This window comes from Amorphus coralli DSM 19760 (genome assembly GCF_000374525.1).
GTDB classification, from domain to species: domain Bacteria; phylum Pseudomonadota; class Alphaproteobacteria; order Rhizobiales; family Amorphaceae; genus Amorphus; species Amorphus coralli.
In genome coordinates, this window is sequence record NZ_KB894570.1 from 284,088 (window position 1) to 340,714 (window position 56,627).

General features: G+C 64.6%; 51 protein-coding genes (2 of these 51 cut by a window edge). 18 read left to right on the top strand and 33 right to left on the bottom strand.

Translation table 11 applies throughout. The annotated features are described in order from the left end of the window. Together C507_RS0101310 and C507_RS0101315 are read left to right on the top strand one after the other, a co-directional pair. Positions 1-265 carry the 3' portion of a glutathione S-transferase gene (locus tag C507_RS0101310; RefSeq protein WP_018697842.1) on the top strand. The gene continues 392 nt to the left of window position 1, outside the view, so 265 of the gene's 657 nt are visible here — the last part of the coding sequence; its start codon lies beyond the left edge, outside the window; the stop codon is at positions 263-265. Positions 266-426: 161 nt separating this feature from the next. After that, the gene (locus tag C507_RS0101315) at positions 427-1,359 is read left to right on the top strand and encodes a cation diffusion facilitator family transporter (RefSeq protein WP_018697843.1); all 933 of its coding nucleotides are present in this window, start codon (positions 427-429) and stop codon (positions 1,357-1,359) included. A gap of 91 nt (positions 1,360-1,450) precedes the next feature. On the opposite strand, the gene C507_RS0101320 is transcribed toward C507_RS0101315, so the two are convergent. The 8 genes from C507_RS0101320 to C507_RS0101355 form a co-directional block, all read right to left on the bottom strand. After that, positions 1,451-2,662: a quaternary amine ABC transporter ATP-binding protein gene (locus C507_RS0101320; RefSeq protein WP_018697844.1), complete on the bottom strand. Its 1,212-nt coding sequence runs from the start codon at positions 2,660-2,662 to the stop codon at positions 1,451-1,453. Positions 2,663-2,668: 6 nt separating this feature from the next. Then, positions 2,669-3,544, bottom strand: coding sequence for an ABC transporter permease (locus tag C507_RS0101325; RefSeq protein WP_018697845.1), 876 nt, complete (start codon positions 3,542-3,544; stop codon positions 2,669-2,671). 123 nt (positions 3,545-3,667) lie between these two features. Beyond that, positions 3,668-4,681: an ABC transporter substrate-binding protein gene (locus C507_RS0101330; protein WP_018697846.1), complete on the bottom strand. Its 1,014-nt coding sequence runs from the start codon at positions 4,679-4,681 to the stop codon at positions 3,668-3,670. 366 nt (positions 4,682-5,047) lie between these two features. Beyond that, positions 5,048-6,052: an Ldh family oxidoreductase gene (locus C507_RS0101335; protein ID WP_018697847.1), complete on the bottom strand. Its 1,005-nt coding sequence runs from the start codon at positions 6,050-6,052 to the stop codon at positions 5,048-5,050. Positions 6,053-6,082: 30 nt separating this feature from the next. Continuing rightward, entirely contained in the window at positions 6,083-6,784 is a 702-nt protein-coding gene (locus C507_RS0101340) for a DUF3726 domain-containing protein (protein ID WP_018697848.1), read from the bottom strand. Further along, complete coding sequence (locus C507_RS0101345; protein WP_210162070.1) at positions 6,781-8,418, bottom strand: hypothetical protein; 1,638 nt, start codon at positions 8,416-8,418, stop codon at positions 6,781-6,783. Before C507_RS0101345 ends, C507_RS0101340 begins: the two co-directional genes overlap by 4 nt. A 58-nt stretch (positions 8,419-8,476) precedes the next feature. Continuing rightward, positions 8,477-9,505, bottom strand: a complete 1,029-nt coding sequence (locus C507_RS0101350; RefSeq protein ID WP_018697850.1) for a membrane dipeptidase — start codon at positions 9,503-9,505, stop codon at positions 8,477-8,479. Positions 9,506-9,515: 10 nt separating this feature from the next. After that, on the bottom strand, positions 9,516-10,970 hold the full coding sequence (locus C507_RS0101355) for an aldehyde dehydrogenase family protein (protein ID WP_018697851.1): 1,455 nt from the start codon (positions 10,968-10,970) through the stop codon (positions 9,516-9,518). Between the two features lie 124 nt (positions 10,971-11,094). Here C507_RS0101355 and C507_RS20015 point away from each other — a divergent pair, with 124 nt between their 5' ends. Beyond that, positions 11,095-11,988 (top strand): LysR family transcriptional regulator, encoded by an 894-nt coding sequence (locus C507_RS20015; RefSeq protein ID WP_018697852.1) that lies wholly within the window; start codon positions 11,095-11,097, stop codon positions 11,986-11,988. Positions 11,989-11,994: 6 nt separating this feature from the next. Here the strand turns inward: C507_RS20015 and C507_RS0101370 are convergent, their stop codons facing one another. The 4 genes from C507_RS0101370 to C507_RS20020 all read right to left on the bottom strand — a co-directional run bounded on the left by C507_RS0101370 (position 11,995) and on the right by C507_RS20020 (position 16,284). Continuing rightward, the gene (locus tag C507_RS0101370) at positions 11,995-13,116 is read right to left on the bottom strand and encodes a class I SAM-dependent methyltransferase (protein WP_018697853.1); all 1,122 of its coding nucleotides are present in this window, start codon (positions 13,114-13,116) and stop codon (positions 11,995-11,997) included. Positions 13,117-13,199: 83 nt separating this feature from the next. Continuing rightward, positions 13,200-14,282 (bottom strand): TRAP transporter substrate-binding protein, encoded by a 1,083-nt coding sequence (locus C507_RS0101375; protein WP_018697854.1) that lies wholly within the window; start codon positions 14,280-14,282, stop codon positions 13,200-13,202. A 108-nt stretch (positions 14,283-14,390) separates the two neighbouring features. Beyond that, positions 14,391-15,770 carry a TRAP transporter large permease gene (locus C507_RS0101380; protein ID WP_018697855.1) on the bottom strand — a complete coding sequence of 460 codons (1,380 nt, stop codon included), beginning with the start codon at positions 15,768-15,770 and terminating at the stop codon, positions 14,391-14,393. 1 nt (position 15,771) lies between these two features. Next, positions 15,772-16,284: a TRAP transporter small permease subunit gene (locus tag C507_RS20020; RefSeq protein ID WP_018697856.1), complete on the bottom strand. Its 513-nt coding sequence runs from the start codon at positions 16,282-16,284 to the stop codon at positions 15,772-15,774. Positions 16,285-16,612: 328 nt separating this feature from the next. Between C507_RS20020 and C507_RS0101390 the strand changes: the two genes are divergently transcribed. The 4 genes from C507_RS0101390 (at position 16,613) to der (ending at position 20,876) form a co-directional block, all read left to right on the top strand. Further along, positions 16,613-17,194 carry an NnrU family protein gene (locus C507_RS0101390; protein ID WP_018697857.1) on the top strand — a complete coding sequence of 194 codons (582 nt, stop codon included), beginning with the start codon at positions 16,613-16,615 and terminating at the stop codon, positions 17,192-17,194. Between the two features lie 139 nt (positions 17,195-17,333). After that, entirely contained in the window at positions 17,334-18,080 is a 747-nt protein-coding gene (locus tag C507_RS20025; RefSeq protein ID WP_018697858.1) for a tetratricopeptide repeat protein, read from the top strand. Continuing rightward, positions 18,077-19,429 (top strand): PQQ-like beta-propeller repeat protein, encoded by a 1,353-nt coding sequence (locus C507_RS0101400; protein WP_018697859.1) that lies wholly within the window; start codon positions 18,077-18,079, stop codon positions 19,427-19,429. Before C507_RS20025 ends, C507_RS0101400 begins: the two co-directional genes overlap by 4 nt. Then, positions 19,401-20,876, top strand: coding sequence for a ribosome biogenesis GTPase Der (der, locus tag C507_RS0101405; protein WP_018697860.1), 1,476 nt, complete (start codon positions 19,401-19,403; stop codon positions 20,874-20,876). The genes C507_RS0101400 and der overlap by 29 nt, the downstream gene beginning before the upstream one ends. A gap of 41 nt (positions 20,877-20,917) precedes the next feature. Here the strand turns inward: der and C507_RS0101410 are convergent, their stop codons facing one another. From C507_RS0101410 to rpsF, 10 genes are all read right to left on the bottom strand, one after another. Then, complete coding sequence (locus tag C507_RS0101410; protein ID WP_018697861.1) at positions 20,918-21,682, bottom strand: SDR family NAD(P)-dependent oxidoreductase; 765 nt, start codon at positions 21,680-21,682, stop codon at positions 20,918-20,920. Positions 21,683-21,684: 2 nt separating this feature from the next. Beyond that, positions 21,685-23,178 carry an amidophosphoribosyltransferase gene (gene purF, locus C507_RS0101415; RefSeq protein WP_018697862.1) on the bottom strand — a complete coding sequence of 498 codons (1,494 nt, stop codon included), beginning with the start codon at positions 23,176-23,178 and terminating at the stop codon, positions 21,685-21,687. 174 nt (positions 23,179-23,352) lie between these two features. Beyond that, positions 23,353-24,048: a CvpA family protein gene (locus C507_RS20030; protein ID WP_018697863.1), complete on the bottom strand. Its 696-nt coding sequence runs from the start codon at positions 24,046-24,048 to the stop codon at positions 23,353-23,355. Positions 24,049-24,100: 52 nt separating this feature from the next. Beyond that, positions 24,101-25,534, bottom strand: coding sequence for a DNA repair protein RadA (gene radA / locus C507_RS0101425; RefSeq protein ID WP_018697864.1), 1,434 nt, complete (start codon positions 25,532-25,534; stop codon positions 24,101-24,103). Further along, positions 25,534-26,682 (bottom strand): alanine racemase, encoded by a 1,149-nt coding sequence (alr, locus tag C507_RS0101430; RefSeq protein ID WP_018697865.1) that lies wholly within the window; start codon positions 26,680-26,682, stop codon positions 25,534-25,536. The genes radA and alr overlap by 1 nt, the downstream gene beginning before the upstream one ends. Positions 26,683-26,810: 128 nt before the next feature. Next, the gene (locus C507_RS0101435; protein ID WP_018697866.1) at positions 26,811-28,298 is read right to left on the bottom strand and encodes a replicative DNA helicase; all 1,488 of its coding nucleotides are present in this window, start codon (positions 28,296-28,298) and stop codon (positions 26,811-26,813) included. A 280-nt stretch (positions 28,299-28,578) separates the two neighbouring features. After that, positions 28,579-29,832, bottom strand: coding sequence for a cyclopropane fatty acid synthase (locus C507_RS0101440; protein ID WP_018697867.1), 1,254 nt, complete (start codon positions 29,830-29,832; stop codon positions 28,579-28,581). Positions 29,833-29,953: 121 nt separating this feature from the next. After that, complete coding sequence (gene rplI / locus C507_RS0101445; RefSeq protein ID WP_018697868.1) at positions 29,954-30,562, bottom strand: 50S ribosomal protein L9; 609 nt, start codon at positions 30,560-30,562, stop codon at positions 29,954-29,956. A gap of 263 nt (positions 30,563-30,825) precedes the next feature. After that, complete coding sequence (rpsR, locus tag C507_RS0101450) at positions 30,826-31,074, bottom strand: 30S ribosomal protein S18 (RefSeq protein ID WP_018697869.1); 249 nt, start codon at positions 31,072-31,074, stop codon at positions 30,826-30,828. Next, positions 31,071-31,514 carry a 30S ribosomal protein S6 gene (gene rpsF / locus C507_RS0101455; protein WP_018697870.1) on the bottom strand — a complete coding sequence of 148 codons (444 nt, stop codon included), beginning with the start codon at positions 31,512-31,514 and terminating at the stop codon, positions 31,071-31,073. The genes rpsR and rpsF overlap by 4 nt, the downstream gene beginning before the upstream one ends. Before the next feature lie 357 nt (positions 31,515-31,871). On the opposite strand from rpsF, the gene fabD reads away from it, so the two are divergent. From fabD to gmk, 7 genes are all read left to right on the top strand, one after another. After that, positions 31,872-32,822, top strand: coding sequence for an ACP S-malonyltransferase (gene fabD / locus C507_RS0101460; protein ID WP_018697871.1), 951 nt, complete (start codon positions 31,872-31,874; stop codon positions 32,820-32,822). Between the two features lie 10 nt (positions 32,823-32,832). Then, a complete protein-coding gene (fabG, locus tag C507_RS0101465) occupies positions 32,833-33,570 on the top strand; it encodes a 3-oxoacyl-[acyl-carrier-protein] reductase (RefSeq protein WP_018697872.1) in 738 nt (245 codons plus the stop codon). Positions 33,571-33,835: 265 nt separating this feature from the next. Further along, positions 33,836-34,072, top strand: a complete 237-nt coding sequence (locus C507_RS0101470) for an acyl carrier protein (protein ID WP_018697873.1) — start codon at positions 33,836-33,838, stop codon at positions 34,070-34,072. Positions 34,073-34,168: 96 nt separating this feature from the next. Then, on the top strand, positions 34,169-35,434 hold the full coding sequence (gene fabF, locus C507_RS0101475) for a beta-ketoacyl-ACP synthase II (protein ID WP_026318746.1): 1,266 nt from the start codon (positions 34,169-34,171) through the stop codon (positions 35,432-35,434). 225 nt (positions 35,435-35,659) lie between these two features. Further along, on the top strand, positions 35,660-36,820 hold the full coding sequence (gene mltG / locus C507_RS0101480; RefSeq protein WP_018697875.1) for an endolytic transglycosylase MltG: 1,161 nt from the start codon (positions 35,660-35,662) through the stop codon (positions 36,818-36,820). A 34-nt stretch (positions 36,821-36,854) separates the two neighbouring features. Further along, on the top strand, positions 36,855-37,742 hold the full coding sequence (locus C507_RS0101485) for a YicC/YloC family endoribonuclease (RefSeq protein ID WP_018697876.1): 888 nt from the start codon (positions 36,855-36,857) through the stop codon (positions 37,740-37,742). 46 nt (positions 37,743-37,788) lie between these two features. After that, entirely contained in the window at positions 37,789-38,394 is a 606-nt protein-coding gene (gmk, locus tag C507_RS0101490; protein WP_018697877.1) for a guanylate kinase, read from the top strand. Positions 38,395-38,423: 29 nt separating this feature from the next. Here the strand turns inward: gmk and rsmA are convergent, their stop codons facing one another. The 6 genes from rsmA to lptF form a co-directional block, all read right to left on the bottom strand. Next, positions 38,424-39,269, bottom strand: coding sequence for a 16S rRNA (adenine(1518)-N(6)/adenine(1519)-N(6))-dimethyltransferase RsmA (gene rsmA / locus C507_RS0101495; RefSeq protein WP_026318748.1), 846 nt, complete (start codon positions 39,267-39,269; stop codon positions 38,424-38,426). Continuing rightward, positions 39,262-40,305 (bottom strand): 4-hydroxythreonine-4-phosphate dehydrogenase PdxA, encoded by a 1,044-nt coding sequence (gene pdxA, locus C507_RS0101500; protein WP_018697879.1) that lies wholly within the window; start codon positions 40,303-40,305, stop codon positions 39,262-39,264. The genes rsmA and pdxA overlap by 8 nt, the downstream gene beginning before the upstream one ends. A gap of 2 nt (positions 40,306-40,307) precedes the next feature. Continuing rightward, positions 40,308-41,225, bottom strand: a complete 918-nt coding sequence (locus C507_RS0101505) for a SurA N-terminal domain-containing protein (RefSeq protein WP_018697880.1) — start codon at positions 41,223-41,225, stop codon at positions 40,308-40,310. Positions 41,226-41,439: 214 nt separating this feature from the next. Further along, entirely contained in the window at positions 41,440-43,755 is a 2,316-nt protein-coding gene (locus tag C507_RS0101510) for an LPS-assembly protein LptD (RefSeq protein WP_018697881.1), read from the bottom strand. Positions 43,756-43,850: 95 nt separating this feature from the next. Continuing rightward, a complete protein-coding gene (gene lptG / locus C507_RS0101515; protein WP_018697882.1) occupies positions 43,851-44,942 on the bottom strand; it encodes an LPS export ABC transporter permease LptG in 1,092 nt (363 codons plus the stop codon). Beyond that, positions 44,939-46,132, bottom strand: coding sequence for an LPS export ABC transporter permease LptF (gene lptF, locus C507_RS0101520; RefSeq protein ID WP_018697883.1), 1,194 nt, complete (start codon positions 46,130-46,132; stop codon positions 44,939-44,941). Before lptF ends, lptG begins: the two co-directional genes overlap by 4 nt. A 266-nt stretch (positions 46,133-46,398) precedes the next feature. On the opposite strand from lptF, the gene C507_RS0101525 reads away from it, so the two are divergent. Together C507_RS0101525 and C507_RS0101530 are read left to right on the top strand one after the other, a co-directional pair. Beyond that, positions 46,399-47,901 (top strand): leucyl aminopeptidase, encoded by a 1,503-nt coding sequence (locus C507_RS0101525; protein WP_026318750.1) that lies wholly within the window; start codon positions 46,399-46,401, stop codon positions 47,899-47,901. 151 nt (positions 47,902-48,052) lie between these two features. Further along, entirely contained in the window at positions 48,053-48,502 is a 450-nt protein-coding gene (locus C507_RS0101530; RefSeq protein ID WP_018697885.1) for a DNA polymerase III subunit chi, read from the top strand. A gap of 12 nt (positions 48,503-48,514) precedes the next feature. On the opposite strand, the gene C507_RS0101535 is transcribed toward C507_RS0101530, so the two are convergent. After that, positions 48,515-50,407, bottom strand: coding sequence for an ABC-F family ATP-binding cassette domain-containing protein (locus C507_RS0101535; RefSeq protein WP_018697886.1), 1,893 nt, complete (start codon positions 50,405-50,407; stop codon positions 48,515-48,517). 61 nt (positions 50,408-50,468) lie between these two features. After that, a complete protein-coding gene (locus C507_RS20035) occupies positions 50,469-50,984 on the bottom strand; it encodes a DinB family protein (RefSeq protein ID WP_040400526.1) in 516 nt (171 codons plus the stop codon). 83 nt (positions 50,985-51,067) lie between these two features. Between C507_RS20035 and C507_RS0101545 the strand changes: the two genes are divergently transcribed. Continuing rightward, complete coding sequence (locus C507_RS0101545; protein WP_018697888.1) at positions 51,068-51,760, top strand: glutathione S-transferase family protein; 693 nt, start codon at positions 51,068-51,070, stop codon at positions 51,758-51,760. A 170-nt stretch (positions 51,761-51,930) separates the two neighbouring features. Beyond that, on the top strand, positions 51,931-52,353 hold the full coding sequence (ndk, locus tag C507_RS0101550) for a nucleoside-diphosphate kinase (protein ID WP_018697889.1): 423 nt from the start codon (positions 51,931-51,933) through the stop codon (positions 52,351-52,353). Between the two features lie 152 nt (positions 52,354-52,505). On the opposite strand, the gene C507_RS0101555 is transcribed toward ndk, so the two are convergent. From C507_RS0101555 to C507_RS0101565, 3 genes are all read right to left on the bottom strand, one after another. Beyond that, on the bottom strand, positions 52,506-53,417 hold the full coding sequence (locus C507_RS0101555; RefSeq protein WP_018697890.1) for a ThiF family adenylyltransferase: 912 nt from the start codon (positions 53,415-53,417) through the stop codon (positions 52,506-52,508). A 36-nt stretch (positions 53,418-53,453) separates the two neighbouring features. Further along, positions 53,454-54,215, bottom strand: a complete 762-nt coding sequence (locus C507_RS0101560) for a PEP-CTERM/exosortase system-associated acyltransferase (protein WP_169508936.1) — start codon at positions 54,213-54,215, stop codon at positions 53,454-53,456. A gap of 331 nt (positions 54,216-54,546) precedes the next feature. Next, on the bottom strand, positions 54,547-56,627 hold the final stretch of the coding sequence (locus tag C507_RS0101565) for an apolipoprotein A-IV repeat region-like domain-containing protein (RefSeq protein ID WP_018697892.1). It continues 4,846 nt past the right edge of the window; only the last 2,081 of its 6,927 coding nucleotides appear in the window; its start codon lies off the right edge, out of view; the stop codon is at positions 54,547-54,549.

Below are 56,627 nucleotides of genomic sequence, written 5' to 3' on the forward strand. Positions count from 1 at the left end.
GCGGCCCGACGTCGAGCGCATCAAGGCGATCTGGAGCGAGTGCCTTGCCGCTTATGAGGGGCCGTACCTGTTCGGGTCGGCGCCGACGGTCGCTGATGCCATGTACGCGCCGGTATGCACGCGCTTCCGCACCTATGCCGTGGATCTCGAGCCCGAGCTTCAGGCCTATTGCGAAACGGTCTTCGCATGGCCGCTGATGCAGGAGTGGACCGACGGCGCGCTTGCCGAGCCCGACGAGATCGTCGAGCTGGAAGTGGAGTTCTAGAGGGCGCAACCTTCGTACCAGCGACGTAAGGGAACGATCTGTGTAATTGCGCCGTTGCCCCGTCGTATCATCCGCAAAGGGGCTGGCGGCGGATGTCGGGATCTCCACGGAGCGATCCGGGCGGAAGGCCGCGTTCCTGTCGTCGAGACACAGGAGAGATCATGGCGTCCGGATCCAAGAAAGTCGTCTACGCCGCGCTGCTCGGCAACCTGGCCATCGCCATCACCAAATTTGCCGCGGCGGCCTGGACAGGCTCCAGCGCGATGCTGTCGGAGGGCATCCACTCCGCCGTCGATACTTCCAATCAGGTCATCCTGCTGTTCGGCATGAAGCGCGCGTCGCGGCCGCCGGACGACGCGCACCCGTTCGGCTACGGCATGGAGATCTATTTCTGGGCGTTCGTGGTGGCACTGCTGATCTTCGCGCTCGGCGGATCGGTGTCGATCTACGAAGGCATCCACCGGGTCATGCACCCCGAACCGATCCACCAGCCTTGGGCGAATTTCGTGGTGCTGGGGATCGCCATCGTCATCGAGGGTTACATTTTCCGCATCGCGTGGAAGGAGCTGCGCCACCAGCAGCCGAACCGCTCCATCTGGCGGGCGCTGCAGGTGAGCAAGGACCCGAGCGTCTTCGCGATCTTCTGCGAGGACTTGGCCGCGCTTGCGGGCCTTTCAGTGGCCCTGATCGGCGTGGCTCTTGCCTACTATCTCGAGATGCCCGTCTTCGACGGCATTGCTTCCATTCTGATCGGCGTGATCCTCGTTGCCACCGCCGTTTTCCTGGCAAGGGAAACGCTCAGCCTGATGACTGGCGAAAGCGCGTCCAAGGGCGTGCTCGCCGACGTGCGCGAGGTGCTCAATGGCGACAACCGCGTCAATCATGTCGGCGAGGTGCTCAGCATGCATCTCGGTCCCCGGGAAATCCTGATCGCCGTGTCGGTCGACTTTGACGAGGAGCTGTCGGGCGAGGATGTCGAGACGACGATGCGTGAGCTGACGCTGGCGCTGGAAGACAAGCGCGATGAAATCAGCCGGGTCTTCTTGCGGCCCGTGCGCTCGCGCACCCCGACACCGACGCCCGTTCTGCCGTGAGGTAGAGCCAGGCCCTGCCGGCGGGGCGCTTGGCCAGCCGCATGCGCTGGGAAAGGACCTGACGTTCGCACGTCAGCCTGACCGCACCGGATCAGCCGTCATCGTTGGCGAGTGATGCCAGCGCGTCCGTCGCTGACATCCGGCCAACCACGCGCCCTTCAGCATCGACGACCACCAGCGGCGTCGAGTGACCGGCGAAGCGGGGCAGAACCTCGGCAAGAACGGTGTCGTCGCTGGCCTTTTCCGGCATCGGGAGGTTGCCGGTGTCCGTCCACCAGGCGTCCGGCTCGTTGCGTCCGGCGTAAAGGGTTGCCTCGGAGACGGCGCCAACCGGCCGGTTCTCTCCGTCCACGACCACGACGGCATCGACGCCATCGCGTTCGATCAGTTCGATGAGGCGCGCACGGGAAAGTTCAGAGGCCGCAAGCGTGGTGGCGTCGCGCTTGGTGCTGGCTAGCGTCACCACGCGTCCACGGTTCACGTCGCGAACGAACCGCTCCACGTAGTCGTCGGCGGGATGAAGCAGGATGTCTTCGCCGGTGCCTACCTGACGCAACTCGCCATCGTTAAGGATGGCGATGTGGTCGCCAAGGCGCAGCGCCTCGTCGAGATCATGGGTGATAAACACGATGGTCTTGTGCAGCTTGGACTGCAGTTCTTTGAGCTGCGCCTGCATGTCGCCCCGGATGAGCGGATCGAGGGCGGAAAAGGCCTCATCCATCAGGAGCACGTCGGCGCTGGTCGCGAGTGCTCGGGCAAGGCCGACACGCTGCTGCATGCCACCCGACAGATGACGCGGATAGCGGTCCTCGTAGCCGGCGAGCCCCACCGTCTCGATCTGCTCCATCGCCGCCTCGCGCGCCTTGTCCCTGGCGACCCCATCGACCCGCAACGGGTACATGACATTGGCCAGCACGGTCTTGTGCGGCAGCAGGGCGAAGCGCTGGAAGACCATGGAGATCTTCTGGCGGCGCATGGCACGGAGTTGCTTTTCGTCGAGGGTGAGGACGTCTTCCCCGTCGATCAGGATGCGCCCGGCGGTGGGCTCGATCAGCCGGTTGATGTGCCGGATGAGGGTCGATTTGCCGGACCCGGACAGCCCCATCACCACGAATGTCTCGCCGGACGCGATGTCGAGGCTGATGTCGCGGATGCCGACCACGTGACCGGTTTCCTCAAGGATCTCGCGCTTCGAGGCACCGGTCTCGACGCGAGGGAGCACGGACTGCGGATCCTCGCCAAAGATCTTGTAGACGTGCTCGATGGAGATTTTTGGATCCCGGGGCGGGGTGGAGCTGCTCATCGGGGCCTAGCTGTTGTGAAGATGCTGCTGCACGCGGCGGCCGTAGGCCTGCGCGATGCGGTCGAAGATGATCGCCAGGAAGACGATGGCGAGACCGGCGAGCAGGCCGCGGCTGACCTCCAGCCGCTGGATACCCTGCAGAACCTGGTAGCCGAGACCGCCGGCGCCGATCATGGAGGCGATGACCACCATGGAAAGCGCCATCATGGTGGTCTGGTTGATGCCGGCCATGATGGTCGGAAGGGCAAGCGGGATCTGGACGGAGAACAGGCGTTGGGTCGAGGTCGCACCGAACGCGGTGACCGCCTCGATCACCTCCGCGTCGACCTGGCGAATGCCGAGATTGGTGAGCCGGATGACGGGCGGCACGGCGAACACAATGGTGGCGAGCAGCGCGGGGATCTTGCCTGGCCCGAACAGCATTACGAACGGGATCAGGTAGACGAAGATCGGCATGGTCTGCATCACGTCGAGCACCGGCAGCATGATCGACTGCATGCGGTCAGACCGAGACATCAAGATACCGAGGGGAATGCCGACGAGAATTGCGAGAAAGGTGGCCGTCAGCATTAGCGCGATGGTCGCCATGGCCGGTTCCCAGAGGCCGATCAGCCCGGTCAGGAAGAGCATCACGACGATGCCGATAGCCGTGGCGATGGATCGGGTTGCCAGGTAGCCGATCCCGGCGATCGCCAGGATGACGATGTACCAGGGGGTCCAGAGGAGGCCGTCCTCGATATTGTTGAGCAGGCGCAGGACCGGCAGGAAGGCGAGCTCGAGCTGGCGCCCCCATTCGATGACGACCCAGTTGAAGGCATCGTCGATGGCAAGGCGAAGCCCGCGCGTGTCGATCAGCTCCGGAAAGCCGGCTTCCATCTGCATGTCCCTCTGGTTCTACGGCAGGTTTCGTCCGGGCCAGTACGGCGGGCTCGAAAAACGGTCGGGCGCGAACGCCCGACCGCAACTTCAGGAGGGACGACCGTCATGACGGCGGCCGCTCCGAACTCAGTTCAGGGAAGCCTTGACCTTGTCGGCCACATCGGCCGGAACCCAGGCCGTCCAGACGTCCTCGTGGTTCTCCAGGAAGTAGGCCGAAACGTCTTCCGGGCTCGCGGACTGTTCGTCGCCCCAGGCCAGAATCTCGTTCACGACGTCGTTCGGGATCTGCATCTTGGACAGGAAATCAGCGACCGGCTGTGCCTTGTCGCGCAGCTCGGTCGTGGCGGCCACGGCGACTTCGCCCTTCTGCCAGCCGGAGACCTGCGGGTCGGCACAGTCCTTGTCGGTCAGGCACTTGAACCTTTCGGCGTCGTAGGCCGGCATGTCGAGACGCACCAGGCCATAGCGGCCGATCACCGCCGTCGGACCCCAGTAGTAGCCGACGAAAGGCTCCTTGCGGGTTACCTTTCGGGCGATGGACGCCTTCAGGTTGGCACCGGAGCCGGGGGAGAAGAGCTCGAAGGTCTCACCCAGGCCGAGTGCCTTGAAGAGGTTATTCGTGATGATCTCGCAGCCCCAGCCGGGAGGGCAGCCATACAGGCGACCCTGATCGGGCGAGGAGGGCTCGGTGAAGACCTCCCAGTTGTCCTTCAAGTCGGTGACCGACTTGATCTCAGGGTGCTCCTCGGCGAGGTAGTCCGGGATCCACCAGCCCTCGACGCCGCCGGAGCCGAAGATGTCACCGGCCTTGTAGACGTTGCCTTTGTCCATCGCCTTTTCCCAGATGGCCTGGGCAGTGGAGACCCACATCTCGGGAGCGATGTCGGGCTGCGACTTGGTCAGCATGGAGGTGGCGGTGGGAACCGTGTCTCCCGGCACGAGTTCGGCATTGCAGCCGTAGCCTTCGGCGAGGATGTCGCGGGTGATATTGGCCAGGGCGCTGGCGGACAGCCACGTCATGTTGGCGACCGTGATGGTATCCTCGGTGCCGCAATCGGCAGCCTTGGCCGTGGACGGCGCAAGGCCGGCGGCAAGCAATGCAATGCCACCAGCCGCAACGAGCGGTTTCACGCAGTTCATGGTGCTGCTCCTCTTGATCCAGTTGGGACGGCGCCGCGGATTCGCCGCGCCACTTCGGGCATCGCGACTTGCGAGACACATCTGCCCAGCCGAGCCGGGACCCCGCCTCGGCAAGAGGCTCGCGCAGCATGGAATTCAGGGCAATTGTAAAGTTTTGTCCCCGACTTCAATTCAATTGATGTCGTTTGCCTCCCGCAGAAATGGCAGTGTGCAGGTGCCCCGACGGGAGAGTCAAACCGGGTAGGCATCCGGCCGTGGTCGGGATGGCTCCTCGTTGGAGGGGTGACCATCAACGCCGCGCCGCCCGACAGGAAGCGATGACCGCTCCGGCCTGGAGCGGTTCGCTGGAGCGAATTCTGATCGCTGTCAGCGGATGTATGCGTCGATGCGGGCAATGAGGGCGTCTGGGACCTCGGTGCCTTCTGCCTCGATCCGAGCGCGGTTGCCAAAGCGCCGGCTACCGGGGATCCGGGCACCCTCCTGTGCTTCGATGGCGGCAACGAGTTCGGCGACCGAGCCGCTGAAAGCACCACCGGAGAACGCTCCCGGATCGACTGCGAAGAAAAACTGTCCTGTCTTTGGCGGTCCCCCTGCCGTCCCGGAAAACGGGCTGGCGTCCTTTCCGAGTGTGGCGCCGGAGAGGGCGGCGGCAAATATTTCAACCATCAGGCCTGCACCGAAACCCTTCGCGCCGCCGGACGGAGTCATGGAACCTTTCAACGCAGCTTCAGGATCGGTGGTTGATTTGCCCGCGGCGTCGAGCGCCCATCCCTCCGGGATTACCTCGCCCTCACGGGCACGCATCATGATTTCGCTCTTGGCAACGGTGCTGGCGCTCTGATCGATGAGCAGGCTCGGTCCGTCTTCCCCTGGAACGGCGAGCGAGAATGGGTTCGTGCCGATCACCGGCTTGCTGCCCCCAACCGGCGCAATGGAGGCCGGCGCGTTGGTGAAGCCGAGGCCGACAAGCCCCTCCGCTGCAAGCCGCTCGGTGTGGTAACCGAGTACGCCGCAGTTGTACGAATTGAAGACGGCCAGTCCGGCAACGCCATTCTCGCGTGCTGCCGGAATGAGTTCAGCGAAACCTGCCTCGATGGCGGGATGAGCGAAACCGGTTGCCGCATCGATCCGGATCGAACCGGGACGCGGCCTGTCCAAGACCGGGTGGGCGCGCCCGTCGACCTTTCCGCATTCAACGTGCTCGCAGTAGATTGGGATGTAGTGCAGGCCGTGGCTGCGGATGCCGTCGCGCTCTGCGGCCACGCAGGCGCGGGCCATGGCGTCGGCCGCGCTTTCCCGGGCCCCGGCGCCGAGCAAGGCGCGGGAGGCGAGGCTTTCGATGTCGGCGAGCGTCAGTCGAGTAGTGGTCACGGGGGCATCCGTCGGTTCGGGAAAGGGACGTCAGTCACTGTCGATGCGGCCGGCGCCTGCACCGCGCTGCCGCGACTCCTCCGAGGCTGGCACTAGAGTGCGTGCCATCAGGCGGGCGATGACCTCGGCAGCCTCCGGCTCGACCGGAGCCCCGTCTGCGAAGGCTGTGTCGCGGGCTGTCCTGTCGGCATAGACGCGAAGTGGAGCGGGGCGGGGCGCAACAGAGCCGAGCTCGATCAGCAGGTCTGCCGGGCCGGTCCAGTCAAGAAGCTCGATACCGGACAACAGAGACACAGTTGGCGCGGTCACGAGGACGCTGGGTGCCCCCTCATGTGTGTCTCCTAGAAGAACGGACACAGCAGGAGCCTCTGAGATGGTCGCAAGCAGGGCCACAACGAGAACAGGGGACGCGACTGAAGTGAGTCGGACCGTGGTGGACCCGGCATTGAGAAGATCGGCGGCCACCACGCCCGCATGACAGGCGCAGAGTGGTATTCCCGCAGGGGGCGCCAGCGTCCAGCCGGCGCCCGTGTCGGTTCCGCGACCGAGCGCCGTCCGGCCCTCCAGGCTGGCTTCGAGGGCAGATCCACACGTGGCGAGTGCCGGCAGCCCGGCGATGGCGAGCCACTCGGCCGCGCGACCGACCTCATTGGCAATACCGTAGGGCAGGCCCGCGCCGATACCGGCTTTCCGGACAGAGACCTCGATCTCGTTGAAGGACAGGGTGGTCATTGCGGGTTTCCAGGTGCGAGCACGAACCACTCGGGTCCATCGCGCGTGAGTTCGTCGGGCAGCGGAGCCCCGGCAAACATCGTGATCCGTGTCCAGAGGTCCGACTTCGGGTCGAATTTCGATGCACCGAAAAAGGACAGCTTGCAGCGCAGCAAATCGATCGGCAGGCATTCCTCGCCGATCAGGTTGTCCCGGATTTCGCCATAGGGATAGCGTGCCACCGTCTGGATGCGCGCCATGGTTTGCCGGACCTCCGGATGGACCAGCGCCACCTCCACGGCCAGTGCGTCGTCGGCAAACGTCTCGAGTATTGCGGAAAAAGCTTGCACGTCGCGTGCAATTGCGAGCGGCATCTCGCGGTCGGCGCCGTCTTCAAGGGCGCGCTCACCAAGGCGCGGCTCGAGCTTCTCTTCCGATACGTACCAAAACCGCTTCTGGGAGGGCGGTGCGCCGAAATCGATGGCCAGCGCCCACGCGTAATGGGATCGCATCAGCGCCTTCAGGCGGCCAACCGGCATGCGAGCGTCGAAACGGATCGCCTCGCCGGCGCTCATCCCTTCTGTGAGCGGGTCCACGATCTCCGCGTGCGGCTCGAGAAGAAGCGAGACCGCCAGTTCCTGCGCTTCCAGACCGTAAAACTCCTCGACATGTCGGTAGATCTGATCGAAGGGATGGGCATGCCGGAACGGGTCGCTCGCCGCGATCCACTCGGACAACGCCGCGAGATCCTGCCGCAGATCGGAAATCCGTGCGCTCTGGCGGACGTCCTCCACACACCACTCGGCGACATGGGCGCGGGCTTCCGCAAGCCGCTGGCGAATGGCGTTCACCGTTTCGGGTGCTGCATGGTCGAGGCTCCGCACCCGGGCGAGGGCGGTTTCACGCGCCTCGATCCAGTTGTTGATGAGCACCGGCTGGTTGGCCAGGAACGGCGCCATGCCGAGGCCGGTCGCATTGCCGATGCCGAGGCGGCGCCGCAGGGAACGGTCTAACGGTACGGCGGTGCCCGGCGCCCGGTTGCGGGCAATGTGCTCCACAAGATCCAGTGTGAAGCATCGGATGAGGTAGACGTTCAACATCTCCGCCTGGAACGGCCCGGCGGTCTCCGGTCGATCGGCAATGCGCTTGCGATCGGCGATGCCAAATTTGCCGTTCCCGTAGACCGCCGTCGTACGCATCAGATAACCGACGCTTTCGACCAACTCCTCGTCTGGCTGCCGGCCGGAGGCAAGCCGTTCCACGACATGCTCGAAGAAGCGAACGCTGCGGTTGGCACGCGACAGGACCAGCTCGGTGGGCTGGTAGCGTCCGGCCTCCTGGTATGGCGCATTGTGTGACAGCCGCTCGATGTCGGAGGCGGTCGGCATTCCGTCGAACAGACAGAAGGTGCCGTCCCAGGCCTCTGCGATCACCCGGTCGCTGCGATGCTCGGCATCCAGCGGGCGGGAAAAGGCGATGAGCGTGTATATCCGCTCGGGGCCGCGCGCATGATAGAGGACATGGCCATAACCCTCTGCGTCGAGGGCGTTTTCGCCTTGTTCGATTGTCCAGCCCTCGCGTTGCAGGCGGCGGATGAGGGTTGGCATGAAGGAAAGGCGTGAGGGAAAGAAGCTGCCGATGCGCTCGAGGCGCATGACAGTGGAGGGCGGCCGCAGCGCGACGCCGGGCCGGTCGTCGACGACTGTCTGCCTGTCACCCTGCATGGCTCTTTCTCGCAGGCTCCGCATGAAGCGCGGCTGCCGGCTCGAAGGCGTGCGCGTAGAAGGCAAGCCAATTGCCTCCCATGATGCCTGCCATCTCTGTTTCAGAAAAGCCGGCTTTGACCAGCCCGCGCGCGATTGTCATGAAGTCGCGGTTATCGCGGAACCAATCCGGTTGCGGCGGGAACCCGGCCGCCGCAGCGCTGCCCTCGCCATAGTCGACGTCCTTGGTCCAACGGCCGTTTCGCATCCATTCAACCACGGTGTCGGGATGATCGAGGCACAGATCGCTTCCGATCCCGATCTGCTCCGCGCCGATCAATTCGGCGGTGCGCGCCACCATCTCGCAGAAGCTCGCCAGCGTGCAGTCGGACTTGTTCTTGAGGTGGTGGGGATACAGGGAAAATCCGAGCATGCCGCCACTTTCGGCAAGAGCCTTCAGCACGGTGTCGGACTTGTTGCGCAAACCGTCGTGCCAGAAGCTTGGGTTGGCGTGGGTAATGGCGATCGGGCGTTCCGAGAACTCGATTGCCTCGAGTGTCGACCGTTCTGCGGAATGGCTCATGTCGACCGTCAGGCCGACCCGGTTCATTTCCCGGATGACCTGGCGGCCCATGCGGGTGATGCCGGTGTCCTCGGCCTCGTAGCATCCCGTCGCCAGCAGGCTCTGGTTGTTGTAGGTGAGCTGCATGAAACGGACGCCGAGCTGGTGGAGGATCTCCACCAGGCCGATATCGTCCTCGATCGGCGAGCAGTTCTGCAAGCCGAAGACGATGGCCGTGCGGCCCTCGCGTTTCGCAGCGCGGATGTCGGAGGCCGATCGGGCCGGCCGGATCAGCTCCGGAAAGCGTTCGAACCAGCGGTTGAACGCCTCGATGTTGGCGACCGTTTCCCGGAAATTCTCGTGATAGCAGATCGTGACGTGGACCGCGTCGACGCCGCCTTCGCGAAGCTGGCGAAATACACGCTCCGACCAGTTGGAATATTGCAGGCCGTCGATGATGTAGGCGGGGCGGTCCATCCGGTCGCTCTCAGATCTCGGGATTGCCGGCGCGGATGTAGGCCGTCTTCACCTGGGTGTAGAATTCCGCGGCGTAGCGGCCCTGTTCGCGCGGGCCGTAGCTGGAGTTCTTCCGGCCGCCGAACGGCACGTGGTAATCCGTGCCGGCGGTGGGCAAATTGACCATCACGCAGCCGGTCCTGGCGTTGCGGCGGAAATGAGTTGCCCGCGCGAGTGACGAGGTGATGATGCCCGCGGTGAGACCGAACTCGGTGTCGTTCGTGACGGAGAGCGCTTCCTCGTAGTCGCCGACCTCTATGACCGCCGCGATAGGGCCGAAGACCTCCTCCCGGTTCACACGCATGGTGTTACTGGAGCCAGTGAGGAGGGCAGGGCTCATGAAGTAGCCTTCCGTGACCCGCTCCAGGCGCTCGCCGCCGCAGGCGATCTCGCAGCCTTCCTGCTTGGCGAGATCCAGGTAGCGCATGTTGGAGGCAAGCTGGGCTTCGCTGGCGACCGGTCCCATCGTGACGCCGTCTTCAAGAGCGTGTCCGACCTTCATGGCGCCAAGCGCGGCAACGAGCTTCTCTACGAAGGCGTCGTGGACCGTCCGGTGGACGACGAGGCGCGACGAGGCTGTGCACTTCTGGCCGGTTCCGGAGTAGCCGCCGGCGACCGCGCAGGTGACGGCGACGTCCAGATCGGCGTCTTCCATCACGACGAGCGCGTTCTTGGAGCCCATCTCGAGCTGGACCTTGGTGAGGTTCGAGGCCGCCGCCGCAGCGACGCCACGCCCCACGTCGAGGGACCCGGTGAAGGAGACAGCGTTGACGCTCCTGGCCTCGATCAGCGGCTGGCCGACCGCGGAACCGGAGCCCATGAGGAGGTTGAATGCGCCCGCCGGAAGGTTCTGGCGAGAGATGATTTCCGTCAGCGCCCAGGCTGACGCCGGGGTGAGGTTCGCCGGCTTCCAGATGACCGCGTTGCCGAAGGCGAGTGCGGGAGCGATCTTCCAGGCGGCCGTGGCCGTCGGAAAATTCCACGGCGAGATGACCGCCACCACGCCTATCGGCTCCCTGGAGACATCGACCTCGATCTCAGGACGCACCGATTCCGCCTTGTCGCCCTGCAGGCGGATGACCTCGGCAGCGTAGTACGTGAAGAACTGGCCGGCCCGATAGACTTCCCCAACGCCTTCTGCGCGGGGCTTGCCTTCCTCGCGTGACAGAAGCTCGCCGAGCTCCGCCGAACGGCCCATGAGTTCGCGGCCGATGGCGTCAAGCGCGGTGGCACGCTGCTCGAGACCTGTCCTGCCCCAAACCTCCGCGCCGGCTTCCGCCGCGGCGACTGCATCAGCCACATCGCTGCCCGAAGCTTGAGCGTAGTGCCCGACCACGTCCGACAGGTCGGACGGATTAATGTCCTCGATCGTGGCAGCGCCGGTGCGCCAGGAGCCTCCGATGTAGTTTGGGAATACGTCAGTCACGCTGGAACAACCGATGCTTGAAGGTTGGATGGACGGATGATGCAGCAAGACTGCGGGCGGACGTGACTTCAATCAAATCGAAACTTCTGTTACGGATTTCAGACTGGCTTAACTGGTGAGCGCCATGGCCCTGACACTTGGACAGCTTCGCGTCTTCCTTGAGGTCGCCGACCTCGGCAACATCAAGGATGCGGCTGAAAAGATCGGTCGAACCCCTTCGGCTGTTTCCATGTCGTTGAAACAGCTGGAAGAGCAGCTCGGAGGGTCGCTGTTCGAGAGCGATCGCAAAACGACGCTGACCTCGCTTGGCGAGTATGTCCTGACGGTTGCCCGGGCCGAGGTGAGGGGCTTCGATCGCTCCGTCGCCGCCGTCCAGGCCTACGCACGCAACGAGATCGGTCGGTTGGAGATCGCCTGTGTTCCGTCGGTGGCGACGCAACTCATTCCCATGGTGCTTAACGACTTCCTGACGCCGCGACCGGATATCGAGCTGGATGTCCGCGACGCGGATTCGGAATCGGTGGAGCTGTCCGTAGAACGCCAGCGGGTGGAGCTTGGCATCGCCGGGCGACCGGCGAACGCCGGCATCGTCGCGTTCACTCCGGTGTTCAGGGATCGTTTCGTTCTGGTCTGCTCCGCGGAAAGCCCGCTGGCGCAAACGGACGCTCCCATTAAGGCAGGCGAGATCGGGAACATCCGCTTCATTGCCAACGGTGCCTCTGCGCGCATGCACGCCCCGGAATTCCAGGCGATTTCCCAGGCCTCGCGCCTGATGGTCCGCAACGTCACGTCGCTGCTGGCATTGGTGCGCGCCGATTTCGGTGTCACGGTGCTGCCGGCGCTGTCCGTCGCTGCTGATCCCGCGGTGTGCTGTCGTCCCCTCGCGGGCGAGGATCTCTACCGTGAGGTCGGCCTGTTGACGCGAGCGGGCCGCGCGCTCTCGCCGGTCGCGGAGGCATTCAGCGACGCCTTCCGCGAGACGATCGCGCGATCGGGGATCGATGCGCTGCCCGCCTGACACCGTTCAGGCCTTCTCCATCACGACCACGATGTGGATGTAGTCCATGGCATGTCCCTCGGGGGCAGCTGCCACGAAATCTTCGTAGCGCTGGTAGAACTCGTCGACGATCGCTTGTGCTTCGCCCGCCGGGCGTTCATCCAGCGCCGTGAGGTAGACGGTTTCGGACCAGGACCGCATGGTCGGGATCAGGGATTTGGCGAACTCTGCCGGAGCCATGGCGCCGCCCGACTCCGCGAAGGTCGTCTCGTAGGGGCAGCGAGTGTAGGTGGAGAAGGCGTCGACAAGCTTCAGCCCGGCCTTGGAAACGGGCGAGGAGGAGTCCGTCAACGGAGCCGTGAATTCCTCCAGCGTCCGATAATATTGAACGAAGGTGGCGCGTTCGTACTCCTTGGCCGTGATCCGGCCTTCGTCGCGCAGTTCCGTCCAGAACCGGTCGAACAGGTTGAACATGTGCTGGCCACCGGTTGCTCCCAGGTGGCGACCCTGATCGTCGATGCCGAAGTTCAGGCAGATCATGCGACCGCCCGACTTCAGTTCCTTCGCCCGGGCCAGCAGAATGCGCTCCCAGTCGGCACGGGCCTGCTCGGCGAAGGCAGCGGCCTCTTCGCCCTCGGCGCCAACGGCATGACAGTGGGTCGAGATCTCGCACGGCTTCACCGAAAGATAGTGCATGGCGGTCGCCGAGAAGCCCAGGTCGAGGGTTTCTGCAGGGAACAGTTGCACGTGAAAGCCGGTGCCGCAGCCGTAGACGAAAACGTTGCCGAGTTCCGCCTGGTAGGCGAGCGCCGCATCACCCTGGAGCCCCTGCATGGTGCGGAACAAGGTCGAGAAGTCGTTGGACGGAAGGTCGGTGTAGGTCATCGCAATCTCGCGGGCATCGCCGCCATCGCGCAGGGCCTGGAAGGCCTTGAACCACATCTCCCTACTGGTTCCGCCGTCGGCTGCACCGTAGTCGGCGACACGAACCACGCCTGTCTGCGCCGGCTGCGGCTTGAGAGCGTCCTTCACCAGAGGCAGCATCTTGTCGATGGCCTGCTTGGCGCCGTAGGTCCGCTCGGAGTAGTAGCCGCCGCTGCGCATGGAAAGAACGGCCTGGGTGCTGATCCCGGTCTGGGAGGCGGTCATCTTGGTGTGTCCTTGATCAATCGTCTGGCAATCGGAGATCGGCCGGCCGGATCTGCCCCGGCCGGCCGCGTCGCTGTCGCGGATCAGGCCGGACGGGCGTTGATGTAGGCGCCCTCGGAGATCACCGTGTACGGCCTGATGGTGGCCGAGAAACTCTTGATCGAATCGTAGACCTTGGTGGCGAGCGGATCGGAGTTCGCTACGGACTGAACGACGCCGGTGGACGCTTCGGCGAGGGCCTTCAGGACTTCATCGTTGAGTGTGCGGACGTCGACACCCTCCGACTTCATCTGCGCCAGCGCCTGTCCATTCTTGGCCACGAACTCGTTCAGCACGACCTGGTTGGCCATCATGTTGGCGCCCTTGACGATCTCCTTGAGGTCGTCGGGAAGCTTCTCCCATGCTGCCATGTTGATCATGCAGTCGAGCACGCCGCAGGGCTCCATCCAGCCCGGCCAGTAGTAGTACTTGGCAACCTTGTGCAGGCCGAAGGCCATGTCGTTCATGGGGCCGACGAAGTCGGCGCCGTCGATGGCACCGGACTGGAGCCCCTGGGGCACCTCGCCGAGCGGCATCTGCACAGGGGTGGCGCCGACCTCCGTCAGCACCTTGGCGCCGAGCCCGCCGGAACGGACCTTCAGCCCCTTGTAGTCTTCGATGGAGTTCAGCTCCTTGTTGAACCACCCGGCGGCCTGGACCGACGTGTTGCCGGACGGGAAGAACTTCACGCCCAGCTTGCTGTAGACCTCGTCGGCCAGTTCCTGGCCACCGCCGTAGGAGAACCAGGCGTTCTGCTCCTGGGTCGTGAAGCCGAACGGAACCGGCGTGAAGAACTGCATGGCCGGCAGTTTGCCGGCCCAGTACGCCGGATAGCCGTGACCCATCTCCAGGGTGCCGTCGGCGACCGCGTCGATGACCTGGAATGGCGGTACGATCTCACCGGCGGCATAGAGCTTTACCGTCATGCGACCGCCTGAGGCCTTTGAAATGTAGTCGGCGACGATTTCCGGCCCGGTGGCGAGCAGCGGCGAGTTCTTCGCCCACGTCATCTGCATGCGCCACTCGATGGCGCCCTGGGCGATGGCCGGTGCCGCGAGGCCGGTGGCGGCCGCGGTGCCGGAGGCAAGGCCGAGGCCTGCCCGTTTGACGAACTGTCTGCGATCCATGTCGAAGGTCCCCTCTTCTTGACGACAGTGATTCCGGTCCGCCGTCAGTTCGACGGGCCGCACGCGCCGGCTCCGGTCCCCTCGACCGGTTGTCCGGCAGGCGAGGTTTCAGCCCGACATGAGGCCGGGCAGCCAGTGGACGAGCTCCGGCCAGATCGACAGCACGACGACCGCCAGGAGCTGAATGACGACGAACGGGACGACCCCCCGGTAGATGACGGGCAGGGTGAGCGTGCTGGCCGCACCCTGCAGGTAGAAGATGCCGAAGCCGAAGGGCGGCGTGAGGTAGCTGGTCTGCAAGATCATGGCGGCGGCAACGCCCAGCCACAGCGGATCGACGCCCTGCATGATCAGGCCGGGCGCAAAGATCGGCACCACGATGAAGATGATCTCGAACGTGTCGATCAGGAAGCCGAGCAGGAACATCAGCCCAAGCACGAAGATCGTCGCGCCGAGCGCGCCGGCCGGCAGCGAGTGCAGCAGTTCGATGACCACGTCCTCGCCACCGAACCCGCGGAACACCAGCGAGAAGATCGTCGCGCCGATGAGGATGGCGTAGATCATCAGGGAGATGGACATGGCCGAGCGCGCCGCGTCTGCCATCATCGAGAGGCTCAGCTGCCGGTTCAGAAGGGCGAGAAGCACGGCTCCGACGCCGCCCAGTGCGGCCGATTCCGTAGCGGTGGCCAGACCGCTCAGGATTGAGCCCAGCACGAGGACGATAAGGCCTAGCGGCGGTAGCATCGCGACCAGGATCCGGACCGGGAGATTGCCGCGTTCACTTTCCGACATGCGCAGCGGCGGACAGCTTTGCGGGTCAAACACTGCTCGAACGATGATCCAGGCGACGTAAAGACCGACCAGCACCAGGCCCGGAACGAGAGCGCCGGCGAACAGGTCGGTGACCGTCAGCGGGTCGGAGGAAAAGACGCCCATCCTCAAATTGGCCTGCGTATTGGCGTTCTGAAGGGCCGTGCCGAGCAGGATCAGGACGGTGGAGGGCGGGATGAGCTGCGCCAGCGTACCGGAGGCGCAGATGATGCCGCTGGACAGGGATCGGTCGTAGCGCGCGCGTTGCATGGCCGGCAGGCTGATCAGCGCCATGGTCACGATGGTCGCTCCCACGATGCCGGTGGAGGCTGCCAGGAGCGCGCCGACCAGTACGACCGAGATGCCGAGACCGCCGCGCAGCCCGCCAAAGAGCTGGCCCATGGTGATGAGCAGGTTTTCAGCCACCTTCGATCGCTCCAGCACCGTGCCCATGAACACGAAGAGCGGGATGGCAACCAGCGTGGGATTGAGGCCGAGATCGAGAACGCGGGCGGGCAGTGAGCCCAGCAGGATGGCGTCGAAGGTGCCGAAATAGCTGCCGATTCCGGCTATCACGATGGCGGAGCCACCGAGGGCGAGCGCAACGGGGAAGCCGGTAACAAGGGCCGCGACTACGCCGACGAAGAGGAGGAGACAGGAGAGCGCCTCTGCCCCCATGTCAGTCGCTCGCTCCGAAGTCGTGAATGAGGGTGTGGAGGCTGCGGAGCACGGTCGACAGTCCCTGTATGGCAAGCAGGATGCAGAAGGCCATCACGGCCGATTTCATGAGGTAGAGAAAGGGCAGTCCGTCGATCGACGGGGAGGCCTCACGCAGGGCCCAGGACCGCTGCAGGGCCGGCCAGGCCTTTACCGCCAGTACGGCGACCATCGGCCAGAGGAAGAACACGGTGCCGAGAAGGTTGATCCAGGCCTTGGGCCGCGCCCCGAGGCGTCTGTAGAACAGATCAACCCGGACATGGCCGTCGGTGGACAGCACAGCGCCGCAGCCAAGGAAGACAAGGGCGCCATTCAGCCAGACGAAGCTTTCAGACAGCCACGGATAACCGAGGGAAAGGCCGTACCGCAGCAGGGCGACAAGGGCGGCGAGAGCGACGACGACGGGGAGGGCCCATTTCAGAAGCTCCCCAAAAGCTTCCATGACCCTGTCGATGGAGATCGCCGCCTTCAGCATCCGCTACCACCGATCCCGATCCAGGCGGCAACCGGTGCCCTTCGAAGGTTCTCTTTCCGGAGCGAGCCGTCCGGGTCGCCGGATCCGATGTTCCGACCGCACGCTCACCTGGAAAGGAGGGGTAATGAAGGTCCTCATTTCAAGAAGCGTGCCAAGCGGGGCTGGTTGAGGCAAACCGGAATTATTTGTTCACGCTTCAAAAAAGCTGAACTGGTTTCCGGGGCGGTCGCGTTGGATGGTCGCGCTGGCCAACGAACGGGATGCGGGAACGCTGGAATCGTCCTAGACAGGGGGTCCCGGGCGCGCCCATCGGACGGAGGCTTCGACCATGTGGATCTTCATCCTCGGACTGGTGATCTTCTTTGGCACGCACCTGCTGCCTGCTGACACGGGCCTGCGTGCAGCGATCCGGACGAAGCTGGGCGAGAGCGGCTACCGGGTGATCTATTCCGTCATCGCCTTCGTCGGCCTCGTGATGATCATCTGGGGCTACGGCGAGTGGCGCGCTGTCGGACCGCCGGTTCTCTACGTGCCGCCCCTGTGGACGCGGCACCTCGTGATGCTGCTGATGCTGCCTGTATTCGTCCTGCTGGTCGCTGCCTACGCGCCCGGTCGCATCAAGTCGGCGGTCAAGCACCCGATGGTGCTGGCGGTGAAGATCTGGGCATTCGCCCATCTTCTGGCCAATGGCGAGCTTCCCTCCGTCCTGCTGTTCGGGTCGTTCCTGGCATGGGGCGTCATTGCCCGCATTTCCCTGAAGAAGCGCCAGGCGGCCAATCCCCATGGTGCGGACCCGGTCGTGGGGCCGGTGCGCAACGACGTCATCGCCGTCGTGGTCGGCCTCCTTGTTTACGCCCTGTTTGTCTGGAAGGTGCACGTCTGGCTGATCGGGGTTCCCATTCTCGCCTGATCTTCACATCGCTCGATGAGCTGCCTGTACGGGCCAAATGGCTTGGCCCTGAGCCCGGAACGCGTTACACGGCGCGACCGGGACGGGATTGGCAGCGACCTGCGAGCGCGGCGACAGAACCGATGAGGATCGACGGACGATGACGGATATTTTCCAGGAGGTTGAAGAGGACCTGCGTCGCGAGCGCATGAAGTCGCTCTGGGACCGCTTCGGCATCTACTTGATCATCGTCGCCGTGCTGATCGTCGCCGGAACCGCAGGCTATCGCGGCTACGTCTATTTCAAGACCAAGGCAGAGCAGGAAGCGGGTGATGCGTTCCTCGCAGCGCTCGATCAGTCCGCCTCGGGCAACCACGCGGCGGCGGCCGACTCCCTGATGGCTTTTGCCGCGGACGCGCCGGGCAACTACGCGGTCCTGGCGAAGTTCCGGGCAGCCAGCGAACAGGCGCTGGCCGGAGAGACCCAGTCTGCGGTCGACGCGTTCGACGGTCTGGCCGGCGACAGCGCTCTTTCCCGCACCCAGCGCGACCTGGCCAGGGTCCGCGCGGGCTACGTGCTGCTCGGCACTGGAGAGCGCCAGGAAATCGAGGATCGGCTGTCCGGTGTCGCAACGGAAACCGGGCCTTGGCGCAACTCCGCTCGCGAGATCCTCGGCGTCGCCGCCTATCAGGCCGGCGACCTCGAGGGCGCGGAAAAATGGATGCGCGAAATCGAAATGGACCCCGCCGCACCCCAGGATCTGAAGGCGCGGGTCGAACTGTTCATGAGTTTGATCAACGGCTCCCGCGCCCGCCCAGCTGACGACGAGGCGAGCGACGCCGGCCCCGCGGCCGCACCGCAGGGTGATGACGAGGCCGGGGCGGGGGCTTCGGAGGTGAGTGAATGATGGGTTCTCTGCGTCCGATCGTGGCACTTGTCGCCACGGCGGTACTGGTCAGCGGTTGTGGTTCGGTCGGTGACTCGCTGTCCTCGATCAATCCGTTCCACAAGAAGGATACGATCCTTCCGGGCGAGCGCAGCCCGATTTTTCCGAACCAGGATTCGCCGCAGGAAGTGAACGAGGACGTTGCGGCGATTTCCATCGGCGCGGCCACTTCCATGACGAACTGGCCGCAGTCCGGCGGCAACGCGGCAGCCAACACCGGCCACCTTTCCTTTGCCGGTAGCGGTGCGCGCGCCTGGCGTGCGTCCATCGGCGGCGGCGGCGGCAGCATCATGCAGTTCGCCAACGAATCGCAGCGCATCGCTGCGCGGCCCGTGGCGTCGGGTGGCAACGTCATCATCTATTCTCCGGATGCCACGGTGACGGCGCTTTCGGTTTCCAACGGTGGTCGGCAGTGGACTGCCAACCTGCGGCCCGAGAAGGAACGCGATGTCGCCAGTGGCGGTGGCGCCGCCATCGACAACGGCCGGGTCTTCGTTGCCACGGGCTACGGTTCGGTGGCTGCCCTCGACCTCGGCTCCGGCAGGGTCCTCTGGACGCAGGAGCTGGAGACGCCGGCGCGCAGCACGCCGACAGCGACGGCCGGCAAGGTCTTCGTGGTCAACCAGGCCAACGAGATCATCGCTCTCAGCCAGGCGGACGGCACCGAGGAGTGGACCTATCGGGGCATTCCGGAAACGGCCGGGCTCCTGTCCACGGCCAATCCGAGCGTCTCGGGCGACACCGTCGTCGTTCCGATGAACTCCGGCGAGGTGATGGCCCTTTCGGTGTCCTCCGGCGAACCGAAGTGGATCGATTCCGTCACTCGTTCGACCCGGACCCTGGCCGTGGCCGGTCTCACCGACGTCTCCGGCAGCCCGGTCATCGACGGCGGGCTGGTTTTCGCCACCGGCGTCGGCGGACGGACGATCGCGGTCAGCCTCTCCACCGGCGAACGCGTCTGGGAACAGAATATCGGCAGCGCTTCCACGCCGATCGTGTCGGGTAACGGCCTCTTCCTGATCGATCTGGAGGGTCGCATCGTCGCGCTCGAGAAGAAGAGCGGCAAGATCGCCTGGCGGACCGCGCTGCCGACCAAGAAAAAGGGTCGCTTCGCTTGGAACGGGCCGCTGCTTGCCGGCAATTCGCTCTGGATGGTGTCCAATGCGGGCCTGCTAATCTCGGTCGATCCTTCCAACGGCCAGATCCGTTCGCAGACGGATGTGGCCAGTCATGGCTATACCGCTCCGATCCTGGCGTCGGGCTACATGGTGTTTGTGTCCGATGCGGGCGAGATCTCGGGACTCCGATGACGGCGAGGCCGGTCGCGCAGGCGACCGGCTTGCGCGCGTCGCGATCGTAGGCAGGCCGAACGTCGGCAAGTCGACGCTGTTCAACCGGCTTGTCGGAAAGCGCCTCGCGCTCGTCGACGATACGCCGGGGGTCACACGCGACCGGCGCGAAGGCCAGGGCCGGATCGCCGACCTGCGCTTCGTGGTGGTCGACACGGCCGGGCTTGAGGACGCGGGCCCCGACAGCCTCGAAGGCCGGATGCGGCAGCAGACCGATCTGGCGATTGGCGCAGCGGATGTCATCGTTTTTGTGGTGGATGCGCGGGCCGGTATCACCCCGGCCGACGAGGCCTATGGGGCACTGCTCAGGCGCACGTCAGCACCCGTCATCGTGTTGTCCAACAAGGCGGAAGGGCGCAGCGGCGATGTCGCGGCGCTGGAAGCCTACAGTCTCGGTCTTGGCGAGCCGCTCGCCTTCTCGGCCGAGCATGGCGAGGGGCTGGGCGAGCTCTACGACGCGCTGAAGGAGCGGTTCGAAACGCTCGACCTGCGTGATGACCGGTCAGCTGGCGAGACAAGCACAGAGACGACCTCGAAGAGCGACGATCCGCTGGCGCCGGACGACGACGCCCCGGCCGAAGATGCGGCCGGTCCCGGTCGCTCGCGGCCCGTCCAGGTGGCGATCGTCGGGCGCCCGAACGCCGGAAAGTCTACGCTGATCAATCGCCTCCTTGGCGAGGAGCGCATGCTTACCGGTCCGGAGGCTGGAATCACGCGCGATTCTATCAGCGTCGACTGGGAGTGGCGCGGGCGTGAATTCCGGCTGGTGGACACGGCCGGAATGCGGAAGAAATCCAAGGTCCAGGAGAAGCTGGAACGCCTCTCCGTCGCCGATACGATCCGTGCGCTTCGGTTCGCCGAGGTGGTCATCATGACCATCGATGCCACCATGCCGTTCGAAAAGCAGGATCTGCACATCATCGATCTGATCGTCCGCGAGGGCAGGGCGCTGATCGTCGCTCTCGACAAGTGGGACCTGGTCGAGGATCGCAATGAGACGATGAATGCCCTGCGCGAAGCCGCTGACAGGCTGTTGCCGCAGGTGAAGGGTCTGAGGCTGGTTCCGGTGTCGGGGCTCACCGGGCAGGGTCTCGATCGGCTGATGGAGGCCGTGCTCTCCACCGTTGAGCTCTGGTCGACCCGCACCACGACCGGGCAGCTGAACCGGTGGCTGCACAATGCGATCACGCGTCATCCGCCGCCGGCCATCGGCGGCCGACGCATCAAGCTGCGCTACATTACTCAGGTGAAGACCCGGCCGCCCCACTTCGTGGCGTTCTGTTCGATGCCGGAAGACCTTCCGGAAGCCTACAAACGCTACCTGGCCAACGGGCTGCGGGAGACGTTCGGGCTTGAGGGCGTGCCGATCAGGCTGACGCTGCGCAAGGGCGACAACCCCTACGCCTGATCCCGATCGATCTGCTGCCGAGCTGAATGTGGCCGGCCGATCTACGCGAGGCTGGTCGACCGCGCGTCCGGCGGGAGCCCGTCGTCTGCCATTTTGCGGCTGAGCTCGATCAGGCTGCCGTTCTCAAGACACTGCGGCGTGAGCAGTGCCATGATCGGCGCCGCATGAGCGCTTGGATGCGCCAGCGTGTCCTTGTCTTCGCCCGGATAGGCCTTGCCGCGGAAATGGCTGCGCGTGGGGCCAGGGTCGACGAGGTTCACGCGCACGCTGGTGTGGGCAATCTCGTTGGCATAGGTCCGGACGAGGGCCTCGAGGCCGGCCTTCGACGCTGCCAGAAGTCCCCAGAACGGCTCGCTCGTGCGGGCCTGCTCGGCGGTCATGAAGACCGCGCGTCCGGCAACCGACTGGCGAAGCAGCGGGTCGAGGGAGCGGATCAGGCGATAGTTGGCCGTCAGGTTGAGACCGATCGTGTCGGTCCAGACTTTCGGCGGCAGGTGACCGATGGGCGAGAGCTGACCAAGTATGCCGGCGTTCGCCACCAGTGCGTCGAGGCGTCCCCAGCGCTCAAAGAGCCCGGCACCGAGCCGGTCGATGGCGTCGAAGTCTGTGAGATCGAGAGGCACCAGCGTCGCGGCTTCGCCGCCCGCACCTCGGATGGCGTCATCGAGCTCTTCAAGCGCCCCCACGGTGCGCCCGATGGCGACGACGTGAGCGCCAGCCTCACCGAGCTTGAGCGCAACAGCCCTGCCGATACCCCGCGTTGCGCCCGTGACGACGACAACGCGATCTTCGAATTCTCGAGACATGCTTAGCCGACCTCGGCGAGAAGCGAGAGCTGCGGATCGCCGTTGTTCTCGGCGCGGTCGGTGAGGCGGGTCGGATAGTCGCCGGTGAAGCAGGCGTCGCAGAATTGCGGGTTCTCGTTTGTCCGCGCAGGCTCGCCGGCGGCCCGGTAGAGTCCGTCGATCGTCAGGAAGGCGAGGCTGTCGACCTTGATGTAGCGGGCCAGCTCCTCGAGATTCATGCGGGCGGCGATCAGCTTCGATTTCTCCGGCGTGTCGACACCGTAGAAGCACGAGTCGGTTGTGGGCGGGCTGGCGATGCGCATGTGCACTTCCGCCGCGCCGGCCTCGCGCACCATCTCCACGATCTTCAGCGACGTGGTCCCACGGACGATGGAATCGTCGACCAGCACGATCCTCTTGCCCTCCAGGATCTGGCGGTTGGCGTTGTGCTTCAGTTTCACGCCCATGTGCCGGATGGAATCGGTCGGCTGGATAAAGGTCCGGCCGACATAGTGATTGCGGATGATGCCCAGGTCGAAAGGGATACCGGCAGCTTCCGCGAACCCGATGGCGGCTGGCGTCCCGGAGTCGGGAACCGGCACCACCACGTCCGCCGGCACCGGCGCTTCGCGCGCCAGCTCCGCTCCGATGCGCTTGCGCACGTCGTAGACGTTCTTGTTGGCGACGATGGAGTCGGGACGGGCGAAATAGACATACTCGAACACGCAGAACCGCGATGAGGGCGTGTTCGCGAACGGGTGAAGGGATTCGATCCCGTCGTTGGTGATGACCACGACTTCGCCGGGCTCGATGTCGCGCACGAAGCGGGCACCGATGATATCGAGGGCGCAGGTCTCGGACGTCAGCACGTAGGCGCCGTCGAGGTCACCGAGAACCAGCGGCCGGACACCCAGCGGATCGCGGGCACCAACCAGTTTCTTGTCGGTCATGCCGACGAGAGCGTAGGCGCCTTCAAGCTGGCGGATCGCATCGATGAAGCGCTCGATGAACGAGCTCCGGTCGCTGGTTGCCACCAGGTGGATCAGCGTTTCCGTGTCCGAGGTCGACTGGAAGATCGACCCGCGCTTGCGCAGCGCCCGCTGCATGGTGCGCGCGTTGGTGATGTTGCCGTTATGGGCAACCGCAAAGCCACCGCCGGCAAACTCCGCGAACAACGGCTGCACGTTGCGCAGGACGGCACCGCCCGTGGTCGAATAGCGCGTGTGGCCGATGGCGCGGTTGCCATGCAGGCGGGCAATCACCGAGGGCTTCGTGAAGTTGTCACCCACGAGGCCTATGTGGCGTTCCGTGAAGAACTGGGCGCCGTCGTAGGAGACGATGCCTGCCGCTTCCTGGCCGCGATGCTGCAGCGCGTGCAGCCCCAGCGCGGTCAGTGCGCCCGCATCATCGTGGCCGAAGATACCGAACACGCCACATTCATCATGAAAGTGGTCGTCCGCCTCGTCGGCATAGGCACCAGCGTCGGCGCTGCTTACTGAATCGTAGAGTCGGGGCATTCGGGACCGAACCTCATCAACCCCCCATGATCGACCGTCTTGCCGCGGATCTCTCTGTCCGTTCGCAAATAAGTCGACCGCCTCACAAAATCCAGAGGGTCCGGCCTTCTTCCTCGGAAGGTCCGGACGCCTCAGGCCTTCAATGGAACACCGCCCCTCGGACCAGGCACAAGCCTAGTTCGCCGGTGTTCCCGTGTCGGTACCAGCGGGAGCGGCGGGATCGGGCGTAGTCTCCGACCCGTTGCCGTCGCCGGTGGATTGGATCAGCTGATCCATCTGGTTGCGCTCCTGCGACCCGTACTCCGGAGTGGTCCGGGTCGGGGCGGTCGCATTGTCGTCGGTCGGGGCGCCGCTCTCGCGCGGCTTCACCGCGTCCCGGAAAGTCGCCTCGGGATCCTCCGGCAGGGCTGCGAGAAGGCGGTTGCCGAGGTCGTTGAGGGTGGGGCGCGACGCCGACTGCACGACCCAGCTCGGCTGGTTGCGCTCGGGCACAAGCCAGTTGAAGAAGATGAGGGCCACAACGATCAGGAGCACGCCGCGCGCGGTGCCGAAGAGAAAGCCGAGGAAGCGATCGACGAAGCCCGCCCGGCTGTCGACCACGAAATCGGAGATCTTCATGGTGATGAAGCTGACGACGATCAGCGTCACCAGGAAAATGATGGCCGCGGAAACCGCCAGCGCGATGGTCGGCTGAGAGATGTAGTTCTGGACGGTGGGGACCAGATCGTCGTGGAAGAGATAGGCCACCACGGCGGCGATCACCCAGGCCGCGATGGACAGCACTTCCCGCACGAAGCCGCGGATCATCGCGAGCACCGCCGAGATCAGCACGACCGCGAGAACGATGGCATCAAATGCGGTGAAGGACATCGATCGGGCTCCTCACGCCACCGCGCCGCACAGGGCGCGTTTCAAGCTCATATCAGGGCCGTGCGGCCGAACGGGCATCGGACGCATCGCTCCCGCCGCGGAGCCCGTCGGGTTCCCCGTCTTCAAACAGACGTCCGATGAGATCGTTGAGGCCACCGATCGCAACTGTCCGCAAACCCTTGGGTGAGTCCGTCGCCACCGATTCAGGAACCACTGCCTGCCCAAACCCGAGCTTTTCCGCTTCCTTGAGCCGGCCCGCCGCGTGTGCAACCGAACGGACACGACCGGACAGACTGACTTCGCCGAAATAGACGCAATCACTTGGCAGGGCAAGTCCGCCCAGCGAGGAGATCAGCGCGGCGGCCACGGCAAGGTCGGCCGCAGGCTCAGTGATGCGCAGTCCACCGGCCACCGCAAGATAGACGTCGTTGCCGCCGAGCCGCACGCCGCAGCGGGCTTCCAGAACCGCAATCACCATCGCCAGCCGGTTGGAATCCCAGCCGACCACGGCCCGTCGCGGCGTTCCAAGCGAACTCGGGGCGACCAGCGCCTGGATTTCCACCAAGAGCGGCCGCGTGCCCTCCATGCCGGCAAAGACCGCGGCGCCCGGGCTGGCGGTGTCGCGCTCGCCCAGGAAAAGCTGTGACGGGTTATCCACCTCGCGGAGCCCGGAGCCGGTCATCTCGAACACGCCGATCTCGTCGGTGGGGCCGAATCGGTTCTTGGTGGCGCGCAGCAGCCGGAAGGAGTGGCTCCCGTCGCCCTCGAAGGTCACGACGGCGTCGACCATGTGCTCGACCACCCGCGGACCGGCCAACTGACCATCCTTGGTGACGTGACCCACCAGCACGACGGTGGCGCCTGAGGTCTTTGCGTACCGGATGAGTGCCTGGGCGCTAGCACGGACCTGGGAGACGGTGCCGGGCGCCGACTCCGCGATCGAGGTGTACAGGGTCTGGATGGAATCGATGATGACCAGCGACGGGCGGGGACCCGACGACAGGGTCGCCAGAATGTCCTCTACGCTGGTCTCAGAGGCGAGCGCCACGGGCGCACCGCTCACCCCCAGCCGCTCGGCGCGGAGCCGGACCTGGGCGACGGCCTCCTCGCCGGAGATGTAGACGACATGGCCCCCGTCCGAGGAGAGGCGGGCCGCCGCCTGCAGGAGGAGCGTCGACTTGCCGATGCCGGGATCACCACCGACCAGAAGGACGGAGCCGGGCACGAAGCCGCCTCCGGTCACGCGGTCGAGCTCTCCGATGCCTGTTTCCAGCCGCGGTGGCTCGTCGTTGGTGCCGGCGAGGCTCTCAAGGCGCACCGGCCGGCCACGGACGGATGACGTCTTGCCGGTCCCCGCCAGGATCGGGTCGGGGACGGTTTCCTCGGAAATGGAGTTCCACGCGCCGCAGGCTTCGCACTTGCCGGCCCAACGGTTCGTGACCGATCCGCATTCCTGGCAGACATAGCGAGGCTGTCGTTTGGCCATCAGCGCAGGTCCAGCCCGACGTAGCGCCTTGCGTAACGGCGCGACAGGTCCGTCAGCAGCTCGTAGCCGATCGTGCCAGCAGCGCCCGCGACTTCATCGATGGCGATGTGCGACCCGAACAGCTCGATCCAGCTGCCGCGTTCGACAACCTGCTCCGGGACGGAGGTGACGTCGAGGGCGATCAGGTCCATCGAGACACGGCCGACATAAGGCAGCCGGTGCCCGGCGATCCAGCCTGCCGCGCCAGCGGAGAGCTCGCTTTCTCCGGCGCCGCGCAACAGCCCGTCCGCGTAGCCGACGGACACGATGGCGACTCGACCCGGCTTGTCCAGGCAGCCGACGGCGCCGTAGCCGACGCTCTCCTCCGGCGTCACGTCTCGCACCTGCAGCACCCGCGCTTCCAGCGTAACCACCGGTGCCATCGGGTTGTTGCCGTCGTTCTGCGCCCGCCCGCCATAGAGCGCGATGCCGGGGCGCAGGAGATCGAAGTGATAATCGGGTCCGGACAGGACCCCGGCGGAGTTCGCGAGCGAGGCCGGCAGGTCGGGGAAGAGTGCGCGGGCCTCTGCGAACGCCTCAAGCTGACGACGGTTGAGCGGATGGCCCGGCGCGTCGGCGCAGGCAAGATGGCTGATGAGCAGCTGCGGAGCCACGCCGGGCTCCATCTCGACACCGGCGAAGGATTCAGCTTCCGCCAGCGTCAGCCCGAGCCGGTTCATCCCGGTATCCACGTGAAGCGCGGCGGGGAGTTCCCGCTCGACCGAGCGGGCAAACCGGCCCCAGTCCTCGATTTCGCCGGGCGAGCCAAGCACGGGGATCAGCTTGGCTTCGCGGTAATCCGCCTCGGCGCCCCGGAAAAGACCGTTGAGCACGTAGATCGTGGCTCCCGGCAGCACCTCGCGCAGCCGCATGCCTTCCTCCGGCAGGGCGACGAAGAAGGTGCCGCAGCCGGCGTTCCACAACGTGTTGGCAGCGTGATCCAGGCCGATGCCGTAGCCGTCGCCTTTCACCACGGCGGCGCATTGAGCCGGCTGGCCGAGGTCGCGCAGCTTGCGCCAGTTGCCGGCAAGCGCGGCCAGGTCGACGGTGAGGCGGCCCCCGGCATGCTGTTCGCGCGGGTAGGCGGGAGAGAAGGGGCTTCGGAACAAGGGACGTCCTGTTCTGGTCTGGTTTGGAGCCGGTGCGATGTGCACGATTTCGCAGAGTACTCCAAGTCTAGTGGCCTGACGGGGCCAGCGCACCGGTTGCCGACGGCGTACGTCGCTGCCTGGCGATCCTAGTCGAGCCGGCTGGGAAGGTGATCGTCGGGTGCCAGGCTGGAGAAGCGGGTGACCTCGGCGTCGAACTGCAGGTTGACGGTGCCGGTCGGGCCATGTCGCTGCTTACCGACGATGACCTCGGCGCGCGCGGTGACCTGCTCCATCTGGGCCTGCCACTCGAAGAACTCCTCGGTGCCTTCCTTCGGCATCCGGCTCTTCAGATAATACTCTTCGCGGTAGACGAACATTACCACGTCGGCGTCCTGTTCGATCGAGCCTGATTCGCGCAGGTCCGCAAGTTGCGGCCGTTTGTCGTCGCGGTTCTCCACCTGGCGTGAGAGCTGGGAGAGGGCGAGGACCGGGACATTCAGCTCCTTGGCCAGCGCCTTGAGGCCGGTGGTGATTTCGGTGATCTCCTGAACGCGGCTATCGGAGGCGCGCTTGCCCGAGCCCTGCAGCAACTGCAGATAGTCGATGACCAGCACATCGAGGCCGCGCTGGCGCTTCAGCCGGCGAGCCCGGGCGGACAGCTGGCCGATCGTCAGGCCGCCGGACTGGTCGATGTAAAGCGGCAACGCCCGCATTTCCTGCGCCGTGGCGGCAAGCTGGTTGAACTGGTCGACATCGATGTCGCCCCGACGGATCTTCGATGAGGACACGCCCGATTGCTCCGCCAGAATGCGGGTGGCGAGCTGTTCCGAGGACATTTCCAGCGAGAAGAAGCCGACAATGCCGCCGTCGACCGTTTTCGGCGAACCGTCGGGCAGGGTCTCGGCCTTGTAGGCCTTGGCGATGTTGAACGCGATGTTCGTGGCGAGCGACGTCTTGCCCATGGCCGGGCGGCCGGCAAGGATGATCAGGTCGGACGACTGGAGGCCACCGACCTGGCGGTCGAGATCGACAAGGCCGGTGGAAATTCCAGACAGTTGCCCCGATCGTTCGAACGCTGCCGCGGCCATGTCGACGGCAAGCGTGACGGCGTCCCCGAACGAGCCGAAGCCACCCTCGAAACGCCCGCTTTCTGCCAGCGAGAAGAGCTTGCGCTCCACATCCTCAATCTGGTGGCGCGGCGTGGCGTCGATCGGCGAATCGTAAGCGACATTGACCATGTCTTCGCCGACGGTGATCAGGGCGCGCCTCAGCGCAAGATCCGTCAGGGTGCGGCCGTAGTCCTCGGCGTTGATGATCGTTGTCGCGTCAGCAGCCAGCCGCAACAGATATTGCGTCACCGGCGTGTCGCCAAACTTGGCATTGGCCGGGAAGAAGGTCTTCACGGTGATCGGCGAGGCAACCTTGCCGGCGCGGATCAGGTGCGCGGTCTTCTCGTAAATCTGGCGGTGCTGCTCGACGAAGAAGTGCGTCGGCTCGAGAAAGTCGGTGACGCGGTAGAATGTTTCGTTGTTGACCAGGATCGCACCGAGGAGCTGGCGCTCGATCTCGATGTTGTGCGGTGCGGTGCGGGTTTCCGCGGGAGTGTCGGTCAGGGACAGGGCCGAGGTGGCCATCATTTGCCTCCGTCGCCGTTGCGCCCGGCTGTGGTGCCGAGGGTGCCCGGCGTGCTGAAGGAGCTTCGCCGGGCCGCGCGGCCAATCTTCGGATCAAGGTCAACGAATGCGCCGCCTGCACAAGATCGGCAGCATGGAGGGTTGCCGGGGCAGCGCATGAAGACCAATAGCGGCCAGGGCCGCCAAAGGGGAGACCAAGCCTACCCGATTCGGAACTTGTGCCCGTTATCCCCGGCCGTCGACCGGTGCCGGATGCCAGGGCTTGACGGGACGCGGGGTATTACTCCCCCGCTTCCCTGTACGCGGCCTGCGGGCTGTCGAGGTCGCGCAACCGCTGCTCTTCCGCGATCATGTAGTCGCGGGTGAGCGGAAGTGCGCGCTGGTCGCGGGTCATCTGGATCTGGAAGTTCATCATGTCCTGGTAGCGGAATGCCGTTTCCGAGCCTGCGAGATAGAACTCCCACATCCGGCAGAAGCGCTCGTCGTAAAGCGTCTTGGCTTCGTCACGCCGCGCCATGAATTGCTCGCGCCAGGCCCGCAGCGTCTCGGCGTAGTGAAGCCGCAGGATCTCGATGTCGGTGACCTTCAGGCCGGTGCGTTCGATCACCGGCAGTACCTCCGACAAGGCGGGGATGTAGCCGCCCGGGAAGATGTACTTGGATATCCACGAATTGGTGTCGCCCGCTCCGTCGAAACGGCCAATGGAATGCAGGAGCATTACACCGTTATCAGACAGCAACGACAGGCACTTGCGGAAGAAGTCTGGGAAATAGCCCACGCCGACGTGCTCGAACATGCCCACCGAGACGATCCGATCGAAGGGGCCATCCAGTTTCCGGTAGTCGATCAGGTGGAATTTGGCCCGGTCGGAGAGACCGGCTTCCGCGGCTCGGGCGTTGGACCGTTCGTACTGTTCGGTGGAGAGGGTGACGCCGGTGACCTCGGCACCGAGGTGCCGCGCGATGTAAAGCCCCATCCCGCCCCATCCCGATCCGATGTCGAGCACCTTCATGCCGGGCTCGATCTGGAGCTTGGCAGCAATATGCCGCTTCTTGGCCAGCTGCGCCTCTTCCAGGCTGGAGTCCGGCCTCTCGTAATAGGCGCAGGAATACTGCCAGTCGGAATCGAGGAAGAGGCGGTAGAGCTCGCCACTCAGATCGTAGTGATGGGCAACGTTGTTGCGCGAGCGGGTCGGCGTGTTGTTCTGGCGCAGCCGCCGCGTGAGGTAGCGATAGCTTTCCTCGGCCTTGATCCACCAGGCAGGACGATCGAGGCCCGTATTAGCCAGCACCACCTCGAGGAAATCGTAGATCGTGCCTTCCTCGACGGTCAGCGTGCCGTCCATGAAGGCTTCACCGACTTTCAGCCCTGGATTGAGGATGCAGGCGCGTTCGGTCTTCGCGTCTGCGAAACGAACGCGAACGGGTATCCCGGAGCCGTCACCGTACACATGGGAGGCTCCATCGGAATCGACCACGGTCAGGGACCCGATCATGACGATACGCGACAGGAAGGTATTGAGCAGCCGGTCCATTACACCTCGGGTCGCCAGACGGGAGGGTAAGGCCGGGCGACTCTCCGTTTTCGTGTCGCCTGTATCGTAAGCAAAGGAGCGCTTGGATCACAAGCGCTCCCTTGTCAGTTCGTAAGCGAGATCAACGCTCTTCTTCGGCGTCCGGGGCTTCGGCTTCGGCTTCGCCCTCGGAAGCTTCCTCCAACTCGGACTCGGTCTCGGCGTCCTCTTCGTCCTCGTCTTCCTCGAAGGCGAAGTCGTCGCGAGCCAGAACATCTTCGCCGCGCGCCTGGCGCTCGGCCTCGTCCTGAGAGCGTGCAATGTTCAGCGATACCGTGACCGCGACTTCCGGGTGCAGGCGAATGATGACGTCATGCACGCCGAGAGTCTTGATCGGCTGGTTGAGCTCGACCTGGTTCCTGCCGGCGGAGAAACCGCCTTCGGAAAGGATCTCGGCAATGTCGCGGGTGGAGACGGAGCCGTAGAGCTGACCGGTCTCGCCAGCCTGGCGAATGACGATGAACTTCTCGCCGTCGAGCTTGTTGCCGACCTGCTCGGCTTCCTGGCGGCGCTCCAGGTTGCGCGCCTCAAGCTGAGCCCGGTCGCGCTCGAAGCGCTGACGATTGGCCTCGTTGGCGCGCAGCGCCTTGCCCTGCGGCAGGAGGAAGTTTCGGGCGAAACCATCGCGCACGCGAACGGTGTCGCCCATCTGGCCGAGCTTGGGGATGCGCTCGAGAAGAATGACCTGCATGGATGTATTCCTTGTTTCCGGCTGTCCCGCACGGAAATCACGTCGGCAAAGGGAACCGTCCCGTTGCTGATTCGTGATCGAAGTGAATGCCCGGTGCCGAGCCTCCGACCGACCGATCGGTGTCGGGCCGGATCGCGTTCCGGGCGCGGTTAGAGACCGGTCCAGCCGGTCCCAGCGGTGCCCGCGGCAGCCGGACCAGTGGATCCGGATTCCGCCGCAGGCGAGCTCGTCGACCTGTATGCGCCGCGCAGGGCGCGCCAGCCTTACTTGATGACGTAGGGCAGCAGGCCGAGGAAGCGGGAGCGCTTGATGGCACGCGCAAGTTCACGCTGCTTCTTGGCAGAAACGGCGGTGATACGGGACGGAACGATCTTGCCGCGCTCGGAAACATAGCGCTGAAGAAGCTTCACGTCCTTGTAGTCGATCCGCGGTGCATTATCGCCCGAGAACGGGCAGGTCTTGCGGCGGCGGAAGAAAGGCCGACGGGTCGGCAGCTGGGCGATATCGATCATTGTGCACCTCCACGACGGTCGTCACGGCGGTCGCCGCGGTCTCCACGATCACCCCGGTCGCCGCGATCCCCGCGGTCGCCACGATCACCACGCTCACCGCGACGGCGGTCGTCGCGCTCGCGCTTCTGCTTCATCACGGACGGGCCATCCTCGTGTGCCTCCACGCGAACGGTCAGGTAGCGCAGCACGTCTTCCGAAAGACGCATCTGGCGTTCCATTTCCGCGATGGCGGCAGGCGGGGCGTCGATGTCCATCAGCGCATAGTGCGCCTTGCGGTTCTTCTTGACGCGATAGGCGAGGTTCTTAAGACCCCAGTTTTCGATGCGCCCGACGGAACCGTCGAGGCCTTCGATCACGGCCTTGTACTGCTCGATCAGCTGATCGACCTGTTGGCCGGAAATGTCCTGGCGAGCCAGGAACACATGCTCATAAAGCGGCATGGATGTGCCTTCCTCTGTTGACCTTCACATCCGGCGCGGAGCCTCGTCGAAGCCTTCGGGAAAGGCGTTCGAATACGCCTTCGCGAGCGGAGACACGGGAAAACGGTTTCCACTATAGAAACCTGCCGCTTACGGTGAACAACCGGGAGCGGCTTTCCGTTCAGCCTCCAGCCGAATGTGATGTAAGCCGGTCTATCTAGCTGTTTCGCGCGAAAATGCAACTGCTTTGAGGGGCGGCGAAGCATCGGCACTTGACACAGCGTTGCTGGCTCGTCTTTGTCCGGCCGCACACGAGACCAGAGATCTCGGATGACACGGCTGGGCTCGAAGCGGCCGATGAGGATTGCAGTTTATCAGATGACGATCGCTTTCACCTTTCCCGGACAGGGCAGCCAGGCCGTCGGCATGGGCCGCGATCTCGCGGACGCCTATCCGTCGGCACGCGCCGTTTTCGACGAGGTCGACGATGCCCTTGGCGAGAAGCTGTCGGCGACCATCTGGGACGGACCGATCGAGACCCTGACGCTGACGGCGAACGCCCAGCCCGCATTGATGGCGGTCAGTATCGCCGCGATTCGCGCCCTTGAGGCTGAAGGCGTTCAGGTCGCCGACGCGGCGTCTTTCGTGGCGGGCCATTCGCTGGGAGAGTATTCCGCGCTGGCCGCAGCCGGCAGCCTGTCGGTCGCCGACGCGGCTCGCCTCCTGCGCCGCCGCGGATTGGCCATGCAGGAGGCCGTGCCGGTGGGTGAGGGTGCCATGGCCGCATTGCTCGGCCTGGATCGCGAAGCCGCCGAGGGCGTTGCACGGGATGCGGCGGAAGGCGACGTGATTGCGGTAGCCAATGACAATGCGCCGGGCCAGGTGGTCGTCTCCGGCCGGAAGGCGGCAGTCGAGCGCGCCATCGAGCTTGCCAAGGAGCGCGGCGCCCGGCGGCCGATGCTGTTGCCGGTCTCCGCGCCTTTCCATTGCCCGTTGATGGCTCCGGCCGCTGCTGTAATGGCGGAGGCGCTCTCCGCGGTTGCGCTGAATGCTCCTGCCGCACCCCTGGTGGCCAACGTCAAGGCTGCCCCGTTGAGCGATCCCGAAGCGATCCGAGCCGCGCTGGTCGAGCAGGTGACCGGTTCCGTCCGGTGGCGGGAATCGGTCGAGTGGCTGGCTGCCAACGGTGTTGGCTGCGTTGCCGAGACCGGTGCCGGCAAGGTGCTGACCGGCCTCGCGAAACGGATCGACAAGTCGCTCGAGGGCGTTACGGTGAACGGCCCGGATGATGTCCGCGCTTTCGCCGAGCGTCTCGGCACGGCCAAATAGGACAACGCGAATGTTCGATCTTACCGGCAAGACCGCGCTCGTCACGGGCGCCAGCGGCGGCATCGGCGGCGCCATCGCCCGGGCGCTGCACGCCCAGGGCGCGACCGTCGCCCTGTCGGGCACGCGGCGCGAAGCACTCGATGCGCTGGCGTCGGATCTCGGCGAGCGCACCCATGTGCTGACGGCCGATCTGTCCGACCGCGACAGTGTCGAGCATCTGGTACCGGCACTCGAGGAAGCCGCCGGTCAGGTGGACATCCTCGTCAACAATGCCGGTATTACCCGCGACATGCTCGCGCTGCGGATGAAGGACGAGGACTGGGACGCCGTCATCGAGGTGAACCTTTCCACCGCTTTTCGTCTGTCGCGCGCCTGCCTGCGCACGATGATGCGCAAGCGCAGCGGTCGCATCATCAACATCACGTCGATCGTTGGGGTGACCGGGAACGCGGGGCAGGCGAACTACGCGGCTGCCAAGGCGGGCATGATCGGAATGACCAAGGCGCTGGCCAAGGAAGTGGCGAGCCGTGGCGTGACGGTGAATGCCGTCGCCCCGGGTTTTATCGAGAGCCCAATGACCGACGCCCTGAACGACAGCCAGAAGGCATCGATTCTCTCTGCTGTGCCGGCGGGCGCTCTCGGAACGGGCGCGGACATCGCAGCCGGCGTCGTGTATCTGGCCAGTGACGAAGCCTCTTACGTTACCGGCCAGACGCTCCATATCAACGGCGGCATGGTCATGGTCTGACGCTTCCGTCAAGGGGCCGCGAGGCCCGGAAATCCTGGACCGGACGGGCGGCGGCGCTTCTGGTCAAGCCTTTGAAAGTGTGTTACCTACCGCCGCGCCCTGAGGACTGGCCACGGCATGAGCGTGCCTCCGAGACGAGGACGCAGACGTCGAGGCCGATCGGTCCTGGATCATCCGCTGGGTCTTTCCTAAGAGAAGAAACGCGGTCATTGAGGCCGGGGCAGCCCGGCAGGATAGTTTCGCAAACACAATCGAGGAACCGAGAATGAGCGACATCGCGGAACGGGTGAAGAAGATCGTCGTAGAGCACCTCGGGGTGGAACCGGAGAAGGTCACCGAGAATGCCAGCTTCATCGACGACCTCGGGGCGGACAGCCTCGACACCGTCGAGCTTGTCATGGCCTTCGAGGAGGAGTTCGCCGTCGAGATCCCGGACGACGCAGCCGAGACGATTCTGACCGTGGGTGACGCGGTCAAGTTTCTCGAGAAGAACACCCAGTAACAGGGCGTCCGGAACGGTCGGTCCCGCCAAAAGCGGGGCCGGTAGCCGTTTCCCCTTATTTCAGGACGAACAGGAACAAAGGCGAGCAGCTGGTTGATGAGACGCGTTGTCGTAACAGGGCTGGGGACGGTTAACCCTCTGGGGTGTGGGATCGAAACAGCCTGGGCTAACGCGCTTGCAGGCAACAGCGGCGCCTCCAGGGTCGACCACTTCGAAGTGTCCGACCTGGCCTGTCAGATTGCCTGCCAGATTCCGCGTGGCGACGGGTCGAACGGGACGTTCAATCCCGACGACTGGATGGAGGTGAAGGAGCGTCGCAAGGTCGATGACTTCATCGTCTTCGCCATGGCCGCTGCCGAGCAGGCCCTCACCGATGCCGACTGGAAGCCGACCTCTTATGAGGATCAGACCCGCTCCGGCGTCCTCATCGGTTCGGGTATTGGCGGCCTGATGGGTATCGAGGACGGAGCGATGACGCTCCGTGATCGCGGCCCGCGCCGTCTTTCGCCGTTCTTCATTCCCGGACGGCTGATCAATCTTGCCTCAGGCTATGTCTCTATCCGCTACGGTCTCAAGGGACCGAACCACGCGGTCGTGACGGCCTGTTCGACCGGGGCGCACGCCATCGGCGACGCGGCGCGTCTGATCGCGCTCGACGATGCCGACGTCATGGTCGCCGGCGGGTCCGAATCGCCGATCGGGCGTCTCGCCCTTGCCGGTTTCGCCGCCTGCCGGGCGTTGTCCACGCATTTCAACGACGAGCCGGAGAAGGCCTCTCGACCGTACGACCGGGACCGTGACGGCTTCGTCATGGGTGAGGGCGCTGGTGTCGTCGTGCTGGAAGAGTACGAGCACGCGAAAGCCCGCGGCGCTCGGATCTATGGCGAAGTGATCGGTTATGGCCTTTCTGGCGACGCCTATCACATCACAGCGCCGTCGGAAGACGGCGACGGGGCCTATCGCTGCATGTCCGCGGCCATGAAGCGCGCGGGCATCACCGCCGCCGAGATCGACTATATCAACGCCCACGGCACCTCGACGCCCATGGGCGACGAGATCGAACTGGGAGCGGTCGAGCGTCTGATGGGCAATGCCGCCGGCAATCTCACCATGTCGTCGACCAAGTCGGCGACCGGCCATCTGCTCGGAGCGGCCGGCGCGGTCGAAGCGATCTTCTCTCTGCTTGCGATCCGCGACAACAAGATCCCGCCGACGATCAACCTCGACAATCCCTCCATCGAGACAGCGATCGATCTGGCGCCGAACGCCTCACGGGATCGCGAGGTCAATGTTGCGCTCTCGAATTCCTTCGGATTCGGCGGTACCAACGCCTCACTGGTATTCCGACGCGTCGACGCCTAGAGCCTTTCCCGTTCGGATCGAATCGATCCCTATGGGACCGGCTGGTTCGGATGCGCTGTGCTGGTCCCTTTTTTCCGGCCGGGCGGATTCGTGCGGTCTATTCGGGGTTAGGACGGCTTCGGTGAGGTCGCCGGGATATGGCCGCAATCGGCCGCCAAGGCTCAGACTGGAGCAGTGCTTAACGCTCTGTTCCAGACCGCGTGTTTCGCCGATCAGGGAACGAGAATGAGCAAGGACGCGTCAGACAAGCCCGGACCGGGCAAGCGCAACCGGCCGAGGCCAGTCGCCGCACGTCCCGCTCCGCGCAGTCCGCGCGAAGCGCTGCAGCCGGAGTTGGCTCCCGGGCCGCCGCCGAAGGTCCGCTCGCGTCAGGCCCGCCATCCGATCGTCATCGTCCTGAACTTCTTCCTTACGCTCGGCTTGCTCGCCTGTTTCATCGCTGGCGTCGGTCTTTATTGGAGCCGTCAGGAATATCTCTCGCCGGGGCCGAGCGGCTCGGATGCCAACTTTGTCGTCGACCAGGGCACCAACGTCGAGAATGTCGCGTCCCAGCTTGAGGATCGTGGACTGATCTCCAACCGCTGGATCTTTGTCGGCGCCGCGCAGATGCTGGACACGGCGACCAAGATCAAGGCTGGCGAGTACATGATCCCGGCCCATGCCAGCATGGATTCGATCATGGAGCGGTTGGTCGATGGCCGATCGATTCAGCACTCGATCACGATCCCGGAAGGGCTGACCAGCGCGCAGATCGTGGCCCGGATCAACGAGAATCCGATCCTCGTCGGCGACATCGATTATATTCCGGCGGAAGGGAGTCTGCTGCCGGAAACGTACAAGTTCACTCGTGGTGCCTCGCGCCAGGATGTCTTGGAACGCATGCAGCGCGCTCACCAGAAGGTGGTCGACGAAGCATGGGAGCGGCGCTCCGATGATCTGCCGATCGAGACCAAGGACGATCTCATCACGCTTGCCTCCATCGTCGAGAAGGAGACGGCGCGGGCGGACGAGCGCAACCGGGTCGCCGCCGTCTTCATCAACCGCCTCAATCGCGGTATGAAGCTCCAGTCGGATCCGACCATCCTCTACGGTCTTTATGGTGGGGAGGCCTGGGAAAAGTCGCGGACCATCTACCGGTCCGACATGCAGCGGCCGAACGCCTACAACACCTACCAGATCGAAGGGCTGCCGCCGGGTCCGATCGCCAACCCTGGCCGCGACTCCATCGAGGCCGTGGTGAATCCGTCGCGAACCGAGGACATCTACTTCGTTGCGGACGGTACGGGTGGTCACGCATTCGCCAAGACGCTTCAGGAGCACAATCGCAACGTAGCGAAGTGGCGCGAGATCGAGGCGAGCCGATCCAATTCCGGATCGTCGGAATGACAAGTTGGCTGGTGCGAGCGCGGGACGCGAACCGATGACGCTGTCTTCCATGACTGGCTTCGCGTCGACGCGGGGTGCAGGCGGGGGGATCACCTGGGTATGGGAGGCTCGCTCGGTCAATGCACGCGGCCTCGATCTCAGGGTTCGCCTGCCGCAAGGCTGGGAACGGCTCGACCCGACGGTGCGCGAACTGGCCGGCAAGCGGTTCAAACGCGGGACGATCTCCATATCGTTGGCCACATCGCAAACGGACACTCTTGCCCGCTACGCGCTCAACGAGCCACATCTGAATCAGCTCCTGGACCTGATTCGACCGCTTCAGGAGCGCGGCGACGTCGCGCCGCCAAGCGCCGACGGGCTGCTCGCCATCCGGGGCGTCCTGGAGCCAGTCGAGGATGATGTAAGCGCGGCCAGCGACGAGACGCTGGAAGCGTCGATCCGGAAGGGTCTGGAGACCATGCTGGGCGCCCTGGCCGAGAACCGGCAGGCCGAGGGTGCACGGTTGGGCGAGATCGTCGGTGAGCAGGTCGCCCGGATCGGTGCGCTTGCGCATTCCGCGCGTGCACATCCTTCGCGGACCTCTGATGCGATCCGAGAGCGGCTGAGCGCGCAGGTTTCCGCACTTCTCGACGCCTCAGCATCCTTCGATACGGTTCGCCTCCACCAGGAAGCCGCTCTTCTCGCCGCGAAGGCTGATATTGCCGAGGAACTTGACCGGCTCGACGGGCATGTCGAAGCAGCGACCGCGTTACTGACCGGCGGCGGCGCCGTCGGCCGGCGCCTGGATTTCCTCGCACAGGAATGTCACCGCGAGGCCAACACCCTGACCGCCAAGTCGGTGCATCGCGACGTCACGGCCATCGGCCTGGATCTGAAAGTGGTGGTCGACCAATTGCGCGAGCAGGTCGCAAACCTGGAGTAGCCTGACCGTGAGCGAACAATCCGCAGTTCCAACCCGCCGCGGTCTGATGCTTGTGCTGTCCTCGCCGTCCGGCGCGGGCAAGTCCACCATTTCCCGCCTCGTGCTTGAGACCGACGAGAATATCGGCTTGTCGATTTCGGCGACCACGCGGTCGAAACGGCCGAGCGAGGCGGACGGTGTCCACTATCATTTCGTCTCGCAGAAGCGTTTCGAGACCATGCGCGAGCATGACGAGTTGCTCGAATGGGCCGAAGTGCACGGCAACTTCTACGGCACGCCGCGCGAACCAGTCGACGTTGCCCTAGCGAAGGGACAGGATATCCTCTTCGACATCGACTGGCAGGGAACGCTCCAGCTGTACCAGACCTGCCGCGACGATGTTGTGTCGGTCTTCATTCTGCCCCCATCGGGACGCGAGCTGAAGGCACGGCTGGAGCGGAGGGCCGAAGACGACGCGGAAACGATCGCCCGGCGCCTCGTGAATGCCAAGACCGAGCTCGCCCACTGGAACGAGTACGACTACGTCATCGTCAACGATGATTTGGACCGGGCACTCGCAGGGGTTCGTTCCATTCTGGCGGCCGAGCGGCTCAAGCGCAGTCGGGCACCGGAGATGGGCGCCTTCGTGGAGGGCCTGATCGCGGATCTCTGACGAAATCGCTGATGGCCGCGCGCTGTCCGCTACGATCCGTCAGCCTCGACCGCCCGCGCCAACGTAACGAATTCTTCCACGGTGACCGTTTCCGCCCGCTGCGTCGGATCGAGGCCCGCGGCCTCGATCAGCGCGGACGTGTCGCCGCCCAACGTTCTGAGGCTCTGGCGCAGCATCTTCCTGCGCTGTCCGAATGCGGCCGCCGTGACGCGGCTCAGGATCCGGCCGTTGCAGGGCAGGGGCTCGGCACGTGGTGCCAGGTTAACCACCGACGACCATACCTTCGGTGGGGGCGTGAAGGCCTTCGGCGTCACGTCGAACATGATCCGTGCGTCGGCCCGCCAGCCCGTCAGAACCGCAAGGCGGCCATAGGCAGATGTGCCGGGTGCCGCGACAAGGCGCTCGGCGACCTCCCGCTGAAACATAAGGGTCAGCGACTGCCACCAAGGTGGCCACGGTTCGGTCTCTAGCCAACCGACGAGCAGGGCTGTGCCGACATTGTAAGGAAGGTTGGCGACGACCGCACCGGGCCGTCCCTCGAGATAGGATGCCAGGTCGACCTCGAGTGCATCGCCCTCGATGATGTCCAGCTGCCCGGGCCATGCCGCGGCGACCTCCTCGAGTGCAGCGATGCAGCGGCGGTCGCGCTCGACCGCAACGACCTTCGCCGCGCCTTCCATCAGCAGCGCCCGGGTCAGCCCCCCCGGCCCGGGACCGACCTCTATGACGGTCATCTGCGAGAGGTCGCCCGCCGTTCGTGCGATGCGGCGCGTCAGATTCAGATCGAGCAGGAAATTCTGTCCAAGCGATTTGCGAGCCGAGAGGCCGTGATCCCGGATGACGTCGCGCAATGGCGGAAGTGGATCGTCAGGCATGGCCGGTCTTGAAGCCGCTCCGCATCGCCATGCGCTCGGCCATTGCCAGTGCGGCCAGAAAACTCTCGGGCCGTGCGCGGCCCGTGCCGGCCAGGTCGAACGCCGTCCCATGGTCCGGTGAAGTCCGAATAAAGGGTAGACCGAGGGTGACATTGACGGTTTCGTCGAAGGCGATCGTCTTGACCGGGATCAGAGCCTGGTCGTGATACATGGCCAGCACTGCGTCATAGGTCTTGCGAGCGGCTTCCGAAAAAAGCGCGTCGGCCGGGTAGGGGCCGCTGGCATCGATCTTGCGTTCCTGCAATTCCCCCACGGCCGGGGCGACAATCAGTTCGTCCTCATGGCCGAGCGATCCGCCTTCGCCGGCATGCGGGTTCAGCCCTGTTACGGCGATCCGCGGCTTCTCGATGCCGAAGCGATCCGTCAGGTCGTGGGCCACGATCTGGCCAGCCGTCACGATCATGGTTGGGGTCAATTGTTCGGGGACGAGGCGCAACGGGATGTGGACCGTCACAGGGACGGTTCGCAGGTCGGGGCCGGCGAGCATCATGATGGGTGCCGCGCGAACTCCGAACAGGCTCTCGGCAAGCAAACCAAGATACTCGGTATGGCCGGGATGGTCGAAGCCGGCGGAGTAGAGCGTCCGCTTGTGGATCGGCGCGGTAACGACAGCCGCGGCATCACCTGAGCGGATCGCTTGCACGCAGGTGTCGATGGAGGCGATCACGGCAGGAGCGTCCTCGGCCGTAGCAGAGCCGGGTTCCCCCTTTACGGCATGGCCCGTCTCCACGACCGGGAGAGCATCGGGAAAGACCGTTGCGACATCTCCGACATTGCAGGTCTTCACCGCGACCGAAAGGCCCAGGCAATCGGCCCGGCGTATCAGGAAAGCCGCATCGCCTGCGACGAAGAAGGGCGGCAGGCCGCGCGCTGCACGCTCCGTCCATGCGCGCAGAATGAGGTCGGGACCGATTCCGGCCGGTTCCCCCAACGTCACGGCCAGGGGGCGCGCGGACCGGGCTAGGGAGTTGGCCATCGTCAGCGCCGTTCGATCACGGCATCCTTTCGGAGATTTCGCAGGTACTGCCGCGAGAAGATCTGGCCCTCCTCGCTGACGATTTCCGACTGGACCTCTTGGATGGCCGCCTCGGTGCTGCGCACCGTGTCCTTTTCGCAGACCGCGTACATCTCGATGCCCTCATCCGTCCGTGCGGGAGCGGAAAGATGGCCGACCTGGGTCTCTTCGATGCGCTTGCGCGCATCCTCCGGGATCTCACTTGCCAGCCGGCGGCCGGCAGACTTGACCACGACCCCATTCGCCTGCGCGGCAAGCTGAAGGCCGCTTTCGCAGGACGTGAACCGATTGCGGAGCTGGCGTGCGGTGCCTTCGGCCGTGGAGACCTGGGAGCGGGATCCGGACTTCGGGATGACGACCACGATCCTCTGGAGCAGATATTCGTCGGTGTCCTTGCTGACGTCGCTGCCCTTGCCACGCAACTGCGCGATCATGTCCTGCTCGGTGATGCTGCGTGACGAACGGAAGCGGGTGCTGACAACCTGGCCCCACGCAATCTGCACGCGAAGCCGGTCTTTCAGCGTCTGAGGATTGACGCCGTTCTGGCTCAGCGCCTTGGAAAAATTGCCGGGCGAGAGCTTCAACCGCTTGGCAATCTCGGCAAAGGCATTGTCGACCTGGGAGTCGGAAATCTTGACGTTGGCGCGCTTGGCTTCCTGGCTCTGGAGCGCTTCGTCGATGAGCTGCTCTACCGCCTGAGACCTGACGTTGCCCGGTGTTCCGGTCAGCTTGAGAAGCCGGGCGCGCTGGTCGATCGCATAGTTGGTGATTGCCTGATCGTTGACCACCACCTCGATGCGGGTCGCCGCAGCTGCCGGTTCGGTGAGAAGAAGGGCGATGCCGATAAGGGCCACCGCGCCTGCCAGGATGGTCCGAACCATACCGGTCGCTCTCGCCACGAAGATCCTCCAGGGGTGCCGTGTTCAAAATTGTTGCGTCACGTCCCGCAGGACACGAACGCAGCTCTGGCCCATCACCTAAGATCAAACTGGTGGAGGGTCCACCGCCATACTACGGGATGGAGTGCCTGTTGCGTACGGCAAAAGCGTGGCGCTCGGGGATGTCGCCCTCTGTGAAGCGGCTGAGGGCGCGAAATCAGTCGGTCAGATAGTCGCCGAGGCCGGTCGAAATGTCGCTGTCGCCGAGCGTACGCAGTCCGAGGCGAAGATAGACGGTGCGGTCAATGTCCGTCGTGTCGCTTCGGTCTTCGGCGAAGGTCACAGACACGGACATCGAATCGTCGTCATAGCCGAGGCCGAAGCCGTCTCGGACGATGCCGGAATCTTCGAGATCGTAGCGCACGCGGCCGAACAGGCGCCAGTTGCGCAAGAGCTGCAAGCTGGCTGCGCCCTGAACCTCGCGCCGGTCTTCGGTGATGCCGAGGTCTGGCTGCTCGCGCAGGAAAGCGTAAATCACCTGGGATGTAACCGGCCCGGTGACGCCGGTGGCCTGGGCCTCGAAGCGATTGGCCTGCAGGTCGTCGTTGTCGAACCGGCCCTGAGCGCTCATGCGCAGGCCCATGTTGGTGTCGAGATAGAGGCTCGCGATGTAATCCGACTCGCTCGTCTCGAGGCCGGAATATTCGGTTGCATCGAGAATGCCGGGGACCTCGTAGGAGTTCTCACCTGCAAGCTGGAAAGACTGACCGACAAGGCCGGAGACAAAGCCGCCAGCATAAGTAGAGATCGTGTACTTCATGCCGAGGTTGGCGCGCGTGCCGCCTTCAACGCGGTCGAAGCCGGAGAACTTGTCCGCATCGAAAAGTGTCGTGTCATCGAAGACGATGCTCTGCGCGTCTTCGTTGGGAAGCTCGCCGATGCTCGTCTCGTCCGGGCGGACAATCAGCTGTCCCATCGGCTCGAAGACCTGGGTGCCCCATTTGTGTGCGCTGAGCCAGGGATAGCGGTAGGTGATGCCGGCCGTTGGCATGGCCCGGCCGACAACGGTCTCGTCGGCGAGCGCGGTCACGTTGGGATCGGTGGAATCGAGGATGAAGAGGTCACCCTGTGCCGCGACGAAAGGCGTGTAGATCTGCCCCAGCGGATCGATAAGCTGGCGGCGCCATTCGGCCTTTGCCGATGTGCGTGTGAAGGTGCCGGCCACGCCGCGAAAACGCGCATCGCCAGCTGACGTGAAGATCGCATCCGTTTCCTCGCGCGTCAGCGAGGTCAGGTTCATGTCGTAGCTCAGCTCACCGCCCAGGATCGGCTGGTCCATCAGGCCCTTGTAATCGAGAACCGGGTGGACGTAGGGCTGCTTTTCCTGCTGGTCGATTCCGGATCCGGTGAACGGCGAGCCCGCCGGTGGCTGGGTCGTGCCCGAATAGACGAAATCTTCGCTGAGGATCTGGAAGGCGTAGCCGCGCACTTCGAAGAACTTGTTCGCCCCGATGCCTGTCAGGAACAGGGTCGATGTGCTGGTGGATTGCCACAGGTCAGCATAGTCGCTGGCAAACTTCACGTCGCTGAACAGCGCTGCATCCCAGCCCCAGTTCCAGCGGGGATTGATGCGGAAGGCGCCGTGGGTCGTGATCACGCCGCGCCAGTCCGTGTCGCCAGCCTCTCCGGAGAAGGCGCTCGGATCGAGCTGGCGGATGCCCGCGCCGCGGATGGTCATTTCGCCTGACCGGAACGTCTTGCGCAACTCGACGTCCATCAGCAGGCCCTGCTGGGACAGCGGCGTTGCGACGAAGGTCACGTCATAGGATTCCCCGGCCGCCCAATAGTAGGGAATAGACGCGCCAAAGCCGAGATTGTCGGAATAGAAGGCGCTCGGCCGCAGGAAGCCCGACTTGCGCTTAACCGTCGGATCCGGGTGGCTGAAATAGGGGAAGTAGGCCACCGGAACGCCCCAGAACTCCAGGCGTGGATCGTTGTAGCTGATCGTCTGCTCGGTCTTGTTGTGGACGATCTTCCGCGCCTTGATCTGCCAGGTCGGCGGCCTCTCCGGCCGTGCCAGGCACGAATAGCAGGCGGTGTAGACGCCCTTGTGCATGGTGGTGACGTCGCCGTTCTCGCGCTCGGCACGTTCGGCTGCGATCCGGGTGCGGTTCACCGCGTCGATGCGCAGGGCATCGATGAAGCCGTCGCGAAAGTCATCGGTCAGCGAAATGGTCTCGGCGACGATGATGTTCTCGTCGGGCTCAGTGAGCTTGGCTCCGCCTTCTGCCGTGAAGCGGCCAGTCTTGCGGTCCAGGCGCACCGTGTTCGCGAAGAGGGTATAGCCGTCATAATAGATCTCGACATTGCCCACCGCCGAAATGACGTCGGTGTCCTGATCGTAGATCAACTCGTCCGCCTGCAGCACCAGCTGCGCGTCGTCGGCCGGACGCACGCCGAAGAGATCGCCATCGGTGTCGGCGACCTGCGCGGAAGAGGGGACTGGAAGCAGGAAAACGGCAACGCTCAACATCACGCACGCGAGTGCGCGCGCATTCCGCCGCCGGGAGCGGCGACGAGGAATCGAGCGGGAAATGCCCGTCTGCAACACGCAACGGGTGCTCAACCTCATCCGTCCTCCTGATGCAGCAGGATAGAAACGCCCAACAAAATCGCAGCCAGACCGGGAGCCCACGCGGCGGTTGCCGGCGCGATCACCCCAGCGCCCCCAAGGTCACTCGTGATCTCTGCCGTAACATAAAGCACGAACCCGGCAGCGACGCCACCTGCAATGGCGCGTGCGATGCCGCCAAGTCTGGCGAGCCTTAACGAAACGGTAGCAGCGATCAGGACCATGGCAGCAAGCAATATCGGGCGGGCAAGAAGGGTCTGGTAACGCAGTCTGTAGCGGTAGGCAGGAAGGCCAGCACGCTGGGTGAGCGTGATGACCGACGGGAGGCGCCAGAACGGAACCGCGTCCGGCTGCCCGATGGTCTCGCGGACCTCGGTCGGCGTGAGGAATGTGGAAACCGAAACGGTATCCCGCTTGGTCGCCTCACCGTCCGTCGAATAGACCGTTGCGTCCGAGAGGACCCACTCACCGTCACTCAGAACCGCCTCTCTCGCATTGATCCGTTGCCGGAACGTGTTGTTGTCATCGAACTGGTAGACGACAACTCCGAACAAATGCTTGCCATCCTCTACGACTTGTCCGGTGTGGACGATGGATTCCCCGTCTTCTCCGTCCTGTCTGAACCAGACGTCGCCGCTGGTCTGGATCAGCACCTTCTGTTCCCCGTCGAAGAGCGTGGCACCGAGCAGGTTGGCCCGCTCCTTCAGGGCTGCCGAAATCGGATTGTAGATCGCGGTTGCCGCCATTCCGATCCCCAGCGCAACGACCAGGGCCGGCAGGATGAACTGCCAGACCGAGACACCGGACGCCCGCACCACGACGAGCTCGAGGCGCCGGCTCAGACCGATGAAGGCCGCGATCGAGCCGAACAGGACCGCGAAGGGCAGGAATTCTTCGGTCAGGGAGGGAGTGCGGAGAGCGGAGATCAGAAGGGCACGAAGAACCGTGACACTGTCTGAGTCACTTGTGCGGCGCAACAGTTCGAGAAAGTCGGCCATCAGGATGATGGCGCTGCCAAGCAGAAAGACGGCCGCGATCCAGTTCACGAACCGCATGGCGAGATAGCGGGGCAGGATCGTTCCGCTCATTGCGCCGCCCGCTTCCTGCGCACCGCCAGCGCTTTGCTTCCCTGCGATTCCGTCAGCCGCTTGATCCAGTCGGCAATGGCGGCCGATGCCCGGTCATGGGCGGTGATCGTGCGGTCGGTGAGAATGATCCACAGCGAGAGCAGCGCGAAGACGATGGGTATGCCGTACATGGCAACGGTGGCTACGGGGAACCGCACCGCCAGCGTTGTCGCCACGAACCCGAGGAAGCGAACTGAGCCGAGCGCCACGATGGCTCCCATCACGGCAGATGTTCGTCCCTGGCGCAGGGTCTGCGGGTCGCCGACGAACAGAAACCCGAGAAGCACCAGCGTGATCGCGTAAAGCGGCTGCGAGAGCCGGTCGTGAAACTCCACCCGGAAACGGTCGGCGTTGTTTCTCGCGTACTCATCGTCCGGCGACGGGTTCATCAATTCCAGCAGCGTCCGCTCGCTCGGACGGAAGGTTGTCGAGACCTGGTCCGGCAGCATGCTGGTCAGGTCGAATGCATAGGCGTCGAACTGGATGATCGACATGTCGTCGTCACGCGGATCGAAGCGCTGCATGGAGCCGTTCCGCATGACCAGCAGCGTAGTTTCCGCGGTTTCGACGATGCGGCCAGACGCTGCGAGGTAGGTCTGGCTGCGTTGCGGGTCGCGCTCGTCCGACAGCACGAGGCCCTGCAGCGAGCCGTCGCGCAGCCTGTCGCGGATGTGCACCGTCAGACCGGATTCAATCGACATGAAACGCCCGGGCTGCAGCACCGTGGCGATGACGTCGGCGCGAACCTGGGTGATCAGCACCCGTACCTGCTTCAATCCCATTGGCGCGATATAGGTCGAGACGGCCAGCATGATGATGGTGACGATCACACCGAGAATCAGACTGGGCTTGAGCAGCTGCCACCGCGAATTGCCGGCGGCACTCATCACGACAAGTTCGCTGTCGCTGTTGAAGCCGTTGTAGACGGTCACCATTGCCATCACGAGGGCGATGGGGGCGGTCAGCAGCATCAGGAAGGGAATAGCGAGCAGGGTCAGTTCGAGAAATAGCCCGATCGTCTGACCTTTGGAGGTCACGACGTCGAGCTGCCGCAACGCCTGCGTTGTCCACACGACGGCGGTCAGCACGACCATCACGGCCACGAAGCCTGTCGTTACCCGCCGGAAAATGTAGAGTTGGATGAGACGCATTCACTCGAAACCAGATCGTCCGTCCTTGCAGCGCCTTTGTTAGCCTGCCTTGGCTCCCTGTGCACCCGCGGAATTGGAAGCGTTCCGGAATCCGCGTCGAAAGCCACGCAAATCGGCGGGCGCGATCAAACGGGTAGGGACCGTTTGCGGCGCCGAGAGGACGGATGTCTTGCGGCCATCAGCCGCGAGGTCCATTTTCCGGTTCGACGGCGGTCTCCCCAGATCGCCCTTTCCCAGATCATCCCGCCAGCGAGGTCTTTCCGGACATGTCCGCTTCTCCCACCATCCGCTTCGCCGAGATTGCTCGCCCGACCGCAGGATCTCTCGTGCTTCTTTGCGACGACACGCGCGCGCTCGGAGCGACCGGCAATGACCTTGATGAAGAAGCGGGCGGCCTTCTTAAGCGGGCCATGGAGCTTGCAAAATTCAAAGGCAAGCGCGCTGGGACGGTCGAGGTACTGGCACCGGCGAACCTCCCCTTCGACCGAATCGTAATTGCCGGGCTCGGCGGTGGAGAACTGGAGGAGGCCGAGTGGACATCGCTTGGGGGATCGATCTACGGAGCTCTGCCAAAGGGGTGCGGCACCGTGACTGTTCTAGCCGAGCGTCCCGGACAAGCGGCATTCGATGATCGTTCGGCCGCGCGCCTTGCCATGGGCATGATGCTGCGGGCCTACGCCTTCGATCGCTACAAGTCGAAAAAGAAGGATGACAATGGCGACAGCGACGCCGCCGGACCGGACATCACCATCGGTGTGAGCGATCCGGCTTCCGCATCCGCTGCCTGGGAGGCGGCACGAGCTGTTGGCGAGGGCGTCATCCTCGCGCGCGAACTCGTCAATGAGCCCGCCAACGTTCTCGGTCCGGTAGAGTTTGCCGAAAAGGCGGCGGCACTTTCCGAACTCGGCATTGAGGTCGAGGTTCTGGAAGAAGCCGAGATGGCTGCGCTCGGCATGAACGCGCTCCTTGGTGTGGCCCAGGGGTCCGAGCGCCCGGCTCGAATGGCCATCATGCGCTGGCAGGGGGGCGCCGCCGATGCCCAGCCGGTCGCCATCGTGGGCAAGGGGGTGGTGTTCGATACCGGCGGCATCTCGATCAAGCCGGCCGCCAGCATGGAAGACATGAAGGGCGATATGGGCGGCGCGGCTTGCGTTGTCGGCCTGATGCACGCGCTCGCTGCCCGCAAGGCGAAAGCCAATGTTGTGGGCGTGATCGGGCTGGTGGAAAACATGCCCGACGGAAATGCCCAGCGCCCGGGCGACATCGTCACGTCCATGGCTGGCCAGACCATCGAGATCATCAATACCGACGCCGAGGGCCGCCTCGTTCTGGCCGACGCGCTCCACTACACGATTGACCGCTTCAAGCCGCGTTTCGTGGTGGACCTGGCGACCCTGACCGGCGCTGTCATCATTGCGCTGGGCCACACCAATGCAGGCTTGTTCACCAACGATGACCGGCTGGCCGACGAGTTTTCCAAGGCGGGCATTGCCACAGGCGACACCGTCTGGCGTTTGCCGGTCGGTCCCGACTACGACAAGCTGATCGATTCCAAGTTTGCCGACATGAAGAACACCGGTGGGCGGGCTGCCGGTTCGATCACGGCCGCGCAGTTCCTGAAGCGGTTTGTTGGCGAGACGCCCTGGGTGCACCTCGATATCGCTGGCACCGGCTTCGGTGCACCCGCCAACGAGATCAGTCGTACGTTCGGATCCGGCTTCGGCGTGCAGCTCATCGACCGCGTGATCGCGGATCACTACGAGGGCTAGAGCAAGGCCAGGAAAAGTGGGAACCGGTTTTCCGTCCGGCCTTGCGGAGTGACCGGCCAAGGCCAGGAAAAGTGGAAACCGGATTTCCGTCCGGCCTTGCGGAGTTGATCGCGAGGTCGTGTGGGTCGGAACCGTGATAGGGGCAGGATAGATGGCGGAAGTGCTGTTCTACCATCTGGAGCGCCAGCCGCTTGAGCAGGTGCTCCCCACGCTTCTTGAACGGTCTCTGCAGCGGGGCTGGAAGGTCGTCGTCCAGACGGGGGACGAGGAGCGGCGCGAAGCGCTGTCCTCTCACCTCTGGGCCTACCGCGATGATGCCTTCCTTCCGCACGGCACGGCCCGCGACGGCGAGGCCGAGTTGCAGCCGATCTGGCTCACCTGCCTCGACGAGAATCCCAACGCTGCGACAGTCCGCTTCCTGGTCGACCGGTCCACCTGCGCGGATCTCTCACCCTACGAGCGCGTGGTCTATCTTTTCGACGGCCACGACGAGACGTCCGTCCAGGACGCGCGGACCCGTTGGAAAGAGGCGAAGGACGGTGGTCACGGCGTGACCTATTGGCGCCAGACCGACTCTGGCGCCTGGAAGAAGATGGCCTGAACGCTTTCAGGATCAGGCGCTTGCGAGCGCTTCTTCGTACTCGGAGGAGAGTGCGAGCCAGTTCTCCTCCAGGATCTCGATCTCTTCAGCCGTGCGCGCGCGGTCCTTGGCCAGCTTGGCCCCCTTGCCCGGGTCGCCGGAGAAGAGCTTCGGATCAGCCAGCGCGGCATCGAGAGTGGCGAGCCGTGTCTGGGCGGCCTCGATCTGCCGTTCCGCGGCGGTGATCTTCTTCTTCAGCGGCGCCAGTTCCGCGCGGGCCTGGGCGGCGGCGCGCCGGCGCTCCTGGGCGTTGCCGCGCGCGCCGTCGTCGGTGCCCTCGCCATTCTGCCTTCGCCCGGCGTCGCGCTTGAGAACGAGATCGCGATAGTCGCCGAGATCGCCGTCGAAGGACGAAACGGTGCCATCTGACACGAGCCAGAGCCGATCGGCGCATGCCTCGACGAGATAGGGATCGTGCGAGATCAGGATGACCGCGCCGCTATAGGCATTGATCGCCCCCATCAGCGCCTGGCGGCTGTCGATGTCGAGGTGGTTGGTTGGCTCGTCCAGGATGATCATGTGCGGCCCGTCGAAGGTCGCAAGTCCCAGGAGGAGACGCGCGCGCTCGCCGCCGGACAGGTCGCGCGCCTTGGTGTCCATACGTTCGCCGGGCAGTCCGAACTGAACGGTGCGTGCGCGCACCTTCGATTCAGGAGCGTCCGGCATCCGCCGTCGCACGTGCTCGACCGGTGTCTCACCGCCCACGAGCTCGTCCAGCTGGTGCTGGGCGAAATAGGCGACCTTCAGCTTGTCCGCACGCACGATCCGGCCTGCTTCCGCATCCAGGCGGCCCGCAAGCAGCTTGGCGAAGGTGGACTTGCCGTTGCCGTTAGAGCCGAGCAGGGCAATGCGGTCATCGTCGTCAATGCGCAGATCGAGCCGTGACAGGACCGGTTTGCCCGGCTCGTACCCCACCGTGATGTTTTCCATCGCCATGATGGGGGGCGAGAGACGGCCGGGGGGATCTTCCAGCCGGATCGGCAGCACCGCGTCGTCGACCACCGGCGCGATCGCTTCCATCTTCTCCAGACGTTTCAGGCGCGACTGCGCCTGTCTCGCCTTCGAGGCCTTCGCGCGGAACCGGTCGACGAAGGCCTGCAGGTTTTTGCGTTCCGTTTCCTGCTTCGCGATGCGCTTTTCTTGAAGCATGGCCTGTTCGGCACGCTGGCGCGCAAAGGAATCGTAACCGCCCGAGTAGGTGGTGAGCCTGCCCTGGTCGAGATGCAGGATCTGGTTGACGGCACCGTTCAGGAGGTCGCGGTCATGCGAGATCAGCACCAGCGTGTGCGGGTAGCGCGCGAGGTAAGTCTCAAGCCAGAGCGTCCCCTCCAGATCGAGATAGTTGGTCGGCTCGTCGAGGAGCAGCAGGTCGGGCGCGGAGAACAGGATCCCGGCGAGGGCGACCCGCATGCGCCAGCCACCGGAGAATTCATGGCAGGGCCGGGCCTGTGCCTGGCTGGAAAAGCCCAGGCCGGACAGGATGGTGGCGGCACGCGCCTCGGCCGAATGGGCATCGATGTCGGAGAGGCGCACATGGATCTCGGCGATCCGCTCCGGATCGGTTGCGGACTCCGCTTCGGCCATCAGCCGCGCTCGCTCGGTATCGGCCGAAAGCACCCAGTCCACGAGGCTGGAGTCCGTGGCCGGTGCTTCCTGGGCGACTGCCCCGATCCGGGCTGCCTTGGGCAGCCGGATGTCGCCGCTTTCCGGTGCCAGGTCGCCCTGAATCAGGTGGAACAAGGTCGTCTTGCCGGTGCCGTTGCGGCCGACAAAGCCGACTTTGGCGCGTGCAGGAACGCTGACGCTCGCCTTGTCGAACAGGGTGCGGCCGGCAATTCGGTAGGTAAGGTCGGTGATCGTGAGCATGGGCGGCGTTGTGACGGCAAACGCGTCGCTCGGCAAGCGGCTCGATGAAGAGCGAAGCGCTCTAGGTCGGGCGCAGTCCGTCTCCTGTTTCAAGCGCGTAGTAAAGGAGATCTATGGGGGGAGAGGCGCCGTTCAAACGTGTCAGAAGGGCCGTCACCTGGCCCCGGTGATAGGTTTGGTGGTTGAAGAAATGATGCAGAGCCGTGACAAGCGGAAGGCTCACCTCGTCCGGTCTTGACAGCGCGCGATAGTGGAGGATGCTTTGGAAGTTGTCCCAGTCTAGCCTTTCGACATAGGCAGCGATGCGCCCATCTTCTTCGCGCCGCGCGGCGCTCAAGCCGTCGAAGTCGTCATAGAGGATCTCGTTAAGGGCGGTCGGTACCGGCCCGCTCCGCGTGAAGCGTGACAGCCACACCCGGTCACCCACGAGTATGTGATTAAGGGTGCCGTGCACCGACTTGAAGAACGCGCCGAGATCGGCACGGTAGTCCGCATCCGAAAGGCGGGCTGCGGCATCGTAGATGCGTTCGTTGCACCATCGATTGTAGGCCGCCATCATCATGAAGTGGTCGCGCATCCAGGCGCCTCCGGTCGTCTGTTCGCTTTTGTCGGACATGCGATCCGCCGCGGTGGGGCGCGCGGCCGGGAAGAGGAACGAGCATGACCATCATACTCTACGATCTCTGCGGAGCGTCGGACATTCGGCTTTCGCCCTATTGCTGGCGCACCAAGATGGCGCTTGCCCACAAGGGACTTTCATTCGAAAGCCGGCCGACGCCCTTCACAGAGATTCCCTCCATTGCTGACGGTCAGCAGAAGACCGTCCCGGTGATCGAGGACGATGGCCGGGTCATCCGCGATTCCTTCGATATCGCCGTGTACCTCGACGATGTCTACGCCGACCGTCCGAGCCTGTTTGGTGGCGCTGGCGGGCAGGGGGCCGCGCGGTTCGTAGAGAACTGGGTGAAGGTCTCCGTTCTCCCGGCGCTCGCCGGGCTGATCGTCGCCGATGTGCATGCGATCCTGCAGGATATCGACAGCGCCTATTTCCGTGAGAGCCGCGAGAAGCGCTTCGGACGGGCGCTGGAGGACATTCAGGCGGGACGCGAGGACCGCGTGGACGCATTTCGCGCGACACTCGAGCCGCTGCGGCAGACCCTGGCGACCCAGCCCTTCATCGGCGGTGCCGAGGCCAGTTTCTGCGACTACATCGTTTTCGGAACGTTGCAGTGGGCGCGCGTGTCGAGCGCGCTGAAGCTTCTGGCCGATGACGATCCGGTGGCTGCGTGGTTCGAGCGCTGCCTCGATCTGCATGGCGGCGTCGGGCGGGCCGCGCCGGCCAAGGCCGCCTGAGCAGGGCGCATGCCCTGGAATTGCTCGTCCAGGCACTGAAAACGGCCCAATCCGCCTTGCGGGACTTGCGGGCAAATCCTGCCTAAAGCTATAGCAGCCGGGCGCGGCCGCGCTCAGCCCGGCTGCGATCAGATTCAACAGACAGCAAATCCCAGAAGGATCCGACCGCCATGGCGCTCGAACGCACCTTTTCCATGATCAAGCCGGACGCCACGCGGCGCAACATCACCGGCAAGATCGTCGACCGCCTGGAGTCCGCCGGCCTTCGCGTCGTCGCCCAGAAGCGCATCCTGATGTCCAAGGCGACCGCCGAGGCGTTCTACGCGGTGCACCGCGAGCGCCCGTTCTTCCAGGAGCTCACCGAGTTCATGTCTTCCGGCCCCGTGGTCGTGCAGGTCCTGGAAGGTGAGAACGCCGTCCTGAAGAACCGCGAAGTCATGGGTGCGACCGATCCGTCGAAGGCGGATCCGGGCACCATCCGCGCCGACTTCGCGGAATCGATTGGCGAAAACTCGGTGCACGGCTCCGACGCTCCGGAGACCGCAGCCGAAGAGATCGCCTTCTTCTTCTCCGGCTCCGAGATCACGGGCTGATGGTTGCCGGCTCCGTGGCTGCGGAGCCAGCGCACTGACAATGAAGCCTGCCGCGGTGTCGCCGCGGCAGGCTTTTTCATTGCCCTAACATTCAGCTGAGATCGCCTCTATGGGCGATCCCTGGAGGGCGGTGTCGCGTGGGCTGGCGTCGCTCAGGCTGCGCGATTGGCCGAGGCCACCACTTTGCGGGTCATGGCGCACTTCAAGCGCCTCACCGGATTGGCTCCGCCCAGCCAGGACCGCCCGCTCGTCATCTTGCCGGCGGACGCGTCGAACTGGTGGAACCAAGGCGCGGCCTTGATGCCGCCCCGTCCGAGCAGCAGACGCAGGGCGAGCGTTCCGGCCACGCCTGCGCACAGGACGATGCCCATGGGCGTCGAAGGCGCCTTCCTGCGCTTGAAGTCGACGAAGGACCGGTCGACCAGGAAGGGCAGGTGCAGGGCGCGCGGCGCGAGCCCGACCAGGAAGCGCAGATAATTGTCTTCCACGTCGGTGTCGGAGAACCGGAAATAGGTCTCGAAGCTCATGCCTTCCGGCAGAAACACGATCCACGCCGCGCCTGTCCCGACGGGACCTGCGGTCAGCGCCGGAATGCCACGGTTCCTGGCTTCCGCAAACAATGCACGGCGCACATCCAGCGTGAAGAAGTCGAGGGAATCGACGTAGATATCCGCATCGGCGAGAAAGTCCGAAGCGTCCTCGACCCGGATCGGACGGGCCCACGCATCGATCTCGGCCTCCGGATTGATGCCCCGTACGTTTCCGACGGTCACGTCGAGCTTGGGCCGACCGACGTTTTCAACGGTTGCGCCGAACTGGCGGTTGAAGTTGGGATAGTCGAAGTGGTCGAAATCCGCGAGACGAAACCTGCCGACGCCGAGTCGCGCGAGCGTGATGGCGTGGGCGCCGCCGACACCTCCGAGCCCACCGATCGCGACACGCTTCGTCCTGAGCCTGGCCTGTTCGTCGGGCGTGATCCAGCCAAGCGTCCGCGAGAAGGCCTCTTCATAGGAAAATTCGGAAGTACCGGCGGGCGCCGTTGCAGACTGTTCGGTCAGTTTCATCTGTGCTGCCTGGATCTCGAACGTCGACTGTCTGCCTTAGGCGGAGAGACGGTATTCCGTTTCAGTGGCAGACTGGTCGAGGGGCCAGGTCAGCCCGTGGTCCGTGACATAGGCCCAGATCTCCGGGCTGGTCTCGTACACGCCGGCTAGCAGGGCCGGGATCTCCCGATAGATCGGGACCCGAACGCCCCGGTGCTCGACCCGGATCCCGGCGTCGTGAAACCTGAAGCCGGCCTTGGCCAGCAGACGCTGCAGTGACGGCGTGGTGGTCAGGACGGCGGTGCGCACGTTGTCTTCCGCTGTGGCGCGCAGCATCCCCTTGATCAGGGCAAGAGCCGGAAAGATCCCTCGAGCCAGGTCAGATCGGTTCGTCAGGGCACCGATTTCCGACCGAACGACAGTAAAGCGGGACAACTCGATTATGGTGTTGGTGAGGGCGTGGACCCGAAGGTGAGTGCTGAATTCCGGCGACCAGTCGAACGAAGGCAGGCCCGCATTCTCCGTCCCACCGGGCCGACGATAGATGATGCGCACGGTCCCGACCGGCTTGTTCCTGGTGTTGTCCATCAGCAGGATGTGGACGGCCCGTTCGTCGTAGCAATCGCGCTCCCGGCGGTCAGGGAATTCGTCAGCCGCCTCCCATCCTCGGTTCAGGCAGTATTCTTCATACCGAAGGCGCATGCATTCATCGATTTCATCGATCGTGCGGCAAATGATTGGAGTGAGAGTGGGAAGAATTGCCTGAGACGTACTGATCGCGATGGAATTGAGATCATCGCCACAAAGAACTTTGTTCATTACATGCCCCCTGACGCCCGAATGACTGCCTGTAGCCTTCATATATCGGGGACGTGACGGCGTGAGTACTTGACCGTGAATTATTTATTAAAAGTCGGCAAACTAAACTATCTTCAGTAGTGATTGTTTTGTATTCGCCGCTCCGGGGTGAGTCGCGAGTATTGGATATCGCCATCTGACGGTGAAACCTGCTCTTGAACGAGGGGGCGCCCTGCCGTCCCGGAGCCAGCATGCGGATGGTTGTATCAGCCGGGCTCGCGCGCTCCGCATCACAAAAAAGGCTCCGGGGCGAGCGCCCCGGAGCCTTGTTGTTCAGGTCGTCCGCGCCGGATCAGGCGAGGCGGCCGCTCGCGTGGGCAAGCATGGTGTAGAGCTTGCCCGTCTCCGAGGTGAGATAGGTTCGGCTCGTCGATCCGGAGCGGTCGGTCTGGGCAACTTCCGAGATCAGCTGCTCGAAATCGTCCACATACCGATCGACGGCATCGCGGAAATCCCGGTCACGCTGATACTTCCGGCGGATTTCGTCGAAGGTCTGCTGTCCCTCCATGGTGTAGAGGCGGCGGCTGAACACCTTCGTTTCGCCGCGGTTGTAGCGCGTCCAGGCGTCCCGGTAGCTCTCCTCGTCGACCGCCCGTGACATGTCGCTGGACAGGCCGTCGAGGCTCTCGTCGGACGGCATCGGCATCTCATGATGCTCCTGTCGCCCGCGCGGGCCACGGTCGTCATCCTCCTCCGCCGAGGCACGGCGCAGGAGATTGGCGACCCAACCTTCCGCGTTGCCGGTGCCTTCTTCCGGATCGGGCAACCGCATCGCCGGGTGTGGTTCACGCCGGCCGCCGCCATCGTTGCCGCCACCGCCAGAGCGGGCAGGACCCCGAACCGGGGCTTCCGACTCCACCTCGACCGGCCGCTCCAGCACCGCTGCCGGGGCGGGAGCGACCGGCGCGGCATCACGGATGTTCCGCCGCGGTGCCGGGGCAGACTGCATGCCCTGAGGCTGTTCGGTGTGGACGGAAACGATGTTGGCGAGCTCCTTGAGCGCATCGATCTGATCGGTGATCGCCCGGCGCATGGCAGCGGAGTTTTCCGATGCCTCGTCCGGCAGCTCCAGGATGCCGCGGCGCATTTCGCTGCGGGTGCTTTCCAGCTCACGCTTCATCTGCTCGGCCGCGGCGCGCATGTCCTCGGTCGCCGTTGTGAAGCGCGATGCCATCTCCTTCAGCGTCCGCGTCATCTCCTCCGACATGACGCCCTGGGCCTCGCGCACGGCTTCCCGTGCCCTGTTGCCCTGGTCGCTGGCGACGGACGAGATGGAGGCGAGCTGATCGGCGAGCGTCTGCGACGCCTGCTCGACCGTCCGCTCGATGAGCGCGGAGGTTTCCTGGGCCCGGCTTTCCGCCGTCGTGATGGAGGTCTCCACCCGACCGAGGAAGGCGCGCATCAGGCCGTCGACGGTCTCAGTCTTCTCCGAGAGGGTCGAGGTGATGTGCTCGATGGTGGCGCGGTGCTCCGACAGGGTCGCCTCGACCGACTGGTTGGCCTGTTCGAAGCGGTGGGTCGCCGAGACAAGCCCGTTGGTGTGCTCACTGACCTCGCCATAGAGGCTCTGAAGGTCACGCAGCGCACTGCCGGTGAGGCGCCGCAGCTCCTCCGTCCGCGCCGTAAGCATACGACCGGTCTCGGTGGTCGAGCTGCCAGCCTGCTCCACGCTTGCCTCGAAGCGCGACAGCTGCTCGGAAAGCGCACCCTCGATCTCCGACATCGTCGTGCCGATGGTGGAAAGGGTGGAGTGCAGCGACCCGTTGCTGTCCTGCAGGTTCGCAACCAGCGAGCCCAGCTCGGACCGCAGCTGCTGCTTGAGTGCTTCCGATTCCCGGGTAAAGCGATCGGCGCTTTCCGCAAGGATGCCCTGCAGGCTTTCCCCGTTCGCCGAGATCCGCTCTGCCAGATCCGACAGCGGGGTGATGGCCGTGTCGATGCTGGTCTGGACCGCCCCCTGGAGGTTCGCCTGAGCGCGATCGCTTTCCTGCTTGAGCACGGTGGCGATCTCGCCGGTGCCGTCGCGGGTGAGCCGGTCGATCTCCTCCAGATGGCTCTTGAAGGTGGCCGTGATCTCGGTCTGACCCTCGTGCAGCGTGTTTGCCACGTCGCGGGCTCGACCGAGAAGGGTGTCGCTCAGCTTCTCGATCCGGCCGTCGAGGGCATGCTCCATGGTCTCGATGCGGCGGCCGAGGACGGAGTCGATCTCCTCGCCCCGGGTCCCGACCGTTTCCACGAGCGATGCGGCGCGGCCATCGATGAGGTCGGTGAACGTGCCGATCTGGGTGTCGAAGGCCTCCTGCACAGAACCGGCTCGGACCGTGAGGATGTCTTCGAGGCGGCCCAGCTTGTCTTCCAGCGAGGACTGCAGAC

What these genes read in the sequence shown, in the direction of transcription:
- C507_RS0101510 (WP_018697881.1), bottom strand. Translation starts at nt 43,755, where the DNA reads ATGTTGAGCGTTGCCGTTTTCCTGCTTCCAGTCCCCTCTTCCGCGCAG.
- C507_RS0101345 (WP_210162070.1), bottom strand. Translation starts at nt 8,418, where the DNA reads ATGCGCCTCGAGCGCATCGGCAGCTTCTTTCCCTCACGCCTTTCCTTC.
- rplI (WP_018697868.1), bottom strand. Translation starts at nt 30,562, where the DNA reads ATGCAGGTCATTCTTCTCGAGCGCATCCCCAAGCTCGGCCAGATGGGC.
- C507_RS0101435 (WP_018697866.1), bottom strand. Translation starts at nt 28,298, where the DNA reads ATGGCCACCTCGGCCCTGTCCCTGACCGACACTCCCGCGGAAACCCGC.
- fabD (WP_018697871.1), top strand. Translation starts at nt 31,872, where the DNA reads ATGACGATCGCTTTCACCTTTCCCGGACAGGGCAGCCAGGCCGTCGGC.
- fabF (WP_026318746.1), top strand. Translation starts at nt 34,169, where the DNA reads ATGAGACGCGTTGTCGTAACAGGGCTGGGGACGGTTAACCCTCTGGGG.
- C507_RS0101330 (WP_018697846.1), bottom strand. Translation starts at nt 4,681, where the DNA reads ATGAACTGCGTGAAACCGCTCGTTGCGGCTGGTGGCATTGCATTGCTT.
- rpsF (WP_018697870.1), bottom strand. Translation starts at nt 31,514, where the DNA reads ATGCCGCTTTATGAGCATGTGTTCCTGGCTCGCCAGGACATTTCCGGC.
- C507_RS0101485 (WP_018697876.1), top strand. Translation starts at nt 36,855, where the DNA reads ATGACGCTGTCTTCCATGACTGGCTTCGCGTCGACGCGGGGTGCAGGC.
- C507_RS0101370 (WP_018697853.1), bottom strand. Translation starts at nt 13,116, where the DNA reads ATGACCGCCTCCCAGACCGGGATCAGCACCCAGGCCGTTCTTTCCATG.
- C507_RS0101535 (WP_018697886.1), bottom strand. Translation starts at nt 50,407, where the DNA reads ATGCTCACGATCACCGACCTTACCTACCGAATTGCCGGCCGCACCCTG.
- C507_RS0101315 (WP_018697843.1), top strand. Translation starts at nt 427, where the DNA reads ATGGCGTCCGGATCCAAGAAAGTCGTCTACGCCGCGCTGCTCGGCAAC.
- C507_RS0101320 (WP_018697844.1), bottom strand. Translation starts at nt 2,662, where the DNA reads ATGAGCAGCTCCACCCCGCCCCGGGATCCAAAAATCTCCATCGAGCAC.
- lptG (WP_018697882.1), bottom strand. Translation starts at nt 44,942, where the DNA reads ATGAGCGGAACGATCCTGCCCCGCTATCTCGCCATGCGGTTCGTGAAC.
- radA (WP_018697864.1), bottom strand. Translation starts at nt 25,534, where the DNA reads ATGGCCAAACGACAGCCTCGCTATGTCTGCCAGGAATGCGGATCGGTC.
- pdxA (WP_018697879.1), bottom strand. Translation starts at nt 40,305, where the DNA reads ATGGCCAACTCCCTAGCCCGGTCCGCGCGCCCCCTGGCCGTGACGTTG.
- rpsR (WP_018697869.1), bottom strand. Translation starts at nt 31,074, where the DNA reads ATGATCGATATCGCCCAGCTGCCGACCCGTCGGCCTTTCTTCCGCCGC.
- ndk (WP_018697889.1), top strand. Translation starts at nt 51,931, where the DNA reads ATGGCGCTCGAACGCACCTTTTCCATGATCAAGCCGGACGCCACGCGG.
- C507_RS20025 (WP_018697858.1), top strand. Translation starts at nt 17,334, where the DNA reads ATGACGGATATTTTCCAGGAGGTTGAAGAGGACCTGCGTCGCGAGCGC.
- C507_RS0101340 (WP_018697848.1), bottom strand. Translation starts at nt 6,784, where the DNA reads ATGACCACCCTGTCCTTCAACGAGATCGAGGTCTCTGTCCGGAAAGCC.
- C507_RS0101440 (WP_018697867.1), bottom strand. Translation starts at nt 29,832, where the DNA reads ATGGACCGGCTGCTCAATACCTTCCTGTCGCGTATCGTCATGATCGGG.
- purF (WP_018697862.1), bottom strand. Translation starts at nt 23,178, where the DNA reads ATGCCCCGACTCTACGATTCAGTAAGCAGCGCCGACGCTGGTGCCTAT.
- mltG (WP_018697875.1), top strand. Translation starts at nt 35,660, where the DNA reads ATGAGCAAGGACGCGTCAGACAAGCCCGGACCGGGCAAGCGCAACCGG.
- C507_RS0101325 (WP_018697845.1), bottom strand. Translation starts at nt 3,544, where the DNA reads ATGCAGATGGAAGCCGGCTTTCCGGAGCTGATCGACACGCGCGGGCTT.
- C507_RS0101400 (WP_018697859.1), top strand. Translation starts at nt 18,077, where the DNA reads ATGATGGGTTCTCTGCGTCCGATCGTGGCACTTGTCGCCACGGCGGTA.
- C507_RS20030 (WP_018697863.1), bottom strand. Translation starts at nt 24,048, where the DNA reads ATGTCCTTCACCGCATTTGATGCCATCGTTCTCGCGGTCGTGCTGATC.
- fabG (WP_018697872.1), top strand. Translation starts at nt 32,833, where the DNA reads ATGTTCGATCTTACCGGCAAGACCGCGCTCGTCACGGGCGCCAGCGGC.
- C507_RS0101390 (WP_018697857.1), top strand. Translation starts at nt 16,613, where the DNA reads ATGTGGATCTTCATCCTCGGACTGGTGATCTTCTTTGGCACGCACCTG.
- C507_RS20020 (WP_018697856.1), bottom strand. Translation starts at nt 16,284, where the DNA reads ATGCTGAAGGCGGCGATCTCCATCGACAGGGTCATGGAAGCTTTTGGG.
- C507_RS0101375 (WP_018697854.1), bottom strand. Translation starts at nt 14,282, where the DNA reads ATGGATCGCAGACAGTTCGTCAAACGGGCAGGCCTCGGCCTTGCCTCC.
- lptF (WP_018697883.1), bottom strand. Translation starts at nt 46,132, where the DNA reads ATGCGTCTCATCCAACTCTACATTTTCCGGCGGGTAACGACAGGCTTC.
- C507_RS0101410 (WP_018697861.1), bottom strand. Translation starts at nt 21,682, where the DNA reads ATGTCTCGAGAATTCGAAGATCGCGTTGTCGTCGTCACGGGCGCAACG.
- C507_RS0101545 (WP_018697888.1), top strand. Translation starts at nt 51,068, where the DNA reads ATGACCATCATACTCTACGATCTCTGCGGAGCGTCGGACATTCGGCTT.
- C507_RS0101505 (WP_018697880.1), bottom strand. Translation starts at nt 41,225, where the DNA reads ATGGTTCGGACCATCCTGGCAGGCGCGGTGGCCCTTATCGGCATCGCC.
- rsmA (WP_026318748.1), bottom strand. Translation starts at nt 39,269, where the DNA reads ATGCCTGACGATCCACTTCCGCCATTGCGCGACGTCATCCGGGATCAC.
- C507_RS0101350 (WP_018697850.1), bottom strand. Translation starts at nt 9,505, where the DNA reads ATGGACCGCCCCGCCTACATCATCGACGGCCTGCAATATTCCAACTGG.
- C507_RS0101555 (WP_018697890.1), bottom strand. Translation starts at nt 53,417, where the DNA reads ATGAAACTGACCGAACAGTCTGCAACGGCGCCCGCCGGTACTTCCGAA.
- C507_RS20035 (WP_040400526.1), bottom strand. Translation starts at nt 50,984, where the DNA reads ATGCGCGACCACTTCATGATGATGGCGGCCTACAATCGATGGTGCAAC.
- C507_RS0101525 (WP_026318750.1), top strand. Translation starts at nt 46,399, where the DNA reads ATGTCCGCTTCTCCCACCATCCGCTTCGCCGAGATTGCTCGCCCGACC.
- C507_RS0101380 (WP_018697855.1), bottom strand. Translation starts at nt 15,770, where the DNA reads ATGGGGGCAGAGGCGCTCTCCTGTCTCCTCCTCTTCGTCGGCGTAGTC.
- der (WP_018697860.1), top strand. Translation starts at nt 19,401, where the DNA reads ATGCGGGCGAGATCTCGGGACTCCGATGACGGCGAGGCCGGTCGCGCA.
- C507_RS0101470 (WP_018697873.1), top strand. Translation starts at nt 33,836, where the DNA reads ATGAGCGACATCGCGGAACGGGTGAAGAAGATCGTCGTAGAGCACCTC.
- C507_RS0101530 (WP_018697885.1), top strand. Translation starts at nt 48,053, where the DNA reads ATGGCGGAAGTGCTGTTCTACCATCTGGAGCGCCAGCCGCTTGAGCAG.
- C507_RS0101560 (WP_169508936.1), bottom strand. Translation starts at nt 54,215, where the DNA reads ATGAACAAAGTTCTTTGTGGCGATGATCTCAATTCCATCGCGATCAGT.
- C507_RS20015 (WP_018697852.1), top strand. Translation starts at nt 11,095, where the DNA reads ATGGCCCTGACACTTGGACAGCTTCGCGTCTTCCTTGAGGTCGCCGAC.
- gmk (WP_018697877.1), top strand. Translation starts at nt 37,789, where the DNA reads ATGCTTGTGCTGTCCTCGCCGTCCGGCGCGGGCAAGTCCACCATTTCC.